We start from the raw sequence: 57671 nt of genomic DNA, 5'->3' as shown, positions 1-57671 counted from the left end.
CACGGATCCCGCCGGGCCGGTGATGGACCGGGACGAGGTGGACCGTGCGCTGGCGCGGCTCGGCGCGGAGCACGAGGCGATCGAGACCTCGCTCCTCGCCCTGCAGGACCACGCGGGCCGACGGCTGCTGGAGGGCGCCCGGCTCACGGGCGTCACCGCCGAGCGGTGGACGTCCACGGAGGCGGCGATCACGCTGCTGTGGACCTACTTCGACGCGTACACGGACACGTTGCGCACCGCCCGGGACATCCGCTCGCGCCGCCGCTGGTCCAGCCGCGAGGACCTGGCGGAACTGACGGAACTGCTGCGCGGCGAGCCGGTGACGGTGGCCGGCAGCGCGGCGGCGACCGCCAACGCGCCGACCCTGAACGGCGGTCCGGGCGTGCTCAGCGAGCGCTACTCGCTCACCGCCCTCGTCGACCGCATGAACGAGCTGTACGCGGCCTCGCTGGACATGGTCGTCGCCGCGGACGCGGTGTGGTCGGCGCTGCCCGCCCGGATCGACCTGCTCTCCGCGGAACTGCGGCGCACCAGCGGGCTCGCGCACTCGGTCGGGGTGCGCCCGGGCGAGCACCCGGCGGGCGACGACCTGGAGCGCATCACCCGCACGCTGACGAGACTGCGCGAGCAGGTGGTGTCCGACCCGCTGGCCTTCTGGAAGAGGGCCGAGGGCAGTTCGGCGCCGGGCGGCGGCAGGCCCGACACCACGGTGTACGACCGCGAGGCGCGCGCCCTGGAGGACGTGCGCCGCGAGATCGACGCGGTGCTGGCGGTCCGGCAGGACGCGGAGAAGCGCATCGTCCGGCTGCGTGACGTGCTCTCCCGGGCGGACCGCACCCTCGCCGAGGCCCGCACGGCGCGCGGCGAGGTGCTGGCGAAGATCGCGGCCACGGAGGTGCCGGTGGTCAGCGGCCCGCCGACGGCGCTGCAGGAGCAGGTGGCGGCGGCGGCCGAGTACCGCCGGCACGCCCAGTGGCACCGGCTGTCGCCGCTGCTGGAGTCCCTGGAGCAGAAGGCGGAGGACGAACTGCTGCGCGCCCGCGAGTCGTTGACGGCGGTCACGGCGCCGCTGGCGGTCCGGGCGGAGCTGCGGGGCCGGCTGGACGCGTACCGGGCGAAGGTCTCCCGGCACGGTCTGGCCGAGGACCCGCTGCTGGTGGAGCGGTACGAGAAGGCGCGCCGCATGCTGTGGAGCGCGCCCTGTGATCTGCGCGCCGCCGAGCAGGCGGTGCTGCGGTACCAGCAGGCGGTGTCGGAACTGCTCATTGGCTCCGCCGGGGTGCCGGGGCAGGCCCGGCGGGACGACCGGAGGGGGCCGGGCGCATGAGCGTCGAGGGGGAGGCGGGCGGTATGGGCGGACCGGGCGGCCGGGTGGCGCCCGCGGGCGGGACGGCGGGGTCGTCCTGCCAGCGCCCCGAGTGCGAGGGCGCGTACGAGGACGTCGGCGGCGGCGAGCTGTACTGCGACACGTGCGGCCTCGCCCCGGTGGTGTCACCGACGGGCCTGGTGGTCTCGCCCCCGACCGGCGTCACGGCGGGCGGCCGGGACTCGCGGGGCTCGGGGAGCGCCCGCGCGGGCGGCGGCGGCAGCGCGCGCAGCGGCCGCAGCTCCCGCACGTCGTCGCAGTCGTCGAAGTCCCGCCGCTCGGTGTCCGGCCGGCTCTCCCGCTCGCTGTCGGGCCGGACGGCCACGGGCCGCTCGGTGTCGGTGCGCAGCTCCGGCACCGGCGCGGGCAGCTCGGGGCGGGGGCGGCTGGGTGCGGGCCTGGTGCAGGTGCCGGCGATCCCGCGGCCGGATCCGCGGCGGATGGTGCTGGACGACCCGGAGGTGCCCGAGCGCAAGCGGTTCTGCTCGCGGTCGGACTGCGGGGCGCCGGTGGGCCGGGCCCGCAACGGCCGGGCGGGGCGCACGGAAGGGTTCTGCACCAAGTGCGGCCACCCGTACTCGTTCGTGCCGAAATTGCGGGCCGGGGACGTGGTGCACGGCCAGTACGAGGTGGTGGGCTGCCTGGCACACGGCGGGCTCGGCTGGATCTATCTCGCGGTGGACCGGGCCGTGTCCGACCGCTGGGTGGTCCTCAAGGGCCTCCTCGACACCGGTGACCAGGACGCGATGGCGGCGGCCATCTCCGAGCGGCGGTTCCTGGCGGCGATCGAGCACGCCAACATCGTGCGGATCTACAACTTCGTGGAGCACCTCGACCAGCGCACCGGCTCCCTCGACGGCTACATCGTCATGGAGTACGTCGGCGGCAAGTCGCTGAAGGAGATCGCCAACGCCCGCCGTACCCCGGAGGGCAGACGGGACCCGCTGCCGGTGGAGCAGGCCTGCGCGTACGGCATAGAGGCGCTGGAGGCGCTCGGCCATCTGCACAGCCGCAACCTGCTCTACTGCGACTTCAAGGTCGACAACGCGATCCAGACCGAGGACCAGCTCAAGCTGATCGACATGGGCGCGGTCCGCCGGATGGACGACGAGGAGTCGGCCATCTACGGCACGGTCGGCTACCAGGCGCCGGAGGTCGCCGAGGCGGGCCCGTCGGTGGCGTCCGACCTGTACACGGTCGCCCGCACGCTGGCCGTCCTCACCTTCGACTTCCAGGGCTACACGAACGTCTACGCGGACTCCCTCCCGGACCCGGACACCATCGAGGTGTTCCGGCACTACGAGTCCTTCTACCGGCTCCTGGTGCGGGCCACCGACCCGGACCCGGCACGCCGGTTCGCCTCCGCGCAGGAGATGGCCGAGCAGCTGACGGGGGTGCTGCGGGAGGTCGTCTCACTCCAGTCGGGGCAGGCGCGCCCGGCGCTGTCGACCCTGTTCGGGCCGGAACTGCGGGTGACGGACACCGAGTTGTTCCCCGCGCCGGCCGGTGACGTCTCCCGGCTCGGCGCCCGCACGCCCCGGGGCCGCAGGGGCACGCCGGCCCTGCCCGCCGGAGCGGCACCTCTTCCTCCTGACGCCGGCCCCGCCCCCGCTCCCGCCCTGGTCAAGCCCGTGGACTGTGCCGGGGCGGCCCTCGCGCTGCCCGTCCCGCACGTCCAGTCCTCCGACCCCAACGCCGGTTTCCTCGCCGGTCTGCTGACGTCCGCGCCGGCCGAGCTGGTCCACGCGCTGGCCGCGGCGCCCGACCCGTCGACCGAGACCCGGCTGCGCGAGGTGCGGGCCCGGCTGGAGACGGGCGAGTGGCACACCGCGCTGGAGGCGCTGAGCGCGCTGGAGGCGAGGGACGCCGACGACTGGCGGGTGGTCTGGTACCGGGGAGTGGCCGCCCTGGTCACCGGCGACCACGAGGGCGCCGCGCTCGCCTTCGACGCCGTCTACGACGCCTTCCCGGGCGAGATCGCGCCGAAGCTGGCCCTGGGCGTGTGCGCCGAGGTGCTGGGCCAGCTGGACAACGCCGCCGAGTACTACCGCCTGGTGTGGTCGACCGACCCGAGCCATGTGAGCGCCGCCTTCGGGCTGGCCCGGGTGCGGCTGGCGGCCGGGGACCGGCGGGGTGCCGTACGCACGCTGGAGTCGGTGCCGGAGTCCTCCATCCACTACACCGCCGCGCGGGTGGCGGCGGTCCGGGCGCGGCTGCGGGGGCGGACGGCCACCGCCGCCGACGCGCCGTTCCTGGACGACCTGACGGCCGCCGCCGGACAGGTCGAGGCCCTGGAGTCGTACGGTCTGGATCCGGCGCGCCGCGAGCTGTTGGCGGCGGAGGTCCTCGGTTGCGGACTGGACTGGGTACTCTCCGGGGGCCAGGGTTCCGCTCCTCCCGCCGCCGGGGGGCGGACGCTGCTCGGCAGCGGCCTGGACGAGCGTGGGCTGCGCTTCGGCCTGGAGCGCTCGTACCGCACGCTGGCCAGGCTGGCGCGCAGCGGCGAGGAGAGGATCGACCTGGTGGAACGTGCCAATCGTTACCGCCCCCGGACGTGGGTGTAGTTGATGTCGCAGATGCCCCAGCAGGCCGCGCTGTCGAAATGCCCGAGCTGCGAGGAACCCCTCGAGTCGGGTGATCGTTTCTGCGGTGCGTGCGGATACGACCTGTCGGTGGTTCCGGCCCGGCCGACGGACGATCCGACGATCGCCCTGAACGGCGCGGTGCCGCCGCAGGCCCCGGGCCCCGTGCCCCGGCCGCCCGACGCGGGCGCCCTGCGCCTCCCCGGCGCACCGGTGCCGGACGCCCCCGCGCACCCGCCGGCACCCGGCGCGTCCGCGCCCGGCACCCACCTGGCGCCTCCCGGCCCGCACACCCCGGCCGCACCGACGACCGACGCCTACGCGGCGGCACCCGTCCCCAACACCTCTGCCCCGGCCATGCCGTCGGCCGGCCCGCATGCCCCCGGCCCACACCCGGGGACACCCGGTGCGCCCGCCCCGGCTCAGAGCGCCCCGACAACCGACGCCCCTCCGGCGGCACCCACCTGGCATGCCACGCCCCCGGGCGCACCCGCGACGGACGCCCCGGCAGCCAACTTCCCCGCCCACCCAGGCGCTTCCGGCCCGCCCCCGGCGGCACCCGGTGTACCCGACCCCGCCCGTGGCGTCCCGACAACCGGCGCCCCTGCCCACCCGGCGGCACCCGCCGCGCACGCCCCGGCCCCAGGCGCCCCCACCACCGACACCCCGGCGGCCAACGCACCCGCCCGCCCAGGCGCTTCCGGCCCGCACCCGGCGGCACCCGGTGTGCCCGGTGTGCCCGCCCCGGCGCAGGGTGCCCCGACGGCCGGCGCTCCGGCCCGCCCGGCGGCGGCCGGTGCACAGGCCGCGACCGCCGGCGCGGCGGCGTCCAACGCCCTTGTCGTGCCGGAGGCTTCCGGCACGCACGGGCCGGCGGATCCGCACGGGGTGGCGGCCGGCCGGCATGTACCGGTCCAGGGTGCGCCCGCGCGGCCCGATCACGCCCCGGTGTCCCCGGCGGCCGCTCAGGGCGCGCCCGGCACGGGTGCCCCGGCGGCCGGGGTCCGTTTCGACCGGCGTGACCGGTCGGAGGCGTCCGACGGCGGGGCACCCGTCCAGGACGCCCCGCACACGCCGGACACCCCCGGCACACCCCCCGCCCACCAGCCCGCGCAGCCCGACGAGTACCCGCTGCAGGCGCCGGACCCGCGCATGGCCGGCGAGCCGGCGCAGGCCGGACCGGCGCCCGCCGTGTGCGTGGCGTGCCGCGCCGGCCGGGTGGACGACGACGGCTACTGCGAGAACTGCGGCCACGCCCAGCCGCGCGAACGGGACCACATGGAACAGGAATGCGGCCCGCTGGCCGCGGTCACCGACCGCGGACTGCGGCACCACCGCAACGAGGACGCCTTCGCCGTCGGCACCACCGCACTGCCCGACGGCTCCCCGGTGTCGGTGGCGGTCGTCTGCGACGGCGTCTCCTCGGCGACCCGGCCCGACGAGGCGTCACTGGCCGCCTCCCGCGCGGCGAACGCCTCCCTGCTCGTCGCCCTGCCGCGCGGCACGCACCCGCAACAGGCGATGCACGACGCGATCCTCGCCGCCTCCGAGGCGGTCAACGCGCTGGCCGGTGAGCAGCCGGCCGGCGCCCGCGAGCACGCCCCGCAGCAGAACGCCCCCGCCTGCACGATCGTCGGCGCCGTGGTCACCGCGGGCCTGCTGGTGGTCGGCTGGGTCGGCGACAGCCGCGCGTACTGGATCCCCGTCGACCGGTCCGCCCCGCCGGCCCGGCTGACCGAGGACGACTCGTGGGCCGCGCAGATGGTCGCCGCGGGCCTGATGGGCGAGGCCGAGGCGTACGCGGACCACCGCGCGCACGCCATCACCGGCTGGCTCGGCGCCGACGCCTACGACCTGGAGCCACACACCGCGGCCTTCAAGCCCGACCGCCCCGGCGTGGTCGTCGTCTGCACCGACGGCCTGTGGAACTACGCCGAGTCCGCCGACGAGATGGCCGAGGTGGTGCCCGTCGACGCGGCCGAGCGCCCGCTGCACGCCGGCCAGGTGCTGGTCGGTCACGCCCTCGACGGCGGCGGCCACGACAACGTAACAGTGGCGCTGGTGCCGTTCCCGGCCGTCCCGCAGGGGGCAGGATCGGCCTGAGGCCGCGTACGGGGAGCCTCGCACGGGGAAGCTTCAACGGACCGGAGGGGACCGGTCCGTCGATTCGTCGTCGCCCCGCGCCGTCGGGGCACCGGAGGGGGAGCGAACAGGCATGGCCAATTTCTCGAAATCGAACGTGCCGCGGTTCTCGGTGGACGTGTACCAGAACGAGTTCCTGCCGGAGGGCGGCCGCGAGGTCAACGCGGTGGTGACGGTGACCGCGACCGGCGGCGGCACCATCGGCAGCGCGGTGGCGGCACCCCACCTGTACGCGCCCGGCGAGGGCCCGTCGGCCGCCGTGGTCCTGATGGTCGACTGCTCCGGCTCCATGGACTACCCGCCGACCAAGATGCGCAACGCCCGGGACGCCACGGCCGCCGCGATCGGCACCCTGCGCGACGGCGTGCGCTTCGCGGTGGTCGCCGGCACCCACCTGGCGCGGGAGGTGTACCCGGGCGACGGGCGTCTCGCGGTGGCCGGGCCGGACACCCGGGAGCAGGCCAAGCAGGCGCTGCGGAAGCTGAGCGCGGGCGGCGGCACGGCGATCGGGACCTGGCTGCGACGGGCCGACCGGCTGCTGGCGTCGGCGGACGTGGCGATCCGGCACGGCATCCTGCTCACCGACGGCCGCAACGAGCACGAGACGCCGGAGGACCTGAAGGCCGCCCTGGACGCCTGCGCCGGACGGTTCACCTGTGACGCGCGCGGTGTGGGCACCGACTGGGAAGTGAAAGAAGTCACAGGCATCGCCTCGGCTCTCCTCGGCACCGCCGACATCGTCGCCGACCCGGCCGGTCTGGCCGCCGACTTCACGCGGATGATGGAGACGGCGATGGGCAAGGAGGTCGCGGACGTCTCGCTGCGCCTGTGGAGCCCGGCCGGGGCGACGGTGAAGTTCGTCAAGCAGGTCGCCCCGACGGTGGAGGAACTCACCGGCCGCCGCACCGAGGCGGGCCCCCGGGCGGGCGACTACCCGCTCGGTTCCTGGGGCGACGAATCCCGTGACTACCACGTCTGCGTGGAGGTTCCGCCCGCCGCCGTCGGCCAGGAGATGCTGGCGGCACGGCTGTCGCTGGTGATCCCGGACCCCGGGGGCAGTGTGCAGAACCTGGGCGCGCAAGGGCTGGTGCGGGCCGTGTGGACCGACGACCTGGCCGCGTCGACGTCGATCAACCCCCAGGTCGCGCACTACACAGGTCAGGCCGAACTGGCCGAAGTCATCCAGCAGGGCCTGGACCTGCGCAAAGTGGGCGATACCGACGGAGCAACGGCCAAGCTGGGGCGGGCCGTTCAGCTCGCGAGCGCGTCCGGCAACGCCGATACTGCGAAACTGCTTTCGAAGGTGGTGGACGTCGTCGACGCCGCGACCGGTACTGTGCGACTGAAGGCGAAGGTCGAGGAGGCCGATGAGATGACACTCGAGACTCGGTCGACCAAGACTGTTCGTGTAAAGAAGTGATCCGTAAGTAAACGAGCCTGACCCCTCGGGGTTGGAGAAATCCGGTCGGAACCGGCCGGAAAAGGAGAGGGGGAAGCGCCGACATGCCGACCTGCCCGAACGGACACCAGTCGGGTTCCGACGACTGGTGCGAGGTGTGCGGTCACCGCATGGCGGGTGCCGTGCCCCCACCTCCTCCCCCGCCGCCGGCGCCCGGTGGCGGCTACGGATTCCCTCCGCCCCCCGGCGGTCCCGGCGGCGCTCCGGGAGGCCCCGGCGGCTACGGCGGTCCGGGCGGTCCCGGTGCCCAGCCGGAGCTGTGCCCGCAGTGCCGCACGCCGCGTGAGGGCGGCGCGCCGTTCTGCGAGGAGTGCCGCTGGAACTTCCTCACCAACACGGCGACCTCCTACACCCCTGCCGCTCCGCGCCCGCCGGCGCCCGGCCCCGGCGGTCCTGGTGGCCACGGCGGCCCCGGCGGCCACAACGGTCCCGGTGGACCCGGTGGCCACAACGGCCCCGGTGGCCATGGCGGTCCCGGTGGTACGGGCGGCCCCTTCGGGCAGCAGCCTCCCGGTCCGTCGTACGGCGGCGGTGACGGGTTCGACTACCAGGGCTCGCGTCCCTCGCAGGTGAACCGCCCCGCCGAGCCGATTCCGCCGGGTCCGCCCGGCTTCGGCGGCGAGCCCTCGCGCCCGGTCCCGCCCCCGCCCGGCCCCGGCGGCCGCGGCAACCCGGGCGGTCCAGGTGGTCCTGGCGGCCCCGGTGGCCACAACGGCCCCGGCGGCCACAACGGTCCCGGTGGACCCGGCGGCCCGAACGGCCCCGGTGCCCCGCAGGCGTTCCACTCCGGCCCCCCGGCCCCTCCCGGCTTCCCGCAGGAGACCGGCCGCCCTCCGCAGGGCGGACCGTCCTTCGGCGGCGGTGACGACGACTGGGTGATCTCCCCGCCGACCGGCGGCCCTGGTGGTCCTGGTGGCGGCCCTGGTGGCCCCGGCGGTCCGAACGGCCCCGGTGGGCACGGCGGTTACGGCTACCCGCAGCCCGGCGGCACGCAGGCGCCTCCCGGACCCGGCGGTTACCCGCAGCAGCCCCGGCAGCCGCAGGGCCCGGTCACCTGGACCGCGACCATCGGCCCGGACCGCGACTACTTCATGGCGATGATGCAGCGCTCCGGCCCCGAGGCCGCGGGCCTGAACCTGCCCGCGTACTCGCCCGAGCAGCAGCGCACCCTCACCGGCAACCAGATCACCATCGGCCGCCGCCGGCACTCCACCGGCGACACCCCCGACATCGATCTGTCCACCCCGCCGGAGGACCCGGGCGTCTCGCACCAGCACGCGGTGCTGGTGCAGCAGCCGGACGGCAACTGGGCGGTCGTCGACCAGAACTCGACGAACGGCACGACGGTCAACGGCTCCGAGGAGCCCATCCAGCCGTTCGTCCCGATCCCGCTGCAGGACGGCGACCGGGTGCACGTGGGCGCCTGGACGACGATCACCATCCGCCGGGGCTGAGCTCCGGCAGCGGCCAGACGTGCCTGGCCGCGGGGCCGTCCAGCCAGGCCCGGACGCCCTCCGCGTCGACGGTCAGGCCGTAGCGTTCGCGCTGCGGCCTGCCTTCGCGTTCCCAGAGGTCGTACGCCTCCCGCGGGCCGAGGGTCCCGGCGGTCAGTTCGAGAAGGAACAGGAAGAGATCGCTCCGTCGGGCCGCCGGGGGAAGTCCGTCCAGGTCGGGCGGATCCCGCGGAGGACGGCCCGCGCCGCGCAGCGGCACGAAGTAGGCGGGCGTGCTCAGGAACGGCCCCTCGGCACGGTGGGCGTCGCGCACGGTCAGGGCGACCAGACCGGTGGCGAACGGGCCGAGGATCCGGCCCCCCGGGCGGCACTGGGCGAGCCAGGCGCGCGGGATGGCGGGCAGGGCGCAGGTCGCGACGATCCGGTCGTACGGCGCGCGTGCCGGCACCCCGCGCGACCCGTCGCCGGTGACGACGGCGGGACGGTGCCCGGCGGCCGCCAGGTGCCGGCGGGCCGACTCGGTGATCTCCGGGTCGAGATCGATCGTGGTGACCAGGGAGTCGTCGCCGAGCCGGTGGGCGAGCAGGGCGGCGTTGTAGCCGCTGCCGGTGCCGATCTCCAGGACCCGGTGGCCGTCCCCCACGCCCAGGCCCGCCAGCATCAGCGCCATGAGGGAGGGCTGGCTGCTGGAGGAGAGCAGTTCGCCGTCGCGCATCCGGATCGCCAGCGGGGTGTCCTCGTACGCGCCGCGCAGCCACCGCTCGCGCGCGGCGGGGTCGGGGTGCTCGCCCCACCGGCGTTCGTAGCCGCCCCTGACGCCCACGTAGTAGAAGGGCACGAACAGATGGCGGGGCACGGCGGCGAACGCCTCCCGCCAGACCGGGTCCGCCGCGAAGGCGCCGCTCGCCTCGATCTCCCGCACCAGCGCCGCCCGCGCCGCGAGGGCGAGGCCGTCTCCGTCCGCTGGGGGTCGGTCAGGGGGTCCGTCCACCCCTCCACGGTAGGCCGCCGGGGGTGGTCCTAGGCCTTGAGTCCTATGCCGCCCTGTCTGAGACCATGGACGGCGTGACAGAGATTCGGCGCGGCACGCTTCAGGAGCAGACCTTCTACGAGCAGGTCGGCGGGGAGGAGACCTTCCGCCGGCTCGTCCACCGTTTCTACCAGGGAGTGGCCGAGGACCCGCTGCTCCGGCCGATGTACCCGGAGGAGGACCTGGGCCCGGCCGAGGAGCGGCTGGCGCTCTTCCTCATGCAGTACTGGGGCGGTCCGACCACCTACAGCCAGAACCGGGGTCACCCGCGGCTGCGGATGCGGCACGTCCCGTTCAAGGTCGACCGTGCCGCGCACGACGCGTGGCTGAAGCACATGCGGGACGCCGTGGACGATCTGGATCTGTCCGAGGAGCACGAGCAGACCCTGTGGAAGTACCTGACCTACGCGGCCGCCTCGATGATCAACTCCCCGGACTGACCTGACTCACCCCCGCGGGGACAGGGCGCCGACCCCTCCCCGTCACACACCCGCCATATAACGGTCACCGGGCTCCGCATTCCGATCACGATCAGGTCAAAAGCGGAGTCCGGACGATGCCTCCCGCCTTGCCTCTCTGACAACATCACCGAGAGGTCTGGACAACACGGGGGGTTGCGGGGTGGATGCCGCACGCGGTTCGGCGGGTTTCGTGTTCGCCCGCGCACGGGCGAACCGCCCCCTGCTGGCCGCGGCCCTGCTCACGGTCCTGCTGACCACGGCCGTGCTCGCGACCCTCGCCGCCTACTCCACGACGATCGGCGACGGGGCCCTGCGGCACGCTCTCACGGCACCCCGTGACGCCGCCGACACCACCCTCCTCGTCAAGGCCGAGGCCCTCCCCGAAGGCGGTCGCGAAGCCGCCGACACCGCCGTGCGCGAAAGCGCCGAACGGGCTTTCGACGGGCTGCCGGTGACGCTGCGCACCCTGGCCAGGTCCGGCCCGTACGGCCTGCCGCTCTCCCTGCGGGGGGAGGGCGAGCGCGCCGGGGGCGAGGAGCCCGACCTGACGCACTTCGCGGCGCTGGACCGGACGCAGGTCAGGATCACCGAAGGGCGCGCCCCCTCGGCGCGGCCCACCGGCCCGGAGACCGAGGTCGCCCTCCCCGTCGTCGCCGCCCGTGAGCTGGGGCTGCGACCCGGTTCCCGGCTCACCCTGGCCAACCGCCTGCGCGGTCCTTCGGCACAGGTGCGGATCACCGGCCTGTACCGGCCCGTCGACACCTCCGCGCCCTACTGGCAGCTCGACGAGCTGAACGGCCGCGGCATCGTCACCGGCCACTACACCACCTACGGCCCACTGCTCGCGGACGCCTCCGTGCTCACCGGGAACCGGGTCAGCGCGGGCCCCGTCGGCTGGCTGGCGTCGGCCGGCTTCTCCGGGATGACCACCGGACGGATCGAAGCGCTGCGCACCGCCATGGCCGAGGGCGTCGAAGCGCTGCCCTCCGCCCCGGCCCTGCACGGCTCGGCGACCGTCACCAGCGAACTGCCGCCCACACTGGACCGGATCGAGCGGTCCCTGTTCGTCTCCCGCTCCACCCTGCTCGTCATCGCCCTCCAGCTCACCCTCCTCGCCGCCGCGGCACTGCTCCTGGTGGCCCGCCTGCTGACCACCGCACGCACCTCCGAGACCCGGCTGTTGCGGGCCCGCGGCGCCTCCCGCGCCCGGGTGGCACGGCTCGCCGCCCTGGAGGCACTGCTGCTGGCGGTGCCCGCGGCCGTCTGCGCCCCGCTGCTGGCGGGCCCCCTCACCCGGCTGCTCGCCGGACGGGGCGCGCTGGCCCGGATCGGGCTGCACCTGGACGCCTCCGTCGGCACGGTCGCCGGGCAGGGCGCGGTGTGGCTGGTGTCGGTGGGCGTGGCGCTGGGCTGCGCGCTGGCCGTCACCCTCCCCGCGCTCGCCACCCCCTACGGCCCCGGCCGCGCCAAGCCGCTGCCCGGCGTGGTGCGGGCGGGCGCGGACGTGGGACTGCTGGTGGTGGCCGGTGTGGCGTACTGGCAGCTGAGCCGCCGGTCCGGTGCCGTCGGCGAGGACCTCGGGGTGGACCCGCTGCTGGTCGTCGCCCCGGCACTGGCCCTGCTGGCCGGCACGGTCCTGACGCTGCGGCTGCTGCCGCCGCTGGCCCGGCTCGCCGAGCGCCGTGCCGCCCGGGGGCGCGGGCTGCCGGGGGCGCTGGCCGGCTGGCAGCTCAGCCGTCGCCCGATGCGCGGGGCCGGCCCGGTGCTGCTGATGGTGCTCGCCGTGGCGCTGGGCATGCTGGCGATCGCCCAGGGCTCCTCGTGGCAGCGCTCGCAGGACGACCAGGCGGACTTCCGGGCCGGCGCGCCGGTGCGGGTCCTGACCAGCGGCGTCGAGGGGCCGGGGCGCGGCGCGGTGTACACGGGGGCGTCCGGCGCCCGCGCGTCCGCCCCCGCCTTCCGTACGACCGTGCCGCTGTCCGGCAGACGCACGGCGACGGTGCTGGCCCTGGACACCTCGAACGCCGCGGACGTCCTGCTGATGCGTTCCGACCTGGCGGAGGTGCCGGTGCGCACGGCGCTGTCCGAGCTGACGCCCAAGGGCGCCACGGCGGGCATCCGGCTCCCGGCGGACACCGCGCGGCTGGTGCTGACCGCCGCGCTGCGCGGTGCGGACGACGGCACGGCGGCCGAACTGACCGCCACCGTGGAGGACCCCCACGGCACCCCGTACACGCTGGAGTTCGGCCCGCTGCGCCAGGACGGACGGCCGCACGACCTCGCGGTGGACCTCCTGGACGCCGACGGGGGGCCGCCGGGCCCGCTGACCCTGACGGGATTCCAGCTGGACTCGGACCAGGTGGCGGAGACGGCCCAGCGGCACCGGCTCGCGCTCACGGCCCTGACCAGCAACGACACCGCCGGCCGGCGACACGCGCTGGAGCTGTCGGCCCCCTGGCGGCCGTCCGCCCACGGCAGTGGCGCGATGCCCGCCGACGGCCGCGGCGTGCGGCCCCGGATGGCCGCCGGCGCCCCGGCCACCGTCGACTACGACACCGCGCCCGTCCCGCCGGACATGTCCTGGCTGCCCTCGACGCTCACGATCGCGCTGCGCGTCCCGCAGCCGCCCGTGCCCGTGGTCGACGGCGTGGCGACGGACCGGTACCTCGCCTCGACCGGCGCCCGGATCGGTCAGCGGCTGAACGTGGAGATCAACGGCGACATCGTCCCGGTGCGGCTCATCAGGGCGGTGCGGGAGCTGCCGACCGCCCCGGCGGGCACGCCGGACGACGGCGGCGCCCTGCTGGTGGACCTGCGTTCCGTCAACCGGGCCATGCAGGCCCGCGGGGGCGACCCGGTGCTGCCGAACGAATGGTGGCTGGCGGGCGGGCCCGGCCGGGCCGCGACGGTGGCGGCGGCGCTCAGGGACCGGCCCGACATCGACCCGTCCCGGGTGGTGGTGCGCGACGAGATCGCGGCCGGGCTGCGCGACGACCCGTTCGGGGCCGGACCGGGGAACGCCTTCGCCGCGGCCGCCCTCGCCGCCGCGGCCCTGACGGCGGTCGGTTTCGCGGTGAGCGCGGCCGGGGCACTGCGGGACCGGTCCGCGGAGTTCGCGGTGCTCCGCGCGCTGGGCGCCTCCCGGCGACGGCTGGCCCGGGTGGTCCTCGTCGAGTACGGGGTGCTGGTCGGGACGGCGCTCGCGGTGGGCGTCCTGCTCGGCGCGGTGCTGGCCCGGGCGGTGATCCCGCTGGTCATGCTGACCGCCGAGGCCATCCGGCCGCTTCCGGAGGTACTGGTGGTGCTGCCGCCGCTGCGGGTGGCCGCGCTGCTGGCCGCCGTGGCCGCCGTCCCGCTGATGATCACGGCCGTACTGGCCCTGCGCAGGGCCGACCCGGTGTCGTCCCTGCGGGGCCGGGGAGGTGAGTGAGGTGACCGAACGGCCCTCCCGGCGGCCGCGCGAGGCCGTCTCCGGGGTGACCGTGCCCTGGGTGCGGACCCGGCTGCGGACCGCCCCGGGCGCCGCGGTGGCGCTCGCCCTGCTGGTCGCGGTGACGGCGTTCCTCGCCGCCGCGCTGCCGCCGGCGGTCGACCGGTACGACGACGCGGGACTGCGCCGGGCGCTGGAGACCGCCGGCCCGGCCCGCACCACCGTCCAGTTCCAGACCTCGGACTCCGACCTGTACACCAGCACCGGACCGTGGAACGAGCGACTGAACGGGGACGCCGTCCGCGGCCCGTTCCCCGAGCTGCTCGGGCTGCCCGGGCGGTCGCTGCCGATCGACGCGGACCAGTCCTCCGCGGGTGTCCGCACCACCGAGCGGATGCCGGCCCCTGACCCCTTCCTGTCCCGGCCGGACCAGGTCGACCCGAAGTTCCACCTCTTCGCCGCGACCGGACTCGCGGAGCACTCCCGGATCCGGGAGGGCCGGCTGCCGAAGGCCCCCGTGGACAACGGCGCGGCCACGAGAATGCTCGAGGCCGCCGTCTCCACCGAGACGGCGGCGAAGCTGAACATCCGGGTGGGGTCGGTCATCCATCTTCCCCGGGGGGAGAGCACGCTGGCGGTGCGCGTCACCGGCCTGGTCGCCCCGCGCGACCCGGGCGGGGCCTACTGGTCCGCCGTCCCCCTGCTGCGCACCCCGAGCCTGGCGTCGGTCCCGGACGACCCGGAGCGCAGGGTGTTCTGGGTCGGTGCCCTGCTGGTGTCCCCGGACGCGGGCCCGTCCCTGCTGGGGATGGCCGGGTTCCCCGCGCGGTACTGGATCCTGGCGCCCGACCTCTCCGCCCTGCACGGCCATGACCTGGAGCGGCTGACGTCGACCATCGCCTCCCTGGAGTCGGGCCCGCTGTCGGAACGGGCCTCCGCCGCCGTCTCGCCGTACCTGATCGCGGACACCGAACTCGACCGGGTGCTCGGCGAGTACGACGGTCTCCGGTCGGTCATCGGCCCGCTGGTCGCCGTCGCCGTCTTCGGCACCGGTACGGTCGCCGCCGTGGTCCTGTGCATGGCGGGCGGGCTCGCCGCCCAGCGGCGCCGTAGCGAGTTCGTCCTGCTGCGCGCCCGCGGTGTCTCGCTGCGCGGGCTGGCGGGCCGGCTGCTGGCGGAGACGGCGGTGGTCACCGTGCCGGCCGCCGCTCTCGGTCTGCTCGCCGCCCGGCTCGCCGTCGGCCAGGGCCGGCTGTGGTACTCCGTGGCCGCGGCCGGCGGGGTCGCCCTGCTCGCGGCGCTGGCGCTGCCGCTGCGGGCCGTCGCCGCCCACCGCGCGGTGGGGGTGCACACCGGCCGCGACGACGTCGCCCAGGCCCGGCCGTCCCGGAAGCGTCTGGTCGCCGAGGTGACGCTGCTCGCCCTGGCGGCGGGCGCGGTCCTGGCCCTGCGCACGCGCGGCACGTCCGACGACGGCAGCGCCTCCGGGGACGAACTGGTGTCCCTGGCCCCGGTGCTGGTGGCGGTGATCGCCGCCCTGGTGCTGGTGCGCCTGTACCCACTGCCGCTGCGTGGACTGGCCCGTCCTGCGCGCCGGATGCGGGGGGTGGTCGGCCCGCTGTCGCTGGCCCGTGCCGGACGCGCGTCCAGTTCCGCGGTGCTGCCGCTGCTCGCGCTGCTGACCGCGCTGACCACGGCCGCGTTCGGCGGGTCGGTGCTCGCCGGGGTGAGCGACGCCCGCGACCGCGCGGCGGGACTCTCCGTCGGCGCCGACGCCCGCGTCGACGGCCTCGGGGCACGGCCGGCCGGCGTCGCCGAACGGGTCCGCCGCGTGTCCGGCGTCGAGGACGTCACCGCGGTGGACGTGAGCTACGGGGCCCGCGCCGCGAACCACCAGGTCCCCGTCGCACTCGCCGGTGTGGAACCGGGCGGTTACGCCGCTCTCAGCCGGCGCATGGACCTCGGCCCCTTCGACCCGGACGCGTTGCGTGCCTCCGGCAAGGAGGTCGTCCCCGCCCTGGGATCCCCCGGCATGGCCGCACGCTTCGGCACCCGGCCCTTCCAGGTGCGCCTCGAGGACGGCGCCGCGGTCACCGTACGGATCATGACGGTGACGGAGTGGACGCCGGCGGTCGCCGGCGACGACTTCCTCGTCATGGACGCCTCCGTGATGCCCGGCGGGCTCACCCGGCCCACCGGGCTGCTGATCACCGCGGACCGTACGGACCCGGCGGCGCTGCGCGAGGCGGCGGGCGGTGGCGCGCGCGTCGTGCTGCGGTCGGAGGAACTCGCGTCCTTCGTCGACTCGCCGCTGCAGTCCGGAGCCGAACGCGTCTACGCGGCCGCGGTCGCGGCGGGCACCGGATACGCCGTGCTGGCGCTGCTTCTCACCCTGCTGCGCGCCGCCCCCGAGCGGGCCGCGCTGCTGGCCCGGCTGCGCACCATGGGCCTCACCCGGGCGCAGGGCCGCCGGCTGCTCGTCCTGGAGTCGCTGCCGCAGGCGCTGCTCGCCGCGCTCGGCGGCACCCTCACCGCCTGGGCCGCGATCCGGCTGCTGGCGCCCGGCCTCGACCTGACGACCGTCGCCGTCTCCACCTCCTCCTCGCTCGCTGTGCGGGCGGTGCTGCGCACCGACCCGGTGTCGCTGCTGGTGCCGGCCGTGACGGTGGTCGCCCTGACCGTCGGGATCGCGGCGGTGCAGGCCTGGTGGACGGGGCGCCGGGGGTCGGTGCGTGAGCTGAGGGTCGGGGATGCCCGGTGACCGTGCCCGTGCCCGCCCCCCTGTCGCGTCGTTCCCTTCCCGCAGGAGGCCCCCGGATGACCTCGGACCCCACTCTGGCCGACCTCGCCGCCCGCGTCACGGCCGGCCGCAACCGTCCCGCGTACGGGCATGACGCGCTCATCACCTGCGATCGCCTGGTCCGCGTCTTCACCGCGGACGGGGTGGAGGTGCAGGCCCTGCAGGGGCTGGACCTGCTGGTGCGGGAGGGCGAACTGATGGCGCTGGTGGGCGCGTCCGGCAGCGGCAAGTCGACCCTGATGAACATCCTCGCCGGGCTGGACACCCCCACGGCCGGCGCCGCCCGGGTGGCGGGCCGCGACCTGCTCACGATGACCGCGAAGGACCGTCTCGCCTACCGCCGCGAGGTCGTCGGATTCGTGTGGCAGCAGACCTCCCGCAACCTGCTGCCGTACCTGACCTCGGCGCAGAACGTGACGCTGCCCATGCAGCTCGCCGGGCGCCGCGGCCGGTTCCGGACGGCGCGCCGGGCCCGCGCCGAACGCGCCCTGGAACTGCTGGAGTTGCTGGAGGTCGCGGACTGCCGGAACCGGCGCCCGCACGAGATGTCCGGCGGTCAGCAGCAGCGGGTGGCCATCGCCGTGGCGCTCGCTGGCGATCCGTCGGTGCTGCTCGCGGACGAGCCCACCGGCGAGCTGGACTCGAACACCGCGGAGCAGATCTTCGCCGCGTTCCGCACGGCGAACGAGCAGCTCGGCACGACCGTCGTGATCGTCACCCACGACCAGGCGGTGGCGAACGAGGTCAGCCGCACGGTCGCCATCCGGGACGGCCGCACCTCCACCGAGGTGCTGCGCCGCAGCGAGGTGGACGAGACGACCGGCCACGAGAAGGTGGTCGCCCGGGAGTACGCGATGCTGGACCGCGCGGGCCGCCTCCAGCTGCCCGCCGAGTACACCGGCGCCCTGGGCATGCGCGACCGCGTGGCCCTGGAACTCGAACCGGACCACATCGCCGTCCGCCCGGACACCGACGAACGGGACTGAGTACCCGGGGGGTGCCTCAGCGGACGCTGATGCCCAGGGGGCCGAGTCCCGCCCGGCGTACGGCGACCGAGCCGTAGGGCGTGCGCAGCCGCAGCCAGGACCCGGAGGAGAACAACGCCTGGTCGTCGCCGCGCAGGAAGCCGAGCGACTGGGCGGCGTGCACCGCACGCACCGGGAGGCCCGTCCCCGCGACCGTGCGGGACCATATCTCCCGCCCGATGCGGTCGAGTTCGGCCCGGGTGCGGTCCTCGGGCGCCAGCTCCTCGGTGCGGGAGCGGAACTCCGCGACCGACGCGGCCACGAGCCGCCTCAGCCGCCCCGGCTCCGGCAGGCCCGGCTCGGCCTGCCAGCCGCCGCGCGGCGGGAGCACCCCGGCCCACGGCGGTCCGGTCACCGCCGCGGGCACGCCGGCCGTGGCGGCGGACTCGTCCACCGTCTCCAGCAGCTCACCCGCGGACACGGTCACGTCCAGCGTGACGTCGAGCCCGTTCTCGTACGGCTTGGCCAGCCGGACCGCGCGGATCGCCAGCACCTCGAACGACGGGGGCCGCCCGAACACGGCGAGCGCCGTACCGGCCGCCTGGAGCCGGACGGCGGCGCCGCGGTCGTAGTGCAGCAGCCGGGACAGGAAGGCCGCGAGATCCGCGGCCTCCCCCTCGTCGGCGAGGTGGAGCACCGTCATGCGGCGACGGCCTCCTCCTTCTCGTCGGCGGCGTCGTCCGTGTACTCCTGGAGGAACTCGCGCTCCTCCGCGGTGAGCCGCCGGGGGCGCTGCGCCTCGAAGTCGAACGGCACGATCACCGTCGACGCGCGGACGTAGACCACGTCGTCGTCCTTCACCTCGTAGGTGAGGGTGAAGGACGCCGCCCTGATCTGCGTGACCCACAGCTCGACGTCCACCGGGTGGTGCCGGTGGACGAGCTGCCGCTTGTAGTCGATCTCGTGGCGCGCCACCACGGACCCCTGCTTGAAGTCCTTCTCCGGGCGGAACAGGAAGTCGATACGGGCCTCCTCCAGGTAGCGGAGGAACACCACGTTGTTGACGTGGCCGTACGCGTCCATGTCCGCCCAGCGCAGCGGGCAGCGGTAGATGTGCCGCAAGAGATCAGCCCCGGGTCAGCTTCTTGTAGGTGGCGCGGTGCGGGCGCGCCGCGTCCGGGCCGAGCCGCTCGATCTTGTTCTTCTCGTAGGACTCGAAGTTGCCCTCGAACCAGAACCACTTGGAGTCGCCCTCGTAGGCCAGGATGTGCGTGGCCACGCGGTCGAGGAACCACCGGTCGTGGGAGACGACCACGGCGCAGCCGGGGAACTCCAGCAGCGCGTTCTCCAGGCTGCCGAGGGTCTCGACGTCGAGGTCGTTGGTCGGCTCGTCGAGGAGCAGCAGGTTGCCGCCCTGCTTGAGGGTGAGCGCGAGGTTGAGGCGGTTGCGCTCACCGCCGGAGAGCACGCCGGCCGGCTTCTGCTGGTCCGGGCCCTTGAAGCCGAACGCGGACACGTACGCGCGGGACGGCATCTCGACCTGGCCGACGTTGATGTAGTCCAGCTCGTCGGAGACGACGGCCCACAGCGTCTTCTTCGGGTCGATGTTCTCGCGGCTCTGGTCGACGTAGCTGATCTTGACGGTCTCGCCGACCCTGATCGAGCCGGAGTCCGGCTCCTCGAAGCCCTGGATCATCTTGAACAGCGTGGTCTTGCCTGCGCCGTTCGGGCCGATGACGCCGACGATGCCGTTGCGCGGGAGCGTGAAGCTCAGGTCGTCGATGAGGAGCTTGTCACCGAAGCCCTTGGTGAGGTTGTTGACCTCCACGACGACGTTGCCCAGACGCGGGCCCGGCGGGATCTGGATCTCCTCGAAGTCCAGCTTCCGCATCTTGTCGGCCTCGGCGGCCATCTCCTCGTAGCGGGCCAGACGCGCCTTGGACTTGGCCTGGCGGCCCTTGGCGTTGGACCGCACCCACTCCAGCTCGTCCTTGAGCCGCTTGGCGCGCTTGGCGTCCTTCTGGCCCTCGACCTTGAGGCGGGTGGCCTTGGTCTCCAGGTACTTGGAGTAGTTGCCCTCGTAGCCGTGCAGCCGGCCGCGGTCGACCTCGCAGATCCACCCGGCGACGTTGTCCAGGAAGTACCGGTCGTGGGTCACGGCCACGACGGTGCCCTCGTACTTGGCGAGGTGCTGCTCCAGCCAGTTCACCGACTCGGCGTCGAGGTGGTTGGTGGGCTCGTCGAGCAGGAGCAGGTCGGGCGCCTCGAGCAGCAGCTTGCACAGCGCCACGCGGCGCTTCTCGCCACCGGACAGGTTCGCCACCGGCCAGTCGCCGGGCGGGCAGCCCAGGGCGTCCATGGCCTGCTCCAGCTGCGCGTCGAGGTCCCAGGCGTTGGCGTGGTCGAGCTGCTCCTGGAGCTTGCCCATCTCGTCCATGAGCTCGTCGGTGTAGTCGGTCGCCATCTGCTCGGCGATCTCGTTGAACCGGTCGAGCTTGCCCTTGACCTCGGCGACACCCTCCTGGACGTTCTCCAGGACGGTCTTGTCCTCGTTCAGCGGCGGCTCCTGCAGCAGGATGCCGACGGTGTAACCGGGAGTGAGGAAGGCGTCACCGTTCGACGGCTGCTCCAGCCCCGCCATGATCTTCAGAACCGTCGACTTACCGGCGCCGTTCGGGCCGACGACGCCGATCTTCGCTCCCGGCAGGAAGCTCAGGGTGACGTCGTCGAGAATCACCTTGTCGCCGTGCGCTTTGCGCGCCTTGCGCATGGTGTAAATGTACTCAGCCAAGAGAAACCGTCCGGCAGCTTGAAATCTGGCAGTGGGCAGATACACCCCATCTTGCCGTACCGCCACCCCTGTGCGGAAACGCGTCGCCCCCGACCCCCCTGACCTGGGGTTTCCCCACCGCACGCATCGCCGCACCCATCACTCTGCGTCACCCCCGGCCGACACGGACACCGCGCACGGCCCGGAACAGGCCCGGAATTCAGCCGCCTCGCCCACGAGGGCGGGCTAGCGTGCTGTTGTGACCCGCCCGGTGGAGTGCCCTCTCCTCTTTCTCGACGTCGACGGCCCCCTGATCCCCTTCGGGTCGACGGCACGGTCCCCGCGTGTCGCAGCTCCCACCCCGGCTCCGGCCGCCGAGGGCAACCCCCTGCTCGGCCGGCTCGACCCCGGCATCGGCGCGCGTCTCCTCGCGCTCGGCTGCTCGCTCGTCTGGGCCACGACCTGGATGGAGGAGGCGAACGAGGTCGTCGCCCCGCTGATCGGTCTGCCCGGGCTGCCCGTCCTGGAGTGGCCGGACACCGGAGAGGCGGCCCCGCGCGGCCTGCACGGGAAGACCCGCGCCCTCGTCGAACGGGCCGGCGGCCGCCCGTTCATCTGGGTCGACGACGAGATCGGCCCGATGGACCGTCAGTGGGTGGCCGCCGGCCTTCCCGGCCCGGCCCTGCTCCACCGGGTCGACCCGGCCAGGGGCCTCGCGGATCCCGACTTCGGCGTACTCGCGGCCTGGCCGGCCACCGTCACCCGGTGAGGCCCTCCGGCGTGTCCGTCAGGCGTCCCCGTCGGAGGCGTTCTGGCGCTGGCGGGTGATGACCAGGGCCGCGCCGCCGAGGACGACCAGGGCTATGGCCGAGCCCGTGATCCACGGGGTGATGCTGGAGGCACCGGTCTGGGCGAGGTTGACGTCGGTGACGGGGCTGGTCACGGGAGGGGCGGTCGGGCCGGACAGGGTCTGCGTCGTGGTGCCCGTCTCGGCGGTCCGCGTGCGGCAGTCGAGCACCCCGGTGAAGCGCTGCTCGAAGCCGTCCGTTCCCACGACGGCGATGTCGTACGGCTGGTCCTCGTTCAGCGGGACCGTCACCGTGTCGGAGGCGCCGGCCTCGACGGTGTACTCCGTGCCCGCCAGCTCGAAGGTGAACGGGGCGTCGCCCCGGTTGGCGACGGTGACGTCCACACCGCCCTTGGCGCAGTTCTCGCGGGCCGAGACCGCCGGTATCGCCCCCTCCCCCGCCCAGGTGGCGGTCGCCGTCGCCGAGACGGTCGACTCGCTGGACCCGGCCAGGATCTGCGTCTGGCTGCGGCTCTCGGAGACGAAGGCACGGCCGACCGGTACCGTCGTCGCCGCCTGCACGGTCACCTCTGTGGTGTCCGCCGCCGCGTCCTCCGGCACCTCCACGTAGAGCTTGCTGCCGTCGGCGGCGGTGGTGACCGGCTCACCCTTGGCGTCCACGATCCGTACGCCGGTGGTCGCGGTGTAGGCCGGCGGGGAGACCGTCACGGTCTGCGCGTCCGTGCGGACCGTCACCGGACCGAGCCGCTCGCCCGGGCGTCCGGCGACGGCCGGCGGGTCCAGGGTCAGCGACGGCTTGGGTTCCGCCTTGTCGCGTGCCTTCTTCTCCAGGTAGTCGGCGAGCTGCTCGGCCTGCGGGTCGAGCGCCTCGACCTTCACGTCGTCGGAGTGGCGCCATATCGCCACCTGGGTGCCGGCCGCCGCGTCCTGTTCCGTCAGCTGGCCTTGGACACCGGCCTTCTTCGCGAGCGCCGCCAGGTCGTTCACCTGCGGGTAGGAGTGCTGCAGGATCCAGAGGATCCGGCCGGCGTTCTTGTTGGTGCCGAGCGAGGTGCCGCTCCAGGCGGTCTCGTGGTACTTGGCTTCCTGCTGGGTGGGCGTGTGGATGTCGACGCAGTACGTCTGCAGCATGCCGCCGCCCTCGACGGACATCTCGAACAGTCCCGCCGAGACCTGCGTGTTGCCGGCGGGTCCGTGTATGACGGCCGTGCCGTAGGTCTTCAGTCCGTCGATGGTCGCGACCGCTCCACCGCGCTGCGGTGTCGTCCCGTCGCCACCGTCGGCGGTCGCCGTCCCCGCACCGGCCAGCACGGTGGTGGCGACGATTCCGGTCACCAGCGTCCCCGCGGCGAGGCGGGCCGACCCACGTCCGCGCAGGAACCGCGCGGCGAACGAAACAGACACCGAATTCCCTTCCGAGCAGGACCCGTTGATGTGGGGGGGGCGGTCCCACCAGCAGAATCTCCGGCCCCGAGAACCCCCGGAGCCATGCCCGGCATCCTAAGGAGCGGGCGGACAGCGCTTGCCGGTGATCGCGTCGGAGCGGTGATCCGAATCGGAATCGTTATCGCCGGAGCGCCGCTGAACAGGGCTTATCGACAAATCCACCGGGGACTTACGGCGCGCATCTGCCGATAAGCCTCGCTTCGGTCAGCCGCGGGGCCGGAGCCCAACGAGTCCTGATGTCACGTCACGGCGCCGACCGGGGACGTGAGTTGTGTTGCCTCCGCCCCCGTCGGCGGCGACGGTGACGCCTCCGTCTCCCAGTTGGGTTCCGAGCGGTCCGGAGCCGGATTCAGCTCGGGGCGGGATGTGCGGCGGAAGGCCGTGGTGCCGCGGGTGAGGTCGTGGCCGATGGACACCGCGTCGATGTCCGCCGACATCCAGCCGGGCTGCCCGTCCCGCGTCTCCGTACGCACCTTCAGCCGGCCCTGCACGATCACCGGTTCCCCCACCGACAGGGACGCCGCGGCGTTGGTGGCGAGCTGGCGGTTGGCCCACACCGTGAAGAAGTTGGTGTGTCCGTCCGCCCAGGCCGATTTCTCGCGGTCCCAGTACCGCGCGGTCACCGCGACCCGGAACCTCGCCCCCGGACCGGACGCCGTCTCCCGGTAGACCGGGCGCGTCGCCACGTTGCCCACCACGCACACCATCGTCTCGTTCATCGCGCTTCCCTCCCTCGCCCGGCCCTCGCCGGCTGTCGCACCGGCGCCGGGCGGACACGCGTACGGGCCCTTCCCGTACGGCTGCCGTCTGGCGCGGTGACCGCGGACCGCCTGTGCGATCGGCTCGTGACCAGGGTCACGATCGCGGTCACCACGCAGCCAGACTGCCTCCGCCGGGCCGGGCCCGCAGAACGCTGTGGACCACCCCCAGCCTGTGGACAACCCCGCCACCCGAACGAGTGGCCGCCCTCAGCCTCAAGGCCTCGAGACACCCCCCGCGCCCGCCGCCCGCCGCCCAGCAACAAAAAACCGGCCCCCTCCGCCGAACCACACCGGAGAGGACCGGTCCACCACCACCCCCACCCGTCTCAGCGCCCCCCGCTCCCCGCCCCCACCCCCGCCACACGCCCGTACTGCTCCCGCACTTCCCGGTACCGCAGCAGTTCCGACGCCACCGGGTCCAGGACGCGGGCCCGCCCGCACCCCGACGCGGCCTCCCGCAGCCGTCTCTCCGCCTCCAGCCCGTACCGCCGCGCCGGTCCCCGGGCCGCCATACGGCAGCTCCACTCGACGAGCGGCCCGCCCACGATGCCGATCACCATCAGCAGCACCGGCACGCCCAGGTTCGGCGCCATGACCCCGACGATCTGCCCGACCAGCCACAGCCCGCCCACGAACTGCAGGATCGTCATGGCCGCCTGGCCCAGCACGGCCACCGGCCACCACCCCGGCCGGGGCGGCCGCCCCGGCGGCAGTCCCGCCCGTACGGCCAGCTCGTCGAGCGCTTCCGGCAGCCCCTGCGAGCCGCGCACCGCCGCCTCCCGCACCGCCTGCGCCCACGGCGCCGGCAGCCCGGCCGAGGCCCGGTCGGCGACCGTGCGGACCGCCTGCTCCACCCGCTGCCGGGCGGTGACCTCCTCGTCGGGCTGCCCGGCCAGGGCGACCCTGCCGGTGGTCGGCTCGCGCCGCGCCTGGCACCAGCGCCACAGCCGCAGCCAGGGCGTCCCGCAGGCCCGGTTGGCGTTGCGCAGCCAGGCGCGTTCGGCCGCCTCGCCCGCCGCGGTGGCGCCCACGGCGTCCGCGAGCCGGTCCGAGAACTCCTCCCGCGCCTCCTCGCTCAGCCCGGTGCGCCGGCGGGTGGCGTAGGCGGGCCACAGGCGGGCGGCGGCGATGTCGACGTCCGCGGAGATCCGGCGGGCGGGCGCCCCCCGCTCGGCCACGAACCGGGCGAGCGACTCGCGCAGGTCGCCCACCCCGTCCCCGGTGAGCGCCGACAGGGCGAGCACGGCCGTACCGGGTTCGCCGTACTCGCCGAGCACGATGCCGTCCTCGTCGAGGAGGCGCCGCAGGTCGTCCAGGACCTGTTCGGCGGCGTCGCCGGGCAGCCGGTCGACCTGGTTGAGGACGACGAACATGACCTCCGCGTGGGCCGCCATGGGCCGCAGGTAGCGCTCGTGCAGCATGGCGTCGGCGTACTTCTCCGGGTCGACGACCCAGATCACCGCGTCGACCAGCCCCAGCACGCGGTCCACCTGCTCGCGGTGCTGCACCGCCGCCGAGTCGTGGTCGGGCAGGTCGACCAGGACCAGCCCGCGCAGCCGCTCGTCGGCCTCCGTCATGGCCTGGAGAGGGCGGCGGCGCAGCCGGGGCGGGATGCCGAGGCGCTCGATGAGGCCCGCGGCGCCGTCGCTCCAGCTGCACGCGATGGGGGCGGCGGTGGTGGGCCGCCGTACGCCCGTTTCGGAGATCGGCACGCCGGCGAGCGCGTTGAACAGCTGCGACTTGCCGCTGCCGGTGGCGCCCGCGATGGCGACCACGGTGTGCTGTCCGGAGAGCCGGCGCCGTGCGGCGGCCTCGTCGAGCACCCGCCCCGCCTGGGCGAGGGTCCGGTTGTCGAGCCGGGTGCGGGAGAGCCCGACCAGCTCGCGCATCGCGTCCAGCCGCGACGCCAGCCGCGGGTCGTACGACAGCGGGGTCACCTTCTGCGGCGTGGAGGCGCGGGGTTCGGCCACCACCTGCGGCTCCTCCCGCACCGGGTCCGCCGCGGTGCCGTTCACCCGGCGCGCGATCAGCCCGTCGTCCCAGGCGCCGGCCGTGTCCTCGCGGGACCGGTCCTCGGTGTCACGATCGGGGTGCTCGGTGTGGTCCTGGTCAGTGACGGCGGTCACCGGTCACCTCTCCTTCTGCAGTACCGACAACGCGGCGATGAGTTCGGGCTGGGGTTCCGCGTGCACCTCGAGCGTGTCGATCGGGGCGAGGCGGCGTTCGCGTTCGGCGTGCATGATCCGGTCGACGTGGGCGACGAGCAGCCGTCCGCCGCGGTCCCGCAGCCGCAGCGCGCCGTGGGCGCCGATCCGCTCGGCGAGGCCCTCCCCGGCGGTTCTCGCCCGGCGGCCGCCCAGCAGGACGGTGGCGACGAGGGCGGTGACCGTCTCGGGGTCGGGCGCGGTACCGCGCTCCAGCTCGCGCACCTCCTCCTCGGCGAACTCCTCCAGCTCGCGCCGCCAGCGCCGTACGGCGAGGCCGATGCGGTGCTCGACGCTCTCCGGGACGCCCTCGCGGGCGGCGAGCTCGGGGGCGTCGGCGGCGGGCTCGCGCCGCCAGGCCTCGTCGACGCGTTCGTCGGCGGCGGCGACGGCGCACAGCAGGAGCGCGCTGAGGCTCTCCACGAGCGTGTCGAGGAGCTCTCCCGGAGTGCAGTCGAGGGGGAAGGCGCGCCACCGCTTGAGTGCGTCCCCGGCGAGCACGGCCCCCGCCTGCAGCCGTCCCCGCACCCGCGAGTGCTCGCTGTCGTACGCGGTCTCCACGGCGGAGGTGAGCCGCAGCGCCGCCGCGTACTGGGCGGCGGCGGCACCGGCCAGCTCGGGCAGGCGGGAGTTGAGGGAGTCGAGGACGCCGTAGGCGGTGCGGGCCATGACGTGCTGCCGGGCGGCCGGGTCCAGCGTCTGGTGGACGAGCCAGGTGCGCAGCGCGGCCACGGCGGTGGCGGGCAGCAGTCCGCCGCCGAACGCGGACTCGGGCAGCTCGGGCACGGTGAAGCGGGGGACGTCGCCGAGACCGGCCTTGGTGAGCAGGGCGCCGTACTGCCGTGACACCTCGGAGACCACCTGGTGCGGCACCCGGTCCAGCACGGTCACCAGGCTGACGTCGTACTCCTTGGCGGTGCGCAGCATGTGCCAGGGCACGGCGTCGGCGTAGCGGGCGGCGGTGGTGACCATGATCCAGATGTCGGCCGCGTTGATGAGTTCGGCGGCGAGGACCCGGTTGTCGGAGACCAGGGAGTCGATGTCGGGCGCGTCGAGGAGGGCGAGGCCGGGGGGCAGGGTGTCGGTGGCTTCCACCCGCAGGACGCGCGCGGGGTCCTCGCCGGGCAGCAGCAGGTCGTCGGCCGGGTCCTGGTGGTGGGGCACCCATACGCGGGTGAGGTCGGGCAGCACCCTCATCCCGCTGAACCAGTGGTGGTCCTCCGGATGGCAGACGAGCACCGGCGTGCGGGTCGTCGGCCGCAGCACGCCCGCCTCGCTGACACGCCGGCCCACGAGCGAGTTCACCAGGGTGGACTTACCGGCTCCGGTGGACCCGCCGACGACGGCCAGCAGGGGCGCGCCTGGGTCTTTGAGCCGCGGCACCAGGTAGTCGTCGAGCTGGGCGAGCAGTTCGTCGCGGTTGGCACGCGCGCGGGCGGCCCCCGCCAGGGGCAGCGGGAAGCGTGCGGAGGCGACACGGTCGCGCAGGGCGGAAAGTGCGTCGAGCAGCTGAGGCCGTACGTCCAAGGTCACCACATGCGAAGAATGCCCAATTTTAGGGGAATTCTGAAGCATATGAGCATGTCTGCGTGCCGACAGGACACAAGCGGATGGAAGGGGCGACTGAGACGCGGGCACAGCCGAGGCATAACGAGTGCACAACACCCGATGCTCCAGAGGCCAAAAGCAGTGCACGATTCGTACCTGCCTGCGATTATCAGGACCGCTTCACCGAACCTCCACATCGAGCCACGGAGGCGAGGCGACAGGGACAAGGATGCGGGAGCCCTATCCTTGTCTCCGGCAACGTCAAGGACAGGCCCCACCAGGGCACCACGACGACAGGCCACCACACCGGCCCCCGTAGCTCAGTGGATAGAGCAGGCGCCTTCTAAGCGCTTGGCCGCAGGTTCGAGTCCTGCCGGGGGCGCCACCCGCCACCAGCAAGAACGCCCCAGAGGGGATCTCCCCTCCAGGGCGTTTCGTGGTTCTGGCAGCAATACCGACGGCAACGGCCCCGTCACCCGACGACCGGCACGCCCCGGAGGCGCGTCGGGCGGCAGGGTCATCGTCGACGCCACGGTCTGCGACGCGGTTCTTCGAGCCATGCCGGGGTCCGGGGGCGGGAGGCCTTCTGCCAACTGCCCCAGGCGCACGACGAGAACATGGCAGTGGCGCCCAGGTGACGGATGACGGTCGAGGCGTCCTGCCCCTGCACGGCGTTGAGCAGGCCGCCGACGGCACAGAGGGCGAAGAACAGGGTGAGGAAGGACCAGATCACGATCTTCATGCGGGGGACCAGTAACCAGCCCTCGCCGACCCCGGGGTGGAGGGGTCGTCCTGGGCGTGCACGGCGTCGCGGAGGACTTCGCCTCCTGGAGCCCGGGCACGGAGTCCCAGTTCGCCGAGTGGCTGTGCCGACGGCTCGGCCGCCACAGCTCCCCGGGATGGGCCGCCCAGATCGAGCGCGAAGCGGAAGCCGCCGGTGTACCGGCGATCGAGCTGTTCTTCAGCCTCTTCGACGAGTACCGGGCCCCGACACCGACCCAGCAGAAGGACCAGCGGAAGTGGAACAGGACGCCCCTCCGCGGGCCGAGATCGTGCCGGAGCAGGGGGCATGACCGGGAGCCGTCGCCCCGCCGTGTAGCGGTGGCCGGGCCAGTGCGGATCCGTCCAGCGGGCCTCGCCGGTGAGTCCGAGCAGCCGTATCCGGTGCTGCAGATCGGCCGGCGCACCCGACTCGCGCAGCCGCACCGTGGCGTGGCCGAGGAGCCAGGTGACCAGTTCGGCGCGCATCTTCTCCTCGTCGAGCTCGTACCAGTGGACGTCCCACGGCATGTTGTCGCCCAGGAGCTCGTACTCCCACGCGGCGGCCGTCTCCGTGAGACGCAGGTCGCTGAGGCTGCCGGTCTGCTTCTCCCAGTCGGCGAGCCAGGGGCGGAACGATCCGGAGGCCTCGGCACACGCGGCGAGGACCTCGTGCGCCGGGACGGCGGCGTCCGGATCGGTGAGGCTCTGCGCCCACCAGGCATGCAGGAACTCCCGTACCGGGCCGGCGTGCTCGTCGGGCCACTGCTGCCAGCGCCCTCGGGCGAAGGAGGATCCGGCCTCTTCCAGTCCGAAGAGGGGATCCGCCTGACCGGCGACCAGGGCCCTGGCGAACTGCGGCAGGATGCGGCGCAGTACGGCCGCGTGATCGAACCAGTCGACGGCCTGCCAGGCCCGGTTCAGGAGGTCCGGCTCCAGTTCCACGTCCGGCGTCTTCAGGAGGGCCAGCTCCTCCGCACTTCCCCAGTGGCAATCGCAGTTGTACTCGTCCGGGTGCGCGGTCATGCCGCGGAAGGTGCTGGAGAGATTGTCCAGGGCGGCGCTGAGGCGGCGGCGTGCGGGATGGTCCGCGAGATGCATGCTGCACCCGGCTTCCAGGGACTCCGTACGGCTTCCGCCGGCCGAAGATCGCCACTTTACGCGGTGAGGCGGTGGCCCCGGACCACCGCGGGACGCCGCCGCAGCGCGGTGATCAAATCGTCGCCGGTCCGACCGCCACCACCAACTCGGCTTCCCTGCCCCACAGTCAGCCGCTGAAGACAGCGGGCGCGCCCGTAGGGCGTGAAGGGGAGGGGCTTCAGGGGATGAGAAGGACGACAGGGAGCGCGCTGGTGGCCGGTGGGGCCGCCATCGCGTTCACGGCGGTGTCCGCGGTGCCGGCCGGGGCGGCGGAGGGCGGGGTCTCCTTCAGCCGGGTCACGGTGAACGGCGGGAAGCCGATCGTGATCGGGACCAAGGGGGGGCGTCGTGCACGCGACCTACCGGATGACGACCAAGCTCAGGTACGACCCGGGAGTGGTCGTGTTCCCCTACCGCGGCGGGCTCGAGTCGGGCGACCACCTGTGGCACGCCGTCGACAGCAGCAACTGCAAGGTGGTGGACAGGGCGCAGGGCATCTGCGACTTCGAGGAGCGGCTGTACATCGACCCGCGCGGCGCCAAGGCGTTCACCACGCGAGCGCCCCGGACGACCCCGTTCGCCGGGGCGCTCAACGGTGTGTGCGCTCCTCCAGCAGGGCGCATTTCGCCGTACGGGCCCGCGTGGGCACCCTTACCGAGCAGGGCAATTTTCCGGGATCGCCCATAATTGAGTGATTACGTCCGAATGGTGCGTTTCCTGGTAATGATGGAACGGTTCGCCATCGTTCCGCCTTTCCCGGAGTCGCTCATGCGCACTGCCGTCATCGCCGCCCAGGCCCCACCTCGCGCGGAGGGATCCCGGCCCGTCCCCCGAGCGCCCGAGCCGGCGGAGGAGCGCGACCTCGTCTTCGCCGGATTCCGGTACACCTGCCGGATCGTCCGTCAGAACGCGCCCGCGACCGCGCCGCTGCTGCTCCTGGGCGGGTCCTCACAGAACCGGTACTCCTGGCAGGGCCACGAGAAGTGGCTCGCACCGCTGTGCACGCTCGTCACCGTGGACCTCCCCGGCTACGGCAGCTCGGACTTCCTGCCGGCCGGGTACGGCATCGACTTCCTCGCCGACGCGGTCCGGCACATGCTCGTGGAGCTGGACATGCCGCAGGTGAACCTCTTCGGCGGCTGCTTCGGCGAGGTCGTCGGACTGCGCTTCGCCCAGCGCCACCCCGCGCACGTCCGGCGCATCCTCTTCGGGGGCGCGGCGAACCGCCTTCCCGAGCTGTACGAGGAGGCCGTGCCGCGGCTGCGGCGGGCGCTGGAGCGGGGCGCGAACGAGGAGGCCGCCGACGGGCTGGTGCGGCTGTTCATGTCGAACCCGGAGGCGGGGAAGGTCCGCCGGCACGCGGCGGTGGCGCGGCTGCTGCAGCAGCAGTTCGTCAGCCAGACCCCCGACGACATCAGGAAGGCCGTCGAGCACAACACCCGCCTGGTGACGCACGGGTGCTACGAGCCGCTGCCGGTGCCGCGGGTGCCGACGCTGGTGTTCACCGGGGAGTACGACACCCTGTGCACCCCGGACATGGGGCGGGAGCTCGCCGCGACGATGCCCGGGGCGGTGTTCACCACCGTCAAGGAGGCGGACCACCTGGTCACGGTGGAGCGCCGGGAGGAGTCCGCGGACCTGATCGCCCGCTTCTGCACCGACCGCTCGATCGACGGCCTGCCGTACTGCGGCCCGCTGGAGTCGCCGTGCGCCGCTTCCGCCGCCGCGCGGACCTGACGACGCCACGAGGAAGGGCCGGGATCCGAAGTTCGGATCCCGGCCCTTCCTCGTGGCCGCGTGAAGGCTTCAGGACTTCTCGCCGGGAACGGCCAGGCTCGACACACAGGACATCGAGCCGTTCGACCCGGTGCAGTTCTGCGTCGTCTCGTTGACGATGCGGACGTTGCCGTACTGGTCGTGCGTGACCCGGTACTCCTCCTGCGTGCAGCGCACGTTGCCCTTGCCGTCGTCGGCGCACATGGCGCTGTTCTCGACACTCACGGCCTGCACGGCGCCGGCGCCGATCAGAGCGAAGCTTCCGAGAATTCCGGCGGCCACGGCCACAATCTTCTTCACGGTGATCATTTACCCTTAATCCTCATGGTCGGCCCCGCGGAAAGCGGGGCCATTCATTACGTCGGAGCCGTTCACCGCCTCCGAACAGGGCAGGTCTGGGGCGGACGCGTGGGTCCGGCACCCAGACCTGCCCGGTCACCAGGTGGTACTCAGTCCTCGGCGCCCAGCGCGAGCCCGTTGGTGCAGGACACCGACTCGGTCTCCTTGTCCTCGACGCTGTTGAAGCCGAGGATCGACAGGGCCAGGTTCACGTCGGAGATGTTGATGAGACCCTGGGTGGTGTTCGACTGCGAGCAGGCGTTGGTCTGCTTGTTGTTGAGTTCAGCGCTCGGCTCGTCGCCGGCGTGGCTGACGCCCGCGCCAAGGAAGCTGACGCTGCCGAGCATGGCCATCACGACGGCGGCCTTCTGGTACTTGCGCATTACCTCTCCATTTCTCGTGCTGACTCGGTTCACGAATGAACCGGTCGCTTACAGTCGCCAACATTAGGCAACTTTTTGCGCCAATCAGCGGGAGAAACGCCGCTTCTCGCAATTCCCCGAGAAAGGGCACGTGCGGCGCAATGACATATTTATCGGATCGGCTTAGTAACGGCCGACGTCTCGCAGGAGATTTCGCCGGCCCCCGCGGAACAGGCGGGCTTCGATCCCTTGACGGTGTGGTGGACCGTGCCGTCGCGGTCGATGGTCAGCCGCTCCTCGCTCATCTGCACGCAGCTGACTCCGCCCCGTCCGTCGGACGCGCAGCCGTTCGGGTCCTCGGCCCCGGAGGCCGGGCCGGCGACGGCGCCGAGCAGCGCCAGTCCTCCGAGCACACCCGCGAGCACGGACGCGACATTCCTCGACTTGCTCATGTTCCTTCTCCCCACATCGCCCGGCCCGGGACCGACGCCCGGTGTGCCGAGAGGTTGAAATGGTCGTGAAGCCGGACAGGCCCGAGGCCCGGACGCGTACGTCCGGGCCTCGGGACCTGTTCGATCATCGAGAGATGATCACTTGCCACCCAGCGCGAGGCCGTTGGCGCAGCTGACACCGACGTTGGTCTCGTCCTCGATGCCGTTGCCGGCCAGGAGGGCGGCGATCGGCAGGTTGACGTCAGCGACGTTGATCAGCCCCTGGACCGTGTTCGACTGCGTGCAGGCGTTGCCCTGCTTGTTGTTCAGCTCGAACTCCGGGCCCTCGCCCGCGAAGCTGGCGCCGGCGCCAAGGAAGCTGACGCTGCCGAGCATGGCCATCACGACGGCGGCCTTCTGGTACGTGCGCATTACTTCTCCGTTTCTCACATGGACACAGCCCGCTACGGACCGGTCACTGACAGTCGCTAACGTAAGCGACCCCCGCGTCTTTTGACAGCCGAAACGCCCAAATGCGTACATTTCTTGTGAAGGTGCAGGTCAGAGCCGTGTCGGCGATACATCAGACGGCGGTACGGGAGTGGCACTCCAGCGGAACGGATCGCCCTTCACCTCACAACACGGACCAAAGAGTGATCCCGGACAATCAACCGTTACCCGGACCGGTGTCGGCGCGTTGAGCGGGGAGTGCGGCCGTTCTTCATGTGCCGCGCTTACCAGACCAGTAAGGAGAACGTGATGTCTCGCATCGCGAAGGCGGCCACCCTGGCTCTCGGCACGGGCGCCGTTGTGTTCAGCGGCGCCGGAATGGCCTCGGCTCACTCCGGCGCCGATGGTGCGGCCGTCCACTCGCCCGGCGTCGCTTCGGGCAATGTGATCCAGGCTCCGATCCACATCCCCGTCAACGTGTGCGGGAACACCGTGGACATTGTCGGCGTCCTGAACCCCGCTTTCGGCAACTACTGCGTGAACAAGTAGCAGCACAGCGGTCTACGGACGTCCGTCGTAGCACCAAGGAGCCCCGGAGGCCTCGCCTTCCGGGGCTCCTTCGCGCGCGCTCGCCGTCATCAACACACCAGACACGGAAAGCATCAGGCCCCCGGTGGATCACCGGGGGCCTGATGCCGCTGGGCGGAGGGGTCAGGCGTGCAGTCCCACGTCACCGCGCACCGGCTTGGCCTCGTTGACCACGGCCGCCGCTTCCTTCGTGGTGCCGAGCAGCGAGCTCTGGTCGGTGTCGACGAGCGAGTCCGACTCGTGCAGCGGCATCAGCTCGAAGGGAACCGCGGTGCGCAGGCCCGTGTCGAGGCCGGTGGACGCCAGGTCGGTGGAGTCCGCGTACGCGGGCGCCGCGGCACCGGCGGCGATCAGGGACCCGGCAAGGACGGCGGCAGCCTTCAGGGACTTCATCGTGTTCCTTTCTTCGGCAACGCAAGTCGCCGGAGTGGTTCTGTCGCCGTGCTCAACGATCCCCGGCCGGAGCGGAAACCAGGAAATCGAAGATTGCCGAGTCCTCATACGAAATACGAATTCTATGAACTGACGGTGCGCCTGATCCCGCGTCGCGTTTTCAGGAATTCGGCATCAGGAGCGACGTGAGCGCGGGCAGCACCCCGGGCGCCGCGGCGGACTGCGCGGGGTCGGCAGGGTCGGCCGGATCAGCAGGGTCGGCCGGATCGGCGGGGTCCGCCGGATCCGCGGGGTCCGCCGGGGCGGGCAGCGTCGTGACCGTCTGCGGGTCGGTGGTCCCCGTCAGCGCGTCGAGGAGTTCGTCCACCCGGGCGAGCAGCTCGTCGGTGGACGCGAGGGCGCTGTCGGCCGCCGCGTCCGCCGCCGTCTCGGCCGCGGAGGCCGCCTCCGTCGTGCCCGTGGACTCCGTGCTGTCCGTGCTGTCCGTATCGGCCGTGCTGCCGACCGTGATCTCCGTCGTGCCGGTCGACGTGTTCTCGGTCGTCGTGGTCGTCGTGCTGCTGCTGGGCGCGGCCTGCTCGGACTTGGGGAGCAGCAGGTCCAGGAGGCTGTCGAGGGCCTCCCGCACGGCTCCCAGTCCGCTGTTCGCGGTGCCGTCGTCCTCCTCCGCCGTGGGCAGCAGCACGCCCGTGACCGGGGCCACCAGGCCCGGCAGGAGCGGCGTGGCGGGGGCGGCGGCGGGCGTGGAGGTGTTGGTGGTCACGGTCGTGGTGACGGTCACCGGGTCGTCGGCCGCCGCGCGGGTCACCGCCGCGCGGGCCGCGTCGGCCAGTTCACGGGCCCGGGACGGGGGGAGCTGGCCGTCGGGGGACGCGAGGACCGCCTTGATCAGGTCGGCGACCGGGGCCAGGTCGCCCGGCGCCGCCTCGGGGTGCGAGACCCGCGCGAGGAGCGCGGCGGACGACACCGCCGGGTCCTGTCCGGGGTGCGAGTCGGCCGCGAAGGCGGCCGGTCCGGTGGTGGTGGCCAGGAGGGCGGCGCACAGGGCGCCGAGTGCGATGCGCCGGGCCGGCAGAGCGCGCATGAAGAGTCCTTTCGCGGGGCTTCGGATCTTGGACCCACCGTCGAAGCGCCCGCGACGCCCCGCAACCGGGCGTACGCCTTTCGGTCCGGGCCGCCGTCACCCTTCTGCGCGTTCCAGCAGTTGAGCCGGTGCGTGAAGCCGCAGGTCAGGCAAACCAGGTTTCACGATTCCAACACACTTGCCACCCTTTGACGAATTTCACCGTGTTTGTCCGTTTGGTGACTAGAGTTGCGGTGCTCCGACGCACCTTCATGGGCGGACGCATCGCACTCGTCCCCGCTGCCTGCCGCCGCCACCCTTTTCCGAAAGGCTCCGAACGGTCATGCGCCAAACCCTGGGTCAGCTGCTTCGCCATGCGACGGTGGGCGTCCTCGCCCTCGCCGCGCTGTGGGCGCCCTGCGGCTCCACCGCCGCCGCGCCCGCCGCGCCGGCTCCGGAGGCGGAGGGGCTCCCCTTCGGCGAGCGGTACCGGGCGCTCCAGCACGGCAACATCGTGCGCGCGGCCAACTCCTCCCACACCTGCCGCTCCTCGGCGTCCTCGTGCCGCACGGTGCAGGGCGGCGGGCAGGGGGTGAACGGCGACTTCGACATGCACTACATCGACGTCGACGACGACCCCAACACGTACAACTCCTCGCGTGGGGAGGTCCGGCTGCCGGCCGGTTCCCGGGTGACGTACGCCCGTCTGTACTGGGGAGGCAACCTGCTCGTGGGTGAGCAGAAGCCCGCCGAGGACAACGGGCGCGTACTGGTCGCCGAACCTGGCGGCAGCTACAAGGAACTGCTCGCGGACACGATGGTCGGCCACCGCGTGGCGGCCGGCGCCGACGCCTTCCAGGCCTCCGCGGACGTGACGCGGCTGGTGCGGGACAGCGGGTCCGGCCTCTACACGGTCGCGCAGATCAACGTGGCGGGCGGCCGGTCGGCGGCCGGCGCCTGGGGCGGCTGGACGCTGGTGGTGGCGTACGAGAACCCCGCGGAGCCGCTGCGGCACCTGTCCGTGTGGGACGGCTTCGCCCCGCTGGGCGGCGACTCCGCCGCTCATTTCCCGCTGCGCGGACTGCCGTTCGCGGCGGGCGCCGGCGGCCGGGTGGGCATGGTGGCCTACAACGGCGACCGCGGCACCGCCGGCGACTCCCTGGTCCTGACCGCGGGCGACACGGTCACCGCGCTCGGCGACGGCACCAACCCGGTGGACGACGTGCTGAACTCCACCATCTCCAGCCCCGCGAACGCGCCGTCCGCGCGGGTGCCCGCGTACGCCAACACGCTCGGCTACGACTCCGACGTGTTCGACCTCGGCGGGCGGCTGACGCGCGCCGGTGACCAGGCGGCCCTCCGCCTCACCTCGCAGCGGGACGCCGCGTGGGCGGGCGTCCTCTTCGCCGCCGTCGACGCCCGTCCGTGAACGCGCCGTCCTGCGTCCCCAACACCTGTGTGAGTGAGGAAGCCGTGCCCACGGACGTGACACCGCCCGGCCGACGGCCGCGGGTCCTGCACCTCACCCAGCCCGTGGACGGAGGCGTCGCACGGGTGGTGACCGACCTGGTGCGGGCGCAGCTGGCCGACGGCATGGACGTCGCCGCCGTCTGCCCCGACAGTCCCCTCACCACCCAGCTCCACTCGCTGGGCGCGCACGTACGGCACTGGCGCGCGACCCGGTCGCCGGGCCCCTCGCTGGCCGGCGAGGTGCGGCAACTGGCCCGGCTGATCGACGAGATGCGCCCCGACCTGGTGCACGCGCACAGCGCGAAGGCCGGGCTCGCCGGGCGCCTCGCCGTGCGCGGGCGCATCCCCACGGTGTTCCAGCCGCACGCCTGGTCGTTCGAGGCGGTGGGCGGGAGCACGGCCGCGCTCGCCCTGCGCTGGGAGCGGTGGGCGGCGCGCTGGGCCTCCCGGGTGATCTGCGTCAGCGAGGCGGAGCGCGCCACGGGGCTGCGGGCCGGGATCACCGGCCGGTGGGCCGTGGTGCCCAACGGCATCGACCCCGAGCGTTTCCGCCCGGCCGCCGCCGCCCCGGTGCGCGCCGGGCTCGTCCCGCTGGCCGGTCTGGACGCGGACGCCCCGCTCGCCGTGTGCGTCGGGCGGCTGTGCCGGCAGAAGGGGCAGGACATCCTGCTGCGGGCCTGGGAGGCCGTACGGCGGCAGGTGCCCGGGGCGCGGCTGGTGCTGGTCGGCGACGGGCCGGACCACGACCGGCTGCGCGCCGACGCCCCGGACTCGGTGCTGTTCACCGGAGCCGTCGCGGACGCGTCGCCCTGGTACCAGGCCGCCGACCTCGTCGTCCTGCCGTCCCGCTGGGAGGGCATGGCGCTGGCCCCGCTGGAGGCGATGGCCTGCGGCCGGCCCGTGGTGGTCACGGACGTCGACGGGGCCCGCGAGAGCCTGCCGCCGTCCCTCGCGGCCCGGTGCCTGGTGCCGCCGGAGGACCCGGGGGCGCTCGCCCGGACCGTCGGCGAGCTGCTGCTCGATCCGCCGCTGCGCGCGTCCCTCGGCGACCGGGCCCGCCGCCATGTGCTGTCCCTCCACGACGTGCGGAAGACCGCGAGGGCGGTCGCCGACGTCTACCGCGATCTGCTCGGCACCCGGCCGCCCGTGACCAGGGCGCGCCCGCTCCTGGCGGCCGGGGACGCCGAGGCCGACCGGACGACACAGCGCGTCGAGCACTCAGAGCACAGGGAGTCCATCCACTCGTGACCGCCGAACGTACCGTGCCCTCCCCCGGTGTCCCGCCGCGGGAGCACGGATTCTCGCCCGTGTCCGTCATGCCGCCGCGCGCCGGCGACACCGGTCCCCGGCTGCCCGCGTCGCGGCCCCCGGACCGCCCCGACTCCCCGGTCCCCCTGCTGTTCGCGGACGGCGCGGCGGCCCTGCTCGCCGGGTGGGCGGCCACCGGGTTCTCGGCGCTGTTCCTGGCCCTGTTGGCCGGGTCCTCGCTCCTGCTGCTGCGTCCGCGCGGCGAACGGCCCGCGCTCCCGGCGCTGCTCGACGAACTGCCCGCCGTGTGCGGGCGCGTGGCGGTGGCGTGGCTGGCGACGGCCGCCCTGTGGGCGGCGCTCCGGCCCGAGGCGGCGCTGTCCGCCGGCACGGTGGTCGCCGGGCTGGCCGTGCAGGTGGCGGCGGCCGGCGTGCTGCGCGCGCTGGTGCACGGGCGGCGGCGCGCGGCGCTGCTGCGGCACCCGCGGGCGGCACTCGTGATCGGTCCGGCGGCGACCGCGCAGCGCGTGGCCGCCGCCGTGCTGCGCCACCCCCGGTGCGGGGTGCGGCCGGTGGGCGTCGTCGCCGCGCAGGGGGACGGCGGTGACGGGGGCGTCCCGGTGCTGCGCACGGACGAGGAGGTCGAACGGGCGGTCATCCAGAACGGGGTGCGCGCGGTCGTTGCCGTCCATCCGTCGGTGCGGTCCGAACAGGGCGCGCTGCTGCGGTCGTTGGCCGCGTCCGGGTGCACGGTGTGGGAGGTCGACGCGGAGCCCGCGCCGTACCCGGCGCGGGAGCGGCTGGCCGGGTTCTCCTGCCGGCGGCTCGACCTGGCGCCGGTCCGCGGCGGCGGCGCCGGCAAGCGGGTGCTCGACATCCTCGTGTCGGGGACGCTGCTGACGCTGGTCAGTCCACTGCTGCTGGTGTGCGCGGTGACGCTGCGGCTCACCGACGGGCCCGGGGTGGTGTTCCGTCAGGAGCGCATCGGCCGGGACGGGAAGCCGTTCACGCTGCTGAAGTTCCGCACCCACCGCCCGGTCGACGAGCACGAGTCGGCGACCCGGTGGAGCGTGGCCAACGAGCACGAGATGCGCCGGTTCTGCCGGATGCTGCGCCGCACCTCGCTGGACGAGCTGCTGCAGCTGTGGAACGTGCTGCGCGGCGACATGAGCCTGGTCGGCCCGCGGCCCGAACGCCCCTTTTTCGTCGCCCAGTTCAGCGAGACGTACCCGGGTTACGCGACCCGTCACCGGATGCGCGCCGGGATCACCGGGCTCGCACAGGTGCACGGGCTGCGCGGCGACACCTCGATCGAGGACCGTGCCCGTTTCGACAACGCCTACATCGACGACTGGTCGCTGTGGCAGGACGTCTGCATCCTGCTGCGCACGGCGGCCACGCTGGTCCGTCCGACGGGGAGCTGACGCCAGGTGACCCACGTCCCCGTACCCCTGCCGCGCCGGGCGGCCGGCCTGGTGCCGGTGCTGCCGCTGGTGGCGGTGGTCGCGCTGCTGGCCCTGCCGCCGACGGGGGACGGCGCGGGGCCCGCCGACGTGGTGTCCGCGCTGGTCGTCGGGTACTGCCTGATCCGGCTGCTGCGGGAGCGGCGGCGCCCGCTGTCGCCGCGCGCGGCGGTGGTGCTGGGGCTTCCGGTGGTGGGGCTCGCGGTCGCCGCCATGGGGGCGGCCTCGCCCGCGGCGGGGCTCGGCGGCATGGCCCGCTATCTGCAGGTCTTCGTGCTGGTCCCGGCGGCCGTGCTGGTGCTGCTGCGCGGCCGGGCCGACTTCCGGGTGCTGGCCTGGTCGTTCGTCGGGCTCGCGCTGTGGCAGGGGGCGGTGGGCGTGCACCAGTACGTCACCGGGACCGGCGCGTCCTACCAGGGCGAGACCGTGCGCGCGGTCGGCACCTTCGGGGCGCAGGACGTGATGGGCATGGCCACGGCGGTGGCGCTCGGCGTGGTCTGCGCGGCCGGTCTGGCGCTGGGCCGGACGCCGCGGTGGCAGCGGGCCCTGGCCGCCGGGTGCGCGGTCGTGCTGCTGCTGCCGCTGGCGGTGTCCTTCAGCCGGGGCGCCTGGATCGCGACCGCGCTGACCTGCACGGTGCAGCTGGCGCTGGCGGGGATGCGGCGGGCGCTGAAGGTGGGGGCGGCCGTGGTCGCGGCGGGGGTGATCCTCGTGGGCGGCTTCGGGGTCGGTACGGCGATGCTGCAGGAGCGGATCGACAGCATCACGCAGGTGGCCGACGCCCCGGACCAGTCCGTGGTGGACCGGTACACGCTGTGGGCGTCGGCGACCGGCATGTGGCGCGACCACCCGCTGACCGGCGTGGGCCTGAAGAACTTCCCCGAGTACCGCGACGGGCACGCCACGCTGGCGCTGTCGTCGGGCAGCGACATCGAGGGGGCCGGCGAGACGTTCCACAAGCAGGCGCTGCTCTCCCCGCACAGCATGTACCTGCTGGTGCTCAGCGAGCAGGGCCTGATCGGCTTCTGCGCGCTGGTCGGGAGCTGGCTGGCGCTGCTGGTGTGCGCGGGGCGCGGCCTGCTGCGGGTGCGGCGCGACGGGCGCGGGTACGACTGCGCGCTGATCGCCTGCGGCCTGCTGCTGTGGCAGCTCACCGACTTCGTGTACGGCGACATCGGCGGCCCCTCGACCGTGCTGACCGGGGTCGCCCTCGGCCTGACGGCGTGGTGGGGGCTGGCCCCGGACGACCGGGCGGACACCGTCCGCCGGGACGCCGTGCCGGGCCGGGTGGAGGAGGCCGTGACCCGATGACGTCCCTCCCCGCCCAGCCCACCGGTGCGGCCCGCACCGATGCCGTGCCTCCCGCAGCGCTCCCCGGCCCTCCCGTCGCCGAGGCCGACCGCACCACCCGCACCGCGAACTCCGGGCAGGCGACCGCCGGTCCGGCACGCACGGCTCCGGCGGCCCCGGCGCACTCCGCACCGGCGGGCGGTGCGCCGTCGGCCGCCGCGCCGACGACCACGGCGCCCGTGACCGACGTCCCGTCGGACGCGTCGTCGTCCGCCTCCGGACCGTCCGCCCACGGACCGGCCGCCCGCCTGCCGTCCCGGGGCGCCTCCCACGCGGGCTCCGCGCCCGGCCCCCGCACGGAGTGCGGACGGGCCCCGGGCGGCAGCCGGACGGCCGCCGGCGCGCCGCCCCGGAGGAAGGCCCGCACCGCCGACGTACCCGCCGGCACCGCCGCCGGTGCCTCCGGCCGCCCCCCGGGCGACCGTGCCGGTGACGGTACGAAGGACGACGGTGAGCCAGGTGCCTCGCGCCGGTTCCTCGCCCGGGCCGCGCTGGTCACCGCCGTGCTGTCCATCGCGGGGTCACTGCTCGGCCTGGTCCGGGACCAGTCGCTGGCCCGGCTGTTCGGCGCGGGGAGCGACACGGACGCGTTCCTCGTCGCGTGGACCGTGCCGGAGATCGCGGCCACGCTGCTGATCGAGGACGGGCTGGCGATCGCGCTGATCCCGGCGTTCAGCATGGCGCTGGCCCGGCGCGCCCGGGGCGTCCCCGGCGACCCGGTGCGCGAGCTGGTGCGGGCCACCCTGCCGCGGCTGTGCCTGGCGTTCACCGCGGTGGCCGCGCTGGTCGCCGCCGGTGCGCCGTACCTGGTGGCCGTGCTCGCGCCCGGGCTGCCGGACCCGCAGCTCGCCGTCGACTGCACGCGGCTCACCGCGCTCAGCCTGCTGGCCTTCGGCCTCGCCGGGTACTGCAGCGCCGCGCTGCGGGCGCACCGCCGGTTCCTCGCCCCGGCGGCGATCTACGTGGCGTACAACACCGGGATCATCGCCTCGATGTTCGCCTTCGGCCACGGGTGGGGGGTGCGTGCCGCCGCGGCCGGGGTCGCGGTGGGCGGCTGCCTGATGGTGGCGGTCCAACTGCCGTCGCTGTGGCGGCAGCTCGCCTCCCGCACGCCCGCGCCCGCCGCCGCCGTGACCGACGCGGCGGACGAGGAACGGCCGGTGCGGCTGGCCCTGATCGCGGCCGTGCTGCTGTTCGCGCTGTGCCGCCAGTCGCAGGTCCTGGTCGAGCGTTTCCTGGCGTCCTCGCTGCCCGCCGGTGCCATCTCGCACCTCAACTACGCGCAGAAGGTCGCCCAGATCCCGATGACGCTGTCGCTGATGGTGTGCACCGTCACCTTCCCGGTGGTGGCGCGGGCGCTCGCCGACGGCGACACCGCGCGGGCCCGCGCCCGGGTGCAGCGGGACCTGGTGCTGGCGTCCTGCGTGGTGCTGCTGGGCATGTGCGCGGTCGTCGCCTGCGCCCCGCAGATGATCGAGCTGCTCTTCCAGCGGGGTGCGTTCACCGCGTCCGACACCGCCGCGACGGCGGACGTGATGCGCGTGTACGCGCTCGGTCTGCTCGGCCAGACGCTGGTGGGCGCCCTGGTCCGCTGCTACTTCTCGGCGGGCCGCGCCCGCTGGTACCCGCTCGGCGTGATGGCCGTCGGCATCGTCGCCACCTCCGTGATCGGCGCGGTGACGGTGGGCCGCTGGGGGGTCGCCGGGATCGCCGCCGCCAACGCGGCCGGCATCACCGTCACGGCCGCCCTGCTGCTGGCGGGCCTGCGCACCGGCCGCGCCGGGGACACCCCGGGCGTCTCGGTGGGCGTCCGCCGGGTGCTCGCCGACCTCGCCCGGCCGGTCCTCGCGTCCGTCCTGGCCGTCACGGCCGGGGTGTTCGCGGCGGGCCGCTTCACCTCGCCGGCGGCGGCCCTCGCGGCCGGCTGCCTCGCCGTCACCGCCGTCTTCGTCCCGATCGCCCTGTCCGCCCTGGGCGTGGGCGCCGCGTCCGCCCGGCGCTCCGTCCGCTCCGTCACACGAAGGCTCACACATGGCCGCACCCGTTGATTCCCCGCTCGCCGACCGGACCCCGCCGGCCTCCCGCCCGGCGCCCGCCCCCTGGGTGGCGATGTACCACTCGGTGGGCGACTGCTCGGACGACCCCTACCGCGTCACCGTCACACCGCAGCGGCTGGAGCACCAGCTCACCTGGCTGCGACGGCGCGGGCTGCGGGGCGTGTCCGTGGCGGAGCTGCTCGACGCGCGCGCCCGGGGCGAGGGGCGGGACCTGGTCGGTCTGACCTTCGACGACGGCTACACCGACTTCCTCACCGGCGCGCTGCCGCTGCTGCGCCGCTTCCGGTTCGGCGCCACCCTCTTCGTGCTGCCGGGCCGGCTCGGCGGCGACAACGCCTGGGACCCGCTCGGTCCGCGCAAGCCGCTGCTCACCGCGGACGGCATCAGGCGCGCCGCCGGGGAGGGCGTGGAGATCGGCTCGCACGGGCTGACCCACGTCGACCTCACCCGCGCCGACGACGCCCTGCTCACGGCCGAGGTGACGGAGAGCCGCGCCCGGCTCGCCGAGCTGACCGGCGCCCCGGTGGACGGCTTCTGCTACCCGTACGGCACGGTCGACGCGCGTGCCGTCGACGCCGTGCGCAGGGCCGGTTACCGGTACGCCTGCGCCATCGACCCCGGCCCGCTGACCGGCCCGCACGCCCTGCCCCGCGCCCACGTCGGGCAGAACGACACGGCGTGGCGGCTGCATCTGAAGCTGCGGCTGCACCGGTGGCGCAGGCGTCCGGTGGAGGGCGTGTGAGATGAGGGCGCTGCACATCATCACCGGCCTCGGCGTGGGCGGTGCCGAGCAGCAGCTGCGGCTGCTGCTGCGCCATCTGCCGGTCGACTGCGACGTGGTGACGCTCACCAACCCGGGCCCGGTCGCCGACGGTCTGCGCTCCGACGGGGTGCGCGTGCTGCACCTGGGCATGGCGGGCAACCGCGACGTGGGCGTGCTGCCGCGTCTGGTCCGGGTGATCCGCTCCGGCGGCTACGACCTGGTCCACACCCACCTGTACCGGGCCTGCGTCTACGGCAGGCCCGCCGCACGGGTGGCGGGCGTGCGGGCGGTGGTGGCCACCGAGCACTCGCTGGGTGACTCCCAGATGGAGGGCCGCGCGCTGACGCGGGGCGTGCGCGCGCTGTACCTGGCGAGCGAGCGGCTCGGCTCGGCGACGGTGGCCGTCTCCCCCACGGTGGCCGACCGGTTGAAGCGCTGGGGCGTGCCCGCGCCGCGTATCGAGGTGGTGCCGAACGGCATCGAGACGGACCGCTTCCGCTTCGACCCGGAGCGGCGGGAGCGCACCCGCCGGCGGCTCGGGCTGCCGGACGGCGCGTTCGTCGTCGGCGGGGTGGGCCGGCTGGCCCGCGGCAAGCGGTTCGACGTCCTGGTGCGGGCCCTGGCCCGGCTGCCGGAGGACCACTGGCTGCTGCTGGTGGGCGGCGGCCCCGAGGAGCACGTGCTGCGCCGCACCGCGCACGAGGCGGGGGTGTCCGGGCGGGTGCTGTTCACCGGCGAGCGTCCGGCCGTGCCCGACGGCTCACCCGGCCCCGACCTGCCCTCGCTCACCTCCGCGATGGACCTCTTCGCCTCCCCGTCCACCGAGGAGGCGTTCGGCCTGGCGGCGGTGGAGGCCCTGGCGGCCGGGCTGCCCGTGCTCTACGGCTCCTGCCCGGCGATCGAGGACCTGCCGCCGGCCTCCTCGGCCGGGGCCCGGCGGGTGCGCGGCGGGCCGGAGGCGTACGCCCGCGCGATCGCCGAGGTCCGCGCGGCGGGCCCGGCCCCGCGCACGGCCGCCGACGCCGCCCGCCACTACAGCATCACCCGCAGCACAGCCCGCCTCATGGACGTCTACACGGCCGCTGTCACCGGCCCGTCGCCGTCCCCCGCACCCTAAGGAAGCAAGTCCCTCATGACCGACACCCCGACCCGCCGGCGCCTTCCGTCCCTGGACCGCGTCAGAAAGCTGCCGGCCTGGTCCGCGCTGGTGGCAGGAACGCTCCTCGGCGGTCTCTGCGGAGGCGCGTACGGCCTGCTCACGCCGCCGGAGTACACGGCCACCAGCTATGTCGTGGCCGTCCCGACCGACCAGGCGACCCCGGAGTCCGCGCGCGGCTTCGCGCAGGCCTACGGGCGGGTGGCCACCCAGCTGGCGGTGCTGGGGGACGCGCAGGTGTGGGCCGGTGTACCCGTGCGCACGCTGCGGGACAGCGTGCGCACGGCGACCTCGCCGGACGCGCCGATGGTCTCCGTCACCGCCACCTCCGACCGGCCCGGTCTGTCCGTCGACATGGCGAACGCGGTGGCGCGGGCGCTGACCCGGCACGCGGAGGACACCAAGGACAGCACCCGGGTGCGGCTCGTGCAGTTCTCCCGAGCGGTGCGGCCGAGCGGGCCCGCGTCGGCGTCGGCGGGGGTGACCGCTCTGGTCGGTGCCAGCGCGGGCGGGCTGCTCGGCGGCCTGGCGCTGCTGGCCCGGCCCCGCCGGGGCGGCCGGGGCGAGGAGCCGGTGCCGGCCGCCTCCGTGCCGGGCCCGGCCACCGCCGCCGACGTGCCGCGGTGACGGCGGTGATCCCGGCCGGGACGGTCCCGGCCCTACCGGGAGCGCGACCACCAGTCGAAGCGCAGGCACAGCTTCCCGCCGAGCCAGTGCTCGACCCAGCGGCCGAGGTCCAGCGGCGAGCAGTGGTCGGGGAGTGTGGGACCGGCGGGCGGCTCGGTCGGCGCCGGGGTCTGCTGCGGGTCCTCGGGTGTACGGCCGTACAGGGCGGAGCGGAAGACGCGGGAGGCGTCGGGGTTGTCGTCGCACTGCCAGACGCCGTGCGGGCAGTAGTCGGTCACCGTGTGGTAAAGCGGCCGGTGCTGCTGCATCCAGGCGAGCATGCGGCGCATGTACTCGGGATTGTCGCCATTGCGGAAAAGCCCCCACTCCGGGTAGGAGATGGGCTTTCCGTGGGCCTTGGCGAAATCGACGTGCGCCTGGAGTCCGTACGGCTCCGACACCTGCTCGTCGAAGGACATTCCGGTGGGCTGGTCGTACGAATCCATGCCGATGATGTCGACGGTGTCGTCCCCGGGATAGCACTGCGTCCACGGAACGGCGTCCCGGCCCCGGTTGGGGGTGAATTCGAACCGGAATTCCTGTCCCGGGACCGCCCGCATCGTGGTGACGATCCGGTTCCAGTACTTCTTCCAGGACTCCGGGTCGGGACCGCAGCGGTGGGTGTAGGTGACGCCGTTCATCTCCCAGCCGAGCACCAGGACGGTGTCCGGGATCTTCAGCGCGACGAGCCGTTCGGCGAGGGCGCGGAAGTGGTGGTCGAACTCACCGGCCGCGCCGCGCCGCAGCAGCCCGCGGACCTCCTCGTCGGAGACGCCGGCCTCGTTGCGCTCCTGGAGCGGGACGTTGAGGACGAGCATCCGCTTGTCGTCCGCGTTGCGCCAGTCGGCCCACGCGTCGAGGAAGCCGATGTCGCCCTCGATGTCCTTCCAGTGGTTGCCCGGCAGGTAGGTGTGGCCCACGCGCAGCTCCGCGCCGCCCAGCCAGCGGCTGAGCTGCTCCATCCGCTGCACGCCGCGGGCGTCGGAGGCGAGGAAGGCGCCGAAGGGCGGCACGCCCCGGGCGGGGGCGGGCGCGGCCGGCGGGGTGAGCGACGGCGGCCGGACCTCGGGCACGTCGGGGACGGCGGGCGCGGGGATGCCGGGCAGGGCGACGGTCGGCACGTCGACGGCGGGGGTCGGGACGGCCGACGCCGCGGGCTGCGCGCCCGCCGCGGGCTCGGGGCCGGCCGCCGGCGTGGGCCGGCCGGTGGGGCCCGGCAGCGCCGCCCCGGCGTCGTCCGCGTGCACCACCCCCGCTGCCGGGCCCGCCGCCAGGGCGGCCGACACGGCGACCGCCGCCACGCCCACGGCCAGGGCGCGGGACCGGACCCGCCGGTGCTGTGGGGCCATTGGCTGCTCCTCTTCTCGCTCGCGTCCGCCTGCTGCCTGATGCCTCGCTGTTGACGAACAGTCATATGAAGTCAGCCATACGAAATACGACAGTGCCACTGTCACTGCGGCTTTCGAGTGCCGTTCTCGCCCGTGTGGGTGAGGCGGCGCCAGAGGAAAGTGAGAATGCGTGTCATTGCTTGACACCCGGGTTCCCGCCGTTGTGCTGCGGATCGACCGGAATCCCTTTCACCACGGAACACTGGGCGCCGTCCGGACGCTCGGCAGGGCGGGGGTGGAGGTGCATGTCGTCGCCGACTGCACGGGAAGTCCCGTGTCCCGGTCGCGTTTTGTGCGTCGGCTGCACACCCCGCCGCCTCCCGACGCGTCCGAGGAACAGATCCTCGCCGTGCTGCGCCGCGTCGCGCGGGACGTGGGACGCCCGGCGGTCCTGGTCCCGATGGACGACGCGACCGCCATCGCCGCGGCCCGGCTGCGCGAGGAGCTGGCCCCCTCCTACCTGCTGCCGGCGATGCCCGCGGCGCTCGCCGAACGCGTCGCGGACAAGGGGGAACTGGCCGCCGTCTGCGCCTCCGTGGGTGTGCCGCACCCGCGCACCCTGGTCCCGGACACCCCGGCCCGGGCCGCCGAGGACGCGCTGCGGCTCGGCCTGCCCCTGGTCGCCAAGTGGAGCCGCCCCTGGCTGCTCCCGGCGGGCTCCGGGCTGCGCAGCACACAGGTGCTGCACTCGGCCCGCCAGGCGAGAGAACTGCACGCGCGCACCGCGGAGGCGGGCAGCCCGCTGCTGCTCCAGGCGTTCCTGCCGCCCGGCCCGGACCGGGACTGGTTCTTCCACGGGTACGCCGACCGCACGGGCACCGTGCGCGCGGGCGGACCGGGCCGCAAGCACCAATCCTGGCCGCGCGGCGCGGGACTGACCGCGGTGGGCCGCTGGACACCCAACTCGGAGGTGTTCGCGCTCGCCGAGCGGCTCACCGGTGAACTCGGCTACCGCGGCGTCCTCGACCTGGACTTCCGCCGTTGCGGCAGCACCGGCCGCTACCACCTGCTCGACTTCAACCCGCGCCCGGGCGCCCAGTTCCGGCTGTTCACGGACAGCGCCGGACTGGACGTCGTCCGCGCCCTGCACGCGGACCTGACGGACCGTGTGCTGCCGGACGGCGATCCGGCGTGCGGCAGGTCGTTCGTGGTGGAGAACTACGCGCCCCTCGCCGCGCTGCGTCCCGCGCCCGGCGGGCGCGAACTGGCCTGGTGGGCGGCGGACGACCGGGCCCCGGGCTGGGCGATGTGGGGCCTGTGGGCGCGCCATGTGTCCGGCCGGCTGCGCAGGCGGCTGGGCACCGCGGCACCGGTACCGGCGCAGCGCCCCGTACCCCGGGCGGACACGCCCTCCCTGACCGACAACGAGAAAGCGAGCAGCTGATGATGTACGACCTCCTGGTGGTGGGCGCGGGTCCGTACGGTCTGTCGATCGCGTCGCACGCCGCGGCCGCCGGACTGAACCTGCGTGTCCTCGGCCGGCCGATGGCGTCCTGGCGGGACCACATGCCCACCGGGATGTTCCTGAAGTCGGAGCCGTGGGCGTCCAACCTGTCCGACCCGGCCGGCCGCTGGCGGCTGGACGCCTACTGCACGGAGCGGGGGCTGACGGCCCGTCACGCGCACCCGATCCCGGTGGAGGACTTCGCCTCGTACGGGCTGTGGTTCGCCCGCAACGCCGTGCCGGAGGTGGACGAGCGCCTGATCGCGCGGGTGTCGTCGGGACCGGAGGGCTTCAGCGCCGTCGCCGAGGACGGGGAGGTGCTGCACGCGCGGACGGTGGCGCTGGCGGTGGGGGTGATGCCGTTCATCGAGGTGCCTTCCGCGCTGCGGGGACTGCACCCGACGCTGGTGACGCACAGCAGCCACCACAGTGACCTCGGACCCTTCCAGGGCAAGGACGTCACGGTGATCGGCGGCGGCCAGGCCGCGCTGGAGACGGCGGCGCTGCTGGCGGAGCAGGGCACGCGGGTGCGGGTGCTGGCGCGGGCGGAGCGGCTGCGCTGGAACGACGTGCCGCCGCCGTGGGAGCGCCCCTGGTGGCAGTCGGCGCGCTCGCCGCACAGCGGTCTGGGCCCGGGCTGGCGGAACTGGTTCTACTCCGAGCGGCCTGGGCTGTTCAGGCGGCTTCCGGAGACGACCCGTGCCCGGATCGCGGCCACCGCGCTGGGCCCGGCGGGCGCCTGGTGGGTGCGGGAGCGGGTGGAGCGCGGGGTGGACCTGATGCCGGGCCACGAGGTGACCGCGGCGGCCGCCGTGCCCGGCGGGCTGCGCCTGGAGCTGGCCGACGTGACGGGGGCCCGGCGCACCCTGGAGACCGAGCACGTGATCGCCGCGACCGGGTTCAAGGCGCACCGTGACCGGCTGGGGCTGCTCTCGGCCGAGCTGCGCGGTGCGATGGCGGCGCTGCCCGACGGTTCCCCGGTGCTCGACCGCGGCTTCGAGTCCTCCTACCCGGGGCTGTTCCTCGCGGGTCTGGTGACGGCGTCCGGCTTCGGTCCGGCGATGCGGTTCGTGCACGGCGCGACGTTCACGGCGTCCACCCTGGTGCAGGGGGTGCGCCGGCGGCTCCGTACGGCCCCGGTGCGCGGGACGGTCCCGGTGCCCGCGGGCGGCGGCCGGGGCGGTGCGCCGGCTCCGGTGCGCGGCTGACGGACGGCACGACGAAACGTCCCCCGGACCAGGAGGTCCGGGGGACGTTTCGTGCCGGGGGGCGTGGACGCCGGGTGGGGTGGACCCGGCTTCCGTGGAGCCGCTAGCGGCGGGCGCCGACGCGGCCGCGGCGGTAGAGCATGGCCCCGCCGGTGAGCAGCACGGCGCCGGCGGCGGAGGCGGCCATCAGGCCGTCGGTGCCGGTCTCCGCGAGGTGCGGCGGGTTGCCCGGGGTCTCGACGGCCGGCGGCTCGACGTGCTTCGGCGGCGTCACGACCTTGGTGGGCGGCTCCGGCTTGTCCTTCTCCGGCGTCTTCTCCGGCTCCTTCTCCTCGTGGCCGGAGTCGTTGACGCAGGTGTTGTCGGACGCCTCGTTGAACAGGCCGACGAGGTTGACGCTGTTGCCGCACGCGTTCAGCGACAGGTCGATGGGCGCCTGCACGACATTGCCGGAGAGGACACCGGGCGAGCCCTTGGCGGCGCCGACCGCGTGGGCGCCGCCGCTCTCGGCGTGCGACGCGCTGGAGGCGGCCTCGTGGTGGGAGGAGTGCGCCGAGCGGTCGGCGGACTTGTGCTCGTGCCCGCCGTCCGAGACGTTCGCGCAGGTGTTGTCGGACGCCGAGTTGAAGGCGCCGCCCGCGGTGACGTTGTTGCCGCACGCGTTCACCGGGGCGTGGACCGGGGCCTGCACGTTGTTGCCGGACAGCACGCCGGGCGAGCCCTTGGTGCCGCCGACGGCCTGGGCGCCGCCGGCCGACTCACCGTGCCCGTGACCGTGCCCGCCGGAGCTGTTGACGCACGTGTTGTCGGACGCCTCGTTGAAGGCGCCGACGGCGGTGACGGTGTTGCCGCATGCGTTGACCGGCACGTGCACCGGCGCCTGCACGTTGTTCCCGGACAGCACACCGGGAGAATCCTCGGCACCGCCCCCCGCGAACGAGTCGGCGAGGGCGGGGGTTCCGTACAGGGACAGAATGCCCGTGGCGGCAGCGGCCGCCGCGAACACTCCCCTGCTCAGGGTCTGTCGCAATGTGGTTGTCTTCCTGCTTGATGGGAGGCCGGCCCCGGCATGGAGAGTGGCGGCCGGGACCGCGCGTTCCGGCCTCGGCCACCCTGTGGCCTGTCTCCTTCATCAACCTGTCTCCACGGGATCGGTTGCGCAGGTTCACCCGGTTGGCCCGCGTGACGCCCCCGCGGACGTCCGTCAGGACACGACGTCCTTGCGCACGAATCCCCTGAACGCCAGTGCGAACAACACGAGGGCGTATGTCACGGACACCGCGGCGCCCTGGAGCATCCCGGACCACTCCGGGGTCGGCTGGACGGCGTCCGCCCAGGCGAACTGCCAGTGCGCGGGGAGGAAGTGCCGCCAGTCGCCGAGGGCGGCGACGGCGTCCAGGACGTTGCCGACGATGGTCAGGCCGACCGCGCCGCCGACCGCGCCCAGCGGGGCGTCGGTGCGGGTGGACAGCCAGAACGCCAGCCCGGCGGTCACCAGCTGCGACACGAACAGGTACGCGACGACCACCACGAGCCGTCCGGCGGCGGTGCCCGGGTCGAGCGCGCCGCCGGTCGGGATGTGCAGCGGGCCCCAGCCGTACGCGACGGTGCCGACGGCGAGCGCCACCACCGGCAGCAGCACCATCGCGGCGAGGCTCAGCCCCAGTCCGACGATCAGCTTGGACCACAGCAGCCGCATCCGGGGCACGGGCGCCGCGAGCAGATAGCGCAGGGAGGACCAGCCGGCCTCCGAGGCGACGGTGTCCCCGCAGAACAGGGCGACCGGGATGACCAGCAGGAAGCCCGCCGACACGAAGAGGTTGACGGCGGCGAAGTTGGCTCCGGACGCGGTGGCCGTGTCCATCAGGGTGATCCGGCCGTCGCGGCCCTCGGGTTCGCCGCCGATCGCGAAGGCGATCACCAGCACGAACGGCAGGACGGCGAGGACCGCCCCCATGACGAGGGTGCGCCGGCGCTTGAGCTGGCGGACCAGCTCGACCCTCAGGGGCAGGGTGTGGCCGGGCCGGTAGCCGGCGGCGGCCTCGACGGGTCCGGGTCCCGTGGGCCCGGGTCCGGTGGGCCCGGTCCGCCCGGCCCGCTCGGTGAGCGCGCTCATGCGGAACCTCCGATCAGAGTGAGGAAGGCGTCCTCGAGGCGGCGGTGCGGGCCCACCGACGTCACGGGCACCTCCAGCCGGACGAGTTCCGCGATCAGCCGGGGGGCGGTGCCGTCGGCGTCCAGCCGGACCAGCAGGCCCTCGTCGGTGCGGACGGCGGACGCGATGCCGGGCAGCGCGGCGACCTTCTCGGCGACCGGCTCCTCCACGGGCGTGACGGTGCCGACGAGCAGGGTGTCCCCGGAGCCGATGATCTCCTGTACGGGACCCGCCTGGACCAGCCGTCCGCGGTCCATGACGACGAGGTGGGTGCAGGACTGCTCGACCTCCGCCAGCAGGTGGCTGGAGACGATCACCGTGCGACCGGAGGCCGCGTAGCGGATCATCACCTCGCGCATCTCTCGGATCTGCGGCGGGTCGAGGCCGTTGGTGGGCTCGTCGAGGATGAGCAGGTCCGGCAGGCCGAGCATGGCCTGGGCGATGGCGAGCCGCTGGCGCATGCCCTGCGAGTAGGTGCGCACCGCGCGGGCGAGGGCGTCGCCGAGGCCGGCGATCTCCAGGGCCTCGTCCAGGTGGGCGTCCTCGGGCGGGCGGCCGGTCGCGGCCCAGTACAGCTCCAGGTTCTCCCGGCCGGACAGGTGCGGCAGGAAGCCCGCGCCCTCGACGAAGGCGCCGACCCGGGACAGGACGGGCGCGCCGGGGCGCACCGCGTGGCCGAAGACCCGGATCTCGCCGTCGTCGGGCTTGATGAGGCCCATCAGCATGCGCAGGGTGGTGGTCTTGCCGGCGCCGTTGGGGCCGAGCAGGCCCAGCACCTGGCCCTTCTCCACCCGGAACGACAGGTCCCGTACCGCGTACCGGTCGGTGGAGCGGGCGTAGCGCTTGCTCAGGCCGGTGATCCGCAGCGGGACGTCGGCCAGGTCCGGGGCGGGGGCCGGTGCGGTGGTGCGGCGGCGGCCGGTGAGCAGCAGCGCGAGGGCGATCACGGCGCCGGCGACGGGCAGCCACACCACCCAGGCGGGCAGCGGGGCCGCGGCGGTGGTGACGCCGGGGGCGGTGGGCACCGTCAGGTCGCTCCTCAGGGCGACGGAGTACGTCGCCGGGGCGGCCGGGGAGGCGTAGCCGAGGTCGGTGGAGGCGAGGACCAGGCGCAGCCGGTGGCCCTTGCGGACCTCGTGGTCGACGGCCGGGAGGGTGAGCCGTACGTCCTTGCCGGCGCGGGCGCCCTCGACGCGGACCGGGGTGACGAGCTGGGAGGGCAGCACCTGCTGCCGGCCGTCCGGGCCGACGTCGTACACCTTGGCGAAGAGGACGGCGTCGTCGCTGGTGGACCTGACCCGCACGGTGACGGTCGGGGAGCCGGTGACGCGCAGGTCGCGGGCGACCGGGGCGGAGTCGAAGCGGGCGTGCTGGCCGGGGAAGTCGAGCGAGACGCCGACGCCGAGGGAGGACAGCTGGGAGAGGCCGCCGGAGCCGCCGATGCCGGGCAGCGCGGACACGGCGGGCGGGTTGGCACCGGCCGGGTTGGCGAAGCGCTGCTCACGGCCCGTCAGCTTCACGGACCGCTCGCCACTGTGCAGGCCCGGGTAGGCGTCGGCGCTCGCGCCGCGCAGCTGGGCGCGGCCGTCGGTGGAGTCGACGCCTCCGGTGCGGGTGACGCGGAAGGCGGGGCCGGTGTCGGCGTTCTTGTCGCCCTTGAGGTACCGGTCGAACCAGGCGCGGACGCGCCCGTGCAGGCGGTCGGTCTCCGGGTCGCCGCCGTCGTGGCCGCCGGCGAGCCAGTCGACGTCGACGGGGGCGCCGTTGGCGCGGATCGCCCGGGCGGCGGCGTCGGCCTGGCCGAGCGGGAACAGGGAGTCGGTCTGACCCTGCATCAGCAGGGTGGGCACGTCGATGCGGTCGGCGACGGCGGACGGCGAGCGGGCTTCGAGGAGGGCGCGGGCCCGGTCGTCCGGCACGCCGGACTCGGCGACCCGCTCGTACATCGCGCACAGGGCGGGCTCGAAGCGGGCGCAGCCGCCGCCGGAGGTGACGAAGGCGCCCGCCCACAGCTTCTTGAAGACGCCGCCCGGGAAGAGCGCGTCGGCGAGGTCGAAGTAGGTGATGGCGGGGGCGATGGCGTCGACCCGGTCGTCGTGCCCGGCGCCGAGCAGGGCGATGGCCCCACCGTAGGAGTTGCCGGCGATGCCGACGCGGGGGTCGCCGGCCTTGTCGAGCCGCACCTCGGGCCGGCCGGCCAGCCAGTCGATGAGCCGGGAGACGTCGGCGACCTCGCCCTCGGGGTCGTTCAGCCCGATCTTCCCGGTGGATCCGCCGAAGCCGCGCGCGGACCAGGTGAGGACGGCGTAGCCGTCGCGGGCGAGGTCCTCGGCCTGTTCCCGCACGTCCTCCTTGCTGCCGCCGAAACCGTGGCCGAGCAGCACGGCGGGGCGGCGGCCGTCGGGGCCGGCGGTGAAGAAGGAGGTGTCGATGCGCACCCCGTCACCCGTCGTCATGACGCGGTCGGCGCGGCGCACCGGGGGCGCGTCGTCGGAGGCGACGGCGGTCCAGGTGCCGGCCCCGGCGAGCACGACGACGGCGGCCGCGGCGGCGAGGGTCCGCCGTGGCCGCCGTGACCGCAGCCATGGCCGGCCGGGCAGTCGAAGATCCATGCGTCAACCGTACGGGGTCCGCCTGTCGGCCAGTTGTCGACCGGAGACCGAACTCGGGGACCTCCCGGGGGTGTAGGCGGCCGTGGCCGTGTACCGCGTTCGCGGTACACGGCCACACGCCCCCTGAGCGGGCTCAGTGGTTGCGGGGGAAGCCCAGGTCGACGCCGGTCGGGGCGTCCGCCGGGTCGGGCCAGCGGGTGGTGACGACCTTGCCACGGGTGTAGAAGTGCGTGCCGTCGTTGCCGTAGATGTGGTGGTCGCCGAAGAGGGAGTCCTTCCAGCCGCCGAAGGAGTGGTAACCCACGGGGACCGGGATCGGGACGTTCACGCCGACCATGCCGGCCTCGACCTCCAGCTGGAAGCGGCGGGCGGCGCCGCCGTCCCGGGTGAAGATCGCGGTGCCGTTGCCGTACGGCGAGGCGTTGATGAGGTCCAGGGCCTCCTCGTACGTCTCGGCGCGCAGCACGCACAGCACGGGGCCGAAAATCTCGTCCTGGTAGGCCTTGGCGGTGGTCGGCACCTTGTCGAGCAGGGAGATGCCGATCCAGTGGCCGTTCTCGTGACCCTCGACGGTGTGACCGGTGCCGTCCAGGACGACCTCGGCGCCCTCGGCGGCCGCGCCGGTGACGTAGGAGGCGACCTTGTCGCGGTGGGTCGCGGTGATCAGCGGGCCCATCTCGGAGGCCGGGTCGTTGCCGGGTCCGATCTTGATCTTCTCGGCGCGCTCACGGATCTTCTCCACCAGCTCGTCGCCGATCGCGCCGACGGCGACGACCGCGGAGATCGCCATGCAGCGCTCGCCCGCGGAGCCGTAGGCGGCGGACACGGCCGCGTCGGCGGCGGCGTCGAGGTCGGCGTCGGGCAGCACCAGCATGTGGTTCTTGGCGCCGCCGAGGGCCTGGACGCGCTTGCCGTTGGCGGAGGCGGTGGTGTGGATGTGGCGGGCGATGGGCGTGGAGCCGACGAAGGAGACGGCCTTGACGTCCGGGTGCTCCAGCAGGCGGTCGACGGCCACCTTGTCGCCGTGCACGACGTTGAACACGCCGTCGGGCAGACCGGCCTCGGCGAGCAGTTCGGCGAGGCGGACGGAGGCGGACGGGTCCTTCTCACTGGGCTTCAGCACGAAGGTGTTGCCGCAGGCGATGGCGAGGGGGAACATCCACATCGGCACCATCGCCGGGAAGTTGAACGGCGTGATGCCGGCGACCACGCCGAGCGGCTGCCGGATGGACGCCACGTCCACGCGGCTGGCGACCTGGGTGGACAGCTCGCCCTTCAGCTGCACGTTGATCCCGCAGGCCAGGTCGACGATCTCCAGGCCGCGCGCGACCTCACCGAGGGCGTCGGAGTGCACCTTGCCGTGCTCGGCGGTGATCAGCTCGGCGATCTCGTCGCGGTGGGCGTCGAGCAGCGCGCGGAACCTGAACAGGATCGAGGTGCGCTGGGCGAGCGAGGACTGCCCCCAGGTCAGGTACGCCTCCTTGGCGGCGGCGACCGCGGCGTCGACCTCCTCGACGGAGGCGAAGGCGACCTTGGTGGTGACCTCGCCGGTCGCCGGGTCCGTCACCGGGCCGTAGGTTCCCGAGGCGCCTTCGGCGGTCTTGCCGCCGATCCAGTGGTTGACGATCTTCGTCATGACCGAGAACTCCTTCGCAGAGGGCGGCGTCGGGGGGAGACGTGCCGTTCGTACAGCTCGTGTGGTGGTGCCGCGGACCGGGCGCGCCGGGGCCGCCGCCACGGGTCCATCCCACCAGTGACGGGGTGCCGGGCGGGCCCGACACAGTGTCGGCCGTTCGGGTCCCCGTGTAGACACATGGGTCCCCGGGCGGCCCGACCAGGGTGGTGCCTCCGGCGCGGGGCCGCGGCGGGCGGGGAGTCGTCGCTCGCACCTCGCTCCTGCCAAAGCGAGGCGGCCTCCCGCGCCGGAGGCGATCTGTGACGGGGCGACGCCGTGGTCGCCCCGGGGGCCGGGGAGCGTCCGGCGACGGCGGAGGCTCGCCATGGCGCTCCCTTCGGACGTCGTACCGCCCTGCGGGGTCCGAGGGCTCTCCCCGGTTTCTAGCCCCGCTCATGAAGCCCTGTCAATGTTTTGTCCGGACATTCGGACGAGAATGTCACCACTCCGGGGAAGGTCCGGGGAAGAGGGCGGGACGGCGCGGGCCGCCGTTACGGGAGAAGACCCCGGCGCGTCAACGCGCCCCGCCGGTGTGCCGGAGTGCGCCTGTGCGTCACTCCTGTCACAAACGCGCCTGTCGCGTCACGGCTGTCACACGCGGGCGGCCCTTCCGTCACACCCGCGCACGGCCCCTCTCCGTAAGCGGACCGGGTCGTTCTCCCGCACGACGCTTGTCGATCGCCAGCGCGCGCCCGGCTCCCCCTGACGGCCACCCCCGGCCGCCGCCGTGGTGCGCGCGGGGAGGTGCACACATGACCGAGCTGTGGTCGTACAAGGACATCGCGGCACACATCAAGGTGCAGCCGGACACCGTGCGTTCCTACCGCAAGCACGGCCTGCTGCCGCCGCCGGACCGGGTGGAGCACGGGAAGCCCTACTGGTACCCCGACACGGTCCGCCGCTGGGTCGCCGCCCGCCCCGGCAACCGGGGACGCAAGGGCTGACCGCCGCACGCGCCGACGCCGTGCCCCGCGCCGACCACGCGGGAGCACGGCGTCCGTGCGAGAGCGCTCAGCTCCAGGGTTCGATCACCGTCACGCCGGCGGGCGGGGCGGTGTCCATCGCCCCCAGTGCGGCCGGAACCGCGTCCAGGCCGATCGTGGAGGTGACCAGCAGATCGGGTCGGAGCACCCCGGCGCGGACCAGGTCCAGCATCGGCGGGTAGGTGTGCGCGGCCATGCCGTGGCTGCCGAGGATCTCCAGCTCCAGGGCGATGGCGCGGGCCATGGGCACGGGGGTCGTGCCGGTCTCCGAGGGGAGCAGGCCGACCTGCACGTGCCGGCCCCGCCTGCGCAGGCCGTTCACCGAGGCGGCACAGGTGGCGGGCGCGCCGAGGGCGTCCAGGGAGAGGTGGGCGCCGCCGGTCAGCTCGCGGACCGCCGCGGCGGGGTCGGCCACGGCCGAGGCGTCCACGCACGCCGCCGCGCCGAACCGCCGGGCCAGATCGAGGGCGCCCGGTGACACGTCGACCGCGACGACCCGCGCGCCGGCCGCCGCCGCGATCATCACCGCGGACAGGCCCACGCCCCCGCAGCCGTGCACCGCCACCCACTCCCCCGCCGCGACCCTGCCCTGCTGGACCACGGCCCGGTAGGCGGTGGCGAACCGGCAGCCGAGGGAGGCGGCGGTGGCGTACGTCATGCCGTCGGGCACCGCCACCAGGTTCACGTCGGCGTGGTCGAGCGCCACGTACTGCGCGAAGGAGCCCGAGTGGGTGAAGCCGGGCTGGGTCTGGCGCTCGCAGACCTGCTGGTCGCCCGCCGCGCAAGCCGGGCAGGAGCCGCAGGCACACACGAACGGGACGGTGACCCGGTCCCCGGCGCGCCAGCCGGTGACCCGGGCGCCGGCCTCCTCGACGACGCCGGCGAGTTCGTGCCCGGGGACGTGCGGGAGGGTGATGTCCGGGTCGTGGCCCTGCCAGGCGTGCCAGTCGCTGCGGCACAGGCCGGTCGCCTCCACCCTGACCACGACCCCGTGCTCCGCGGGCGCCGGGTCGGCGACCTCGCGCACCTCGGCCGGTTCCCCGTACCGCTCGAACACGACCGCTCGCATGACAGACCCGCCTTCCGGTGATCGCCGCTGTCGCGGGCACGCTATCCCGCGGCTGCGGACGGGCGGGTCCCGGGCGCTGCGCGAAGCGGTTTCGGGGGACCTGAAAGCTCCCCCGACAGCCCCCGAGGCAGCGCTCCGGAGGTGTCGGGCACGTGCGGCTCTTCGTGCGGGCCCGCGGGCGGCTCCCGTACGGACGGCGCCGGAGCGTTCCCGGAGACCCTGCCCGGTCGCCCCGGAGGCGCTGCCCGGCCGCCCGGGGCCGTCGCCCAGGCGCGACCGGGGCCGTCACCCAGGCGCGGCCCAGGGTGGTCGCGCAGGCCGCGACCGGGGCGGCTCTCCGGGCGGGCCCGCGGGCGGCTCCCGTACGGACGGCGCCGGAGCGTTCCCGGAGACCCTGCCCGGTCGCCCCGGAGGCGCTGCCCGGCCGCCCGGGGCCG

Annotated in this window: 47 protein-coding genes and 1 tRNA gene (1 of these 48 cut by a window edge); 25 read left to right on the top strand and 23 right to left on the bottom strand. The window is 74.3% G+C overall.

Going from position 1 to position 57671, the window contains the following annotated elements; translation table 11 throughout:
• The 5 genes from ACIF8S_RS05060 to ACIF8S_RS05040 form a co-directional block, all read left to right on the top strand.
• A protein-coding gene (locus tag ACIF8S_RS05060) for a hypothetical protein (protein ID WP_399997387.1) crosses the window boundary here: on the top strand, window positions 1-1327 show its 3' portion. 8 nt of this gene lie to the left of the window's left edge; only the last 1327 of its 1335 coding nucleotides appear in the window; its start codon lies beyond the left edge, outside the window; the stop codon is at window positions 1325-1327.
• Window positions 1328-1350: 23 nt separating this feature from the next.
• Window positions 1351-3930, top strand: coding sequence for a tetratricopeptide repeat protein (locus ACIF8S_RS05055; protein WP_399997796.1), 2580 nt, complete (start codon window positions 1351-1353; stop codon window positions 3928-3930).
• Window positions 3931-4674: 744 nt separating this feature from the next.
• A complete protein-coding gene (locus tag ACIF8S_RS05050) occupies window positions 4675-6051 on the top strand; it encodes a protein phosphatase 2C domain-containing protein (protein WP_399997386.1) in 1377 nt (458 codons plus the stop codon).
• 112 nt (window positions 6052-6163) lie between these two features.
• Complete coding sequence (locus ACIF8S_RS05045; RefSeq protein WP_399997385.1) at window positions 6164-7510, top strand: VWA domain-containing protein; 1347 nt, start codon at window positions 6164-6166, stop codon at window positions 7508-7510.
• 83 nt (window positions 7511-7593) lie between these two features.
• The gene (locus ACIF8S_RS05040) at window positions 7594-9003 is read left to right on the top strand and encodes an FHA domain-containing protein (RefSeq protein WP_399997383.1); all 1410 of its coding nucleotides are present in this window, start codon (window positions 7594-7596) and stop codon (window positions 9001-9003) included.
• Here the strand turns inward: ACIF8S_RS05040 and ACIF8S_RS05035 are convergent.
• Complete coding sequence (locus ACIF8S_RS05035; RefSeq protein ID WP_399997382.1) at window positions 8984-9994, bottom strand: methyltransferase domain-containing protein; 1011 nt, start codon at window positions 9992-9994, stop codon at window positions 8984-8986. The two genes, ACIF8S_RS05040 and ACIF8S_RS05035, sit on opposite strands and share 20 nt — an antisense overlap.
• A gap of 65 nt (window positions 9995-10059) precedes the next feature.
• Between ACIF8S_RS05035 and ACIF8S_RS05030 the strand changes: the two genes are divergently transcribed.
• The 4 genes from ACIF8S_RS05030 to ACIF8S_RS05015 all read left to right on the top strand — a co-directional run bounded on the left by ACIF8S_RS05030 (window position 10060) and on the right by ACIF8S_RS05015 (window position 17710).
• Window positions 10060-10473 carry a globin gene (locus tag ACIF8S_RS05030; RefSeq protein ID WP_399997381.1) on the top strand — a complete coding sequence of 138 codons (414 nt, stop codon included), beginning with the start codon at window positions 10060-10062 and terminating at the stop codon, window positions 10471-10473.
• Window positions 10474-10654: 181 nt separating this feature from the next.
• On the top strand, window positions 10655-13924 hold the full coding sequence (locus tag ACIF8S_RS05025) for an FtsX-like permease family protein (RefSeq protein WP_399997379.1): 3270 nt from the start codon (window positions 10655-10657) through the stop codon (window positions 13922-13924).
• A 1-nt stretch (window position 13925) separates the two neighbouring features.
• Window positions 13926-16685, top strand: coding sequence for an FtsX-like permease family protein (locus ACIF8S_RS05020; RefSeq protein ID WP_399997377.1), 2760 nt, complete (start codon window positions 13926-13928; stop codon window positions 16683-16685).
• Between the two features lie 56 nt (window positions 16686-16741).
• Window positions 16742-17710, top strand: a complete 969-nt coding sequence (locus ACIF8S_RS05015) for an ABC transporter ATP-binding protein (RefSeq protein WP_399997375.1) — start codon at window positions 16742-16744, stop codon at window positions 17708-17710.
• A gap of 16 nt (window positions 17711-17726) precedes the next feature.
• Here the strand turns inward: ACIF8S_RS05015 and ACIF8S_RS05010 are convergent, their stop codons facing one another.
• The 3 genes from ACIF8S_RS05010 to ettA are packed head-to-tail and all read right to left on the bottom strand — an operon-like array spanning window position 17727 to window position 20480.
• On the bottom strand, window positions 17727-18392 hold the full coding sequence (locus ACIF8S_RS05010; protein ID WP_399997373.1) for a hypothetical protein: 666 nt from the start codon (window positions 18390-18392) through the stop codon (window positions 17727-17729).
• Complete coding sequence (locus ACIF8S_RS05005) at window positions 18389-18811, bottom strand: thioesterase family protein (RefSeq protein WP_024887462.1); 423 nt, start codon at window positions 18809-18811, stop codon at window positions 18389-18391. The genes ACIF8S_RS05010 and ACIF8S_RS05005 overlap by 4 nt, the downstream gene beginning before the upstream one ends.
• A gap of 4 nt (window positions 18812-18815) precedes the next feature.
• Complete coding sequence (ettA, locus tag ACIF8S_RS05000; RefSeq protein WP_349792775.1) at window positions 18816-20480, bottom strand: energy-dependent translational throttle protein EttA; 1665 nt, start codon at window positions 20478-20480, stop codon at window positions 18816-18818.
• Between the two features lie 238 nt (window positions 20481-20718).
• Between ettA and ACIF8S_RS04995 the strand changes: the two genes are divergently transcribed.
• Window positions 20719-21228: an HAD domain-containing protein gene (locus ACIF8S_RS04995; protein ID WP_399997371.1), complete on the top strand. Its 510-nt coding sequence runs from the start codon at window positions 20719-20721 to the stop codon at window positions 21226-21228.
• A gap of 18 nt (window positions 21229-21246) precedes the next feature.
• Here ACIF8S_RS04995 and ACIF8S_RS04990 read toward each other — a convergent pair whose 3' ends face one another.
• The 4 genes from ACIF8S_RS04990 to ACIF8S_RS04975 form a co-directional block, all read right to left on the bottom strand.
• Window positions 21247-22671 carry a Cys-Gln thioester bond-forming surface protein gene (locus ACIF8S_RS04990; RefSeq protein ID WP_399997369.1) on the bottom strand — a complete coding sequence of 475 codons (1425 nt, stop codon included), beginning with the start codon at window positions 22669-22671 and terminating at the stop codon, window positions 21247-21249.
• Between the two features lie 281 nt (window positions 22672-22952).
• Window positions 22953-23432, bottom strand: coding sequence for a single-stranded DNA-binding protein (locus tag ACIF8S_RS04985; protein ID WP_399997367.1), 480 nt, complete (start codon window positions 23430-23432; stop codon window positions 22953-22955).
• 368 nt (window positions 23433-23800) lie between these two features.
• Window positions 23801-25600, bottom strand: a complete 1800-nt coding sequence (locus ACIF8S_RS04980) for a GTPase (protein ID WP_399997365.1) — start codon at window positions 25598-25600, stop codon at window positions 23801-23803.
• A gap of 3 nt (window positions 25601-25603) precedes the next feature.
• A complete protein-coding gene (locus ACIF8S_RS04975) occupies window positions 25604-27214 on the bottom strand; it encodes a dynamin family protein (protein WP_399997363.1) in 1611 nt (536 codons plus the stop codon).
• A gap of 321 nt (window positions 27215-27535) precedes the next feature.
• Between ACIF8S_RS04975 and ACIF8S_RS04970 the strand changes: the two genes are divergently transcribed.
• A tRNA-Arg gene (locus ACIF8S_RS04970) sits at window positions 27536-27611 on the top strand.
• 132 nt (window positions 27612-27743) lie between these two features.
• On the opposite strand, the gene ACIF8S_RS04965 is transcribed toward ACIF8S_RS04970, so the two are convergent.
• The 3 genes from ACIF8S_RS04965 to ACIF8S_RS04955 form a co-directional block, all read right to left on the bottom strand.
• Window positions 27744-27968 (bottom strand): hypothetical protein, encoded by a 225-nt coding sequence (locus ACIF8S_RS04965; protein WP_399997361.1) that lies wholly within the window; start codon window positions 27966-27968, stop codon window positions 27744-27746.
• Entirely contained in the window at window positions 27965-29086 is a 1122-nt protein-coding gene (locus tag ACIF8S_RS04960) for a hypothetical protein (protein WP_399997359.1), read from the bottom strand. Before ACIF8S_RS04960 ends, ACIF8S_RS04965 begins: the two co-directional genes overlap by 4 nt.
• 217 nt (window positions 29087-29303) lie before the next feature.
• On the bottom strand, window positions 29304-29462 hold the full coding sequence (locus ACIF8S_RS04955) for a hypothetical protein (protein ID WP_399997357.1): 159 nt from the start codon (window positions 29460-29462) through the stop codon (window positions 29304-29306).
• Window positions 29463-29473: 11 nt separating this feature from the next.
• Here ACIF8S_RS04955 and ACIF8S_RS04950 point away from each other — a divergent pair, with 11 nt between their 5' ends.
• Window positions 29474-29812, top strand: a complete 339-nt coding sequence (locus ACIF8S_RS04950) for a hypothetical protein (RefSeq protein ID WP_399997355.1) — start codon at window positions 29474-29476, stop codon at window positions 29810-29812.
• 81 nt (window positions 29813-29893) lie between these two features.
• Window positions 29894-30862: an alpha/beta fold hydrolase gene (locus ACIF8S_RS04945; protein WP_399997353.1), complete on the top strand. Its 969-nt coding sequence runs from the start codon at window positions 29894-29896 to the stop codon at window positions 30860-30862.
• Window positions 30863-30931: 69 nt separating this feature from the next.
• Here ACIF8S_RS04945 and ACIF8S_RS04940 read toward each other — a convergent pair whose 3' ends face one another.
• From ACIF8S_RS04940 to ACIF8S_RS04925, 4 genes are all read right to left on the bottom strand, one after another.
• The gene (locus tag ACIF8S_RS04940) at window positions 30932-31210 is read right to left on the bottom strand and encodes a hypothetical protein (protein WP_349792758.1); all 279 of its coding nucleotides are present in this window, start codon (window positions 31208-31210) and stop codon (window positions 30932-30934) included.
• 140 nt (window positions 31211-31350) lie between these two features.
• On the bottom strand, window positions 31351-31623 hold the full coding sequence (locus tag ACIF8S_RS04935) for a hypothetical protein (protein ID WP_349792756.1): 273 nt from the start codon (window positions 31621-31623) through the stop codon (window positions 31351-31353).
• A 149-nt stretch (window positions 31624-31772) separates the two neighbouring features.
• Entirely contained in the window at window positions 31773-32054 is a 282-nt protein-coding gene (locus ACIF8S_RS04930; RefSeq protein ID WP_399997351.1) for a hypothetical protein, read from the bottom strand.
• Window positions 32055-32192: 138 nt separating this feature from the next.
• Window positions 32193-32465 (bottom strand): hypothetical protein, encoded by a 273-nt coding sequence (locus ACIF8S_RS04925; RefSeq protein WP_399997349.1) that lies wholly within the window; start codon window positions 32463-32465, stop codon window positions 32193-32195.
• Between the two features lie 327 nt (window positions 32466-32792).
• On the opposite strand from ACIF8S_RS04925, the gene ACIF8S_RS04920 reads away from it, so the two are divergent.
• Entirely contained in the window at window positions 32793-33032 is a 240-nt protein-coding gene (locus ACIF8S_RS04920; protein ID WP_399997347.1) for a chaplin, read from the top strand.
• A gap of 162 nt (window positions 33033-33194) precedes the next feature.
• Here the strand turns inward: ACIF8S_RS04920 and ACIF8S_RS04915 are convergent, their stop codons facing one another.
• Both ACIF8S_RS04915 and ACIF8S_RS04910 read right to left on the bottom strand, forming a co-directional pair.
• Window positions 33195-33464 carry a hypothetical protein gene (locus tag ACIF8S_RS04915; protein ID WP_349792751.1) on the bottom strand — a complete coding sequence of 90 codons (270 nt, stop codon included), beginning with the start codon at window positions 33462-33464 and terminating at the stop codon, window positions 33195-33197.
• 160 nt (window positions 33465-33624) lie between these two features.
• Window positions 33625-34548 (bottom strand): hypothetical protein, encoded by a 924-nt coding sequence (locus ACIF8S_RS04910; RefSeq protein WP_399997345.1) that lies wholly within the window; start codon window positions 34546-34548, stop codon window positions 33625-33627.
• A gap of 322 nt (window positions 34549-34870) precedes the next feature.
• Here ACIF8S_RS04910 and ACIF8S_RS04905 point away from each other — a divergent pair, with 322 nt between their 5' ends.
• The 8 genes from ACIF8S_RS04905 to ACIF8S_RS04870 are packed head-to-tail and all read left to right on the top strand — an operon-like array spanning window position 34871 to window position 44661.
• Window positions 34871-35956: a DUF3344 domain-containing protein gene (locus ACIF8S_RS04905; protein WP_399997343.1), complete on the top strand. Its 1086-nt coding sequence runs from the start codon at window positions 34871-34873 to the stop codon at window positions 35954-35956.
• A gap of 44 nt (window positions 35957-36000) precedes the next feature.
• Window positions 36001-37245 carry a glycosyltransferase family 4 protein gene (locus tag ACIF8S_RS04900; protein ID WP_399997341.1) on the top strand — a complete coding sequence of 415 codons (1245 nt, stop codon included), beginning with the start codon at window positions 36001-36003 and terminating at the stop codon, window positions 37243-37245.
• The gene (locus ACIF8S_RS04895) at window positions 37242-38669 is read left to right on the top strand and encodes an exopolysaccharide biosynthesis polyprenyl glycosylphosphotransferase (protein WP_399997339.1); all 1428 of its coding nucleotides are present in this window, start codon (window positions 37242-37244) and stop codon (window positions 38667-38669) included. Before ACIF8S_RS04900 ends, ACIF8S_RS04895 begins: the two co-directional genes overlap by 4 nt.
• Window positions 38670-38675: 6 nt before the next feature.
• Window positions 38676-40019 carry an O-antigen ligase family protein gene (locus ACIF8S_RS04890; RefSeq protein WP_399997338.1) on the top strand — a complete coding sequence of 448 codons (1344 nt, stop codon included), beginning with the start codon at window positions 38676-38678 and terminating at the stop codon, window positions 40017-40019.
• Complete coding sequence (murJ, locus tag ACIF8S_RS04885) at window positions 40016-42106, top strand: murein biosynthesis integral membrane protein MurJ (protein WP_399997337.1); 2091 nt, start codon at window positions 40016-40018, stop codon at window positions 42104-42106. The genes ACIF8S_RS04890 and murJ overlap by 4 nt, the downstream gene beginning before the upstream one ends.
• On the top strand, window positions 42090-42857 hold the full coding sequence (locus ACIF8S_RS04880) for a polysaccharide deacetylase family protein (RefSeq protein ID WP_399997336.1): 768 nt from the start codon (window positions 42090-42092) through the stop codon (window positions 42855-42857). Before murJ ends, ACIF8S_RS04880 begins: the two co-directional genes overlap by 17 nt.
• Before the next feature lies 1 nt (window position 42858).
• Complete coding sequence (locus ACIF8S_RS04875; RefSeq protein WP_399997334.1) at window positions 42859-43995, top strand: glycosyltransferase; 1137 nt, start codon at window positions 42859-42861, stop codon at window positions 43993-43995.
• Between the two features lie 15 nt (window positions 43996-44010).
• Window positions 44011-44661, top strand: a complete 651-nt coding sequence (locus ACIF8S_RS04870; RefSeq protein ID WP_037723555.1) for a hypothetical protein — start codon at window positions 44011-44013, stop codon at window positions 44659-44661.
• 32 nt (window positions 44662-44693) lie between these two features.
• Here the strand turns inward: ACIF8S_RS04870 and ACIF8S_RS04865 are convergent, their stop codons facing one another.
• On the bottom strand, window positions 44694-46049 hold the full coding sequence (locus ACIF8S_RS04865; RefSeq protein WP_399997333.1) for a glycoside hydrolase family 26 protein: 1356 nt from the start codon (window positions 46047-46049) through the stop codon (window positions 44694-44696).
• A gap of 169 nt (window positions 46050-46218) precedes the next feature.
• Between ACIF8S_RS04865 and ACIF8S_RS04860 the strand changes: the two genes are divergently transcribed.
• Together ACIF8S_RS04860 and ACIF8S_RS04855 are read left to right on the top strand one after the other, a co-directional pair.
• The gene (locus ACIF8S_RS04860) at window positions 46219-47472 is read left to right on the top strand and encodes an ATP-grasp domain-containing protein (RefSeq protein WP_399997332.1); all 1254 of its coding nucleotides are present in this window, start codon (window positions 46219-46221) and stop codon (window positions 47470-47472) included.
• 2 nt (window positions 47473-47474) lie between these two features.
• A complete protein-coding gene (locus ACIF8S_RS04855) occupies window positions 47475-48740 on the top strand; it encodes an NAD(P)-binding domain-containing protein (protein WP_399997795.1) in 1266 nt (421 codons plus the stop codon).
• A gap of 103 nt (window positions 48741-48843) precedes the next feature.
• Here the strand turns inward: ACIF8S_RS04855 and ACIF8S_RS04850 are convergent, their stop codons facing one another.
• From ACIF8S_RS04850 to mmsA, 4 genes are all read right to left on the bottom strand, one after another.
• Window positions 48844-49770, bottom strand: coding sequence for a chaplin (locus ACIF8S_RS04850; protein ID WP_399997331.1), 927 nt, complete (start codon window positions 49768-49770; stop codon window positions 48844-48846).
• 174 nt (window positions 49771-49944) lie between these two features.
• Entirely contained in the window at window positions 49945-50856 is a 912-nt protein-coding gene (locus ACIF8S_RS04845; protein ID WP_399997330.1) for an ABC transporter permease, read from the bottom strand.
• Window positions 50853-53507 (bottom strand): alpha/beta fold hydrolase, encoded by a 2655-nt coding sequence (locus ACIF8S_RS04840; RefSeq protein WP_399997329.1) that lies wholly within the window; start codon window positions 53505-53507, stop codon window positions 50853-50855. The genes ACIF8S_RS04845 and ACIF8S_RS04840 overlap by 4 nt, the downstream gene beginning before the upstream one ends.
• 133 nt (window positions 53508-53640) lie before the next feature.
• Entirely contained in the window at window positions 53641-55143 is a 1503-nt protein-coding gene (gene mmsA, locus ACIF8S_RS04835) for a CoA-acylating methylmalonate-semialdehyde dehydrogenase (RefSeq protein ID WP_349792722.1), read from the bottom strand.
• 791 nt (window positions 55144-55934) lie between these two features.
• On the opposite strand from mmsA, the gene ACIF8S_RS04830 reads away from it, so the two are divergent.
• Complete coding sequence (locus ACIF8S_RS04830; protein WP_024887432.1) at window positions 55935-56126, top strand: AlpA family transcriptional regulator; 192 nt, start codon at window positions 55935-55937, stop codon at window positions 56124-56126.
• Window positions 56127-56193: 67 nt separating this feature from the next.
• Here the strand turns inward: ACIF8S_RS04830 and ACIF8S_RS04825 are convergent, their stop codons facing one another.
• Entirely contained in the window at window positions 56194-57234 is a 1041-nt protein-coding gene (locus tag ACIF8S_RS04825) for a zinc-dependent alcohol dehydrogenase family protein (protein ID WP_399997328.1), read from the bottom strand.
• Between the last annotated feature and the right edge of the window lie 437 nt (window positions 57235-57671).

It is taken from the genome of Streptomyces sp. NPDC085937, assembly GCF_044540535.1.
In the GTDB taxonomy this organism is placed as follows: domain Bacteria; phylum Actinomycetota; class Actinomycetes; order Streptomycetales; family Streptomycetaceae; genus Streptomyces.
Note: the sequence above shows the minus strand (reverse complement) of the source record. Positions and strands in the feature narration are given on the sequence as shown.

Coding starts and splice junctions, on each gene's coding strand:
- ACIF8S_RS05055 (WP_399997796.1), top strand. CDS start 1,351: ATGGGCGGACCGGGCGGCCGGGTGGCGCCCGCGGGCGGGACGGCGGGG.
- ACIF8S_RS05045 (WP_399997385.1), top strand. CDS start 6,164: ATGGCCAATTTCTCGAAATCGAACGTGCCGCGGTTCTCGGTGGACGTG.
- ACIF8S_RS05040 (WP_399997383.1), top strand. CDS start 7,594: ATGCCGACCTGCCCGAACGGACACCAGTCGGGTTCCGACGACTGGTGC.
- ACIF8S_RS05030 (WP_399997381.1), top strand. CDS start 10,060: ATGGACGGCGTGACAGAGATTCGGCGCGGCACGCTTCAGGAGCAGACC.
- ACIF8S_RS05015 (WP_399997375.1), top strand. CDS start 16,742: ATGACCTCGGACCCCACTCTGGCCGACCTCGCCGCCCGCGTCACGGCC.
- ACIF8S_RS05010 (WP_399997373.1), bottom strand. CDS start 18,392: ATGACGGTGCTCCACCTCGCCGACGAGGGGGAGGCCGCGGATCTCGCG.
- ACIF8S_RS04985 (WP_399997367.1), bottom strand. CDS start 23,432: ATGAACGAGACGATGGTGTGCGTGGTGGGCAACGTGGCGACGCGCCCG.
- ACIF8S_RS04965 (WP_399997361.1), bottom strand. CDS start 27,968: ATGAAGATCGTGATCTGGTCCTTCCTCACCCTGTTCTTCGCCCTCTGT.
- ACIF8S_RS04960 (WP_399997359.1), bottom strand. CDS start 29,086: ATGCATCTCGCGGACCATCCCGCACGCCGCCGCCTCAGCGCCGCCCTG.
- ACIF8S_RS04945 (WP_399997353.1), top strand. CDS start 29,894: ATGCGCACTGCCGTCATCGCCGCCCAGGCCCCACCTCGCGCGGAGGGA.
- ACIF8S_RS04940 (WP_349792758.1), bottom strand. CDS start 31,210: ATGATCACCGTGAAGAAGATTGTGGCCGTGGCCGCCGGAATTCTCGGA.
- ACIF8S_RS04935 (WP_349792756.1), bottom strand. CDS start 31,623: ATGCGCAAGTACCAGAAGGCCGCCGTCGTGATGGCCATGCTCGGCAGC.
- ACIF8S_RS04930 (WP_399997351.1), bottom strand. CDS start 32,054: ATGAGCAAGTCGAGGAATGTCGCGTCCGTGCTCGCGGGTGTGCTCGGA.
- ACIF8S_RS04925 (WP_399997349.1), bottom strand. CDS start 32,465: ATGCGCACGTACCAGAAGGCCGCCGTCGTGATGGCCATGCTCGGCAGC.
- ACIF8S_RS04920 (WP_399997347.1), top strand. CDS start 32,793: ATGTCTCGCATCGCGAAGGCGGCCACCCTGGCTCTCGGCACGGGCGCC.
- ACIF8S_RS04915 (WP_349792751.1), bottom strand. CDS start 33,464: ATGAAGTCCCTGAAGGCTGCCGCCGTCCTTGCCGGGTCCCTGATCGCC.
- ACIF8S_RS04910 (WP_399997345.1), bottom strand. CDS start 34,548: ATGCGCGCTCTGCCGGCCCGGCGCATCGCACTCGGCGCCCTGTGCGCC.
- ACIF8S_RS04905 (WP_399997343.1), top strand. CDS start 34,871: ATGCGCCAAACCCTGGGTCAGCTGCTTCGCCATGCGACGGTGGGCGTC.
- murJ (WP_399997337.1), top strand. CDS start 40,016: ATGACGTCCCTCCCCGCCCAGCCCACCGGTGCGGCCCGCACCGATGCC.
- ACIF8S_RS04880 (WP_399997336.1), top strand. CDS start 42,090: ATGGCCGCACCCGTTGATTCCCCGCTCGCCGACCGGACCCCGCCGGCC.
- ACIF8S_RS04875 (WP_399997334.1), top strand. CDS start 42,859: ATGAGGGCGCTGCACATCATCACCGGCCTCGGCGTGGGCGGTGCCGAG.
- ACIF8S_RS04870 (WP_037723555.1), top strand. CDS start 44,011: ATGACCGACACCCCGACCCGCCGGCGCCTTCCGTCCCTGGACCGCGTC.
- ACIF8S_RS04865 (WP_399997333.1), bottom strand. CDS start 46,049: ATGGCCCCACAGCACCGGCGGGTCCGGTCCCGCGCCCTGGCCGTGGGC.
- ACIF8S_RS04855 (WP_399997795.1), top strand. CDS start 47,475: ATGTACGACCTCCTGGTGGTGGGCGCGGGTCCGTACGGTCTGTCGATC.
- ACIF8S_RS04845 (WP_399997330.1), bottom strand. CDS start 50,856: ATGAGCGCGCTCACCGAGCGGGCCGGGCGGACCGGGCCCACCGGACCC.
- ACIF8S_RS04840 (WP_399997329.1), bottom strand. CDS start 53,507: ATGGATCTTCGACTGCCCGGCCGGCCATGGCTGCGGTCACGGCGGCCA.
- mmsA (WP_349792722.1), bottom strand. CDS start 55,143: ATGACGAAGATCGTCAACCACTGGATCGGCGGCAAGACCGCCGAAGGC.
- ACIF8S_RS04830 (WP_024887432.1), top strand. CDS start 55,935: ATGACCGAGCTGTGGTCGTACAAGGACATCGCGGCACACATCAAGGTG.
- ACIF8S_RS04825 (WP_399997328.1), bottom strand. CDS start 57,234: ATGCGAGCGGTCGTGTTCGAGCGGTACGGGGAACCGGCCGAGGTGCGC.